The sequence below is a fragment of the Nocardia cyriacigeorgica genome (genome assembly GCF_029868385.1).
In the GTDB taxonomy this organism is placed as follows: domain Bacteria; phylum Actinomycetota; class Actinomycetes; order Mycobacteriales; family Mycobacteriaceae; genus Nocardia; species Nocardia cyriacigeorgica_F.
This window is the reverse complement of the sequence record NZ_JARWNX010000038.1, coordinates 57,242-114,912: the sequence shown is the minus strand read 5'-3', so window position 1 is coordinate 114,912 and position 57,671 is coordinate 57,242. Positions and strand designations below refer to the sequence as shown.

Annotated in this window: 45 protein-coding genes (2 of these 45 running past the window's edge); 27 read left to right on the top strand and 18 right to left on the bottom strand. The window is 66.8% G+C overall.

Features of this window, described 5'->3' with window-relative positions:
- Positions 1–748, top strand: the final stretch of a protein-coding gene (gene eccB / locus QH168_RS08855; protein ID WP_280234039.1) for a type VII secretion protein EccB. The gene continues 749 nt to the left of window position 1, outside the view; 748 of the gene's 1,497 nt are visible here — the last part of the coding sequence; the start codon falls outside the window, past its left edge; its stop codon occupies positions 746–748.
- A gap of 95 nt (positions 749–843) precedes the next feature.
- Here the strand turns inward: eccB (QH168_RS08855) and eccA are convergent, their stop codons facing one another.
- Positions 844–2,667, bottom strand: a complete 1,824-nt coding sequence (eccA, locus tag QH168_RS08850; RefSeq protein WP_280234038.1) for a type VII secretion AAA-ATPase EccA — start codon at positions 2,665–2,667, stop codon at positions 844–846.
- Between the two features lie 240 nt (positions 2,668–2,907).
- On the opposite strand from eccA, the gene eccD (QH168_RS08845) reads away from it, so the two are divergent.
- The 3 genes from eccD (QH168_RS08845) (at position 2,908) to eccCa (QH168_RS08835) (ending at position 10,087) form a co-directional block, all read left to right on the top strand.
- Positions 2,908–4,380: a type VII secretion integral membrane protein EccD gene (gene eccD, locus QH168_RS08845; protein WP_280234037.1), complete on the top strand. Its 1,473-nt coding sequence runs from the start codon at positions 2,908–2,910 to the stop codon at positions 4,378–4,380.
- 237 nt (positions 4,381–4,617) lie between these two features.
- Entirely contained in the window at positions 4,618–6,015 is a 1,398-nt protein-coding gene (gene mycP, locus QH168_RS08840; protein WP_280234123.1) for a type VII secretion-associated serine protease mycosin, read from the top strand.
- Positions 6,016–6,025: 10 nt separating this feature from the next.
- Positions 6,026–10,087, top strand: a complete 4,062-nt coding sequence (gene eccCa, locus QH168_RS08835; protein WP_280234036.1) for a type VII secretion protein EccCa — start codon at positions 6,026–6,028, stop codon at positions 10,085–10,087.
- A gap of 76 nt (positions 10,088–10,163) precedes the next feature.
- Here the strand turns inward: eccCa (QH168_RS08835) and QH168_RS08830 are convergent, their stop codons facing one another.
- Together QH168_RS08830 and QH168_RS08825 are read right to left on the bottom strand one after the other, a co-directional pair.
- A complete protein-coding gene (locus tag QH168_RS08830; RefSeq protein WP_280234035.1) occupies positions 10,164–10,736 on the bottom strand; it encodes a GNAT family N-acetyltransferase in 573 nt (190 codons plus the stop codon).
- A 2-nt stretch (positions 10,737–10,738) separates the two neighbouring features.
- Positions 10,739–11,542 carry a GntR family transcriptional regulator gene (locus QH168_RS08825; RefSeq protein ID WP_280234034.1) on the bottom strand — a complete coding sequence of 268 codons (804 nt, stop codon included), beginning with the start codon at positions 11,540–11,542 and terminating at the stop codon, positions 10,739–10,741.
- 171 nt (positions 11,543–11,713) lie between these two features.
- Here QH168_RS08825 and QH168_RS08820 point away from each other — a divergent pair, with 171 nt between their 5' ends.
- Positions 11,714–12,214: a DUF4254 domain-containing protein gene (locus QH168_RS08820; protein WP_280234033.1), complete on the top strand. Its 501-nt coding sequence runs from the start codon at positions 11,714–11,716 to the stop codon at positions 12,212–12,214.
- A gap of 42 nt (positions 12,215–12,256) precedes the next feature.
- Here QH168_RS08820 and QH168_RS08815 read toward each other — a convergent pair whose 3' ends face one another.
- Complete coding sequence (locus tag QH168_RS08815; protein WP_280234032.1) at positions 12,257–16,216, bottom strand: MinD/ParA family ATP-binding protein; 3,960 nt, start codon at positions 16,214–16,216, stop codon at positions 12,257–12,259.
- Positions 16,217–16,604: 388 nt separating this feature from the next.
- Between QH168_RS08815 and infA the strand changes: the two genes are divergently transcribed.
- From infA to QH168_RS08770, 9 genes are all read left to right on the top strand, one after another.
- Positions 16,605–16,826 carry a translation initiation factor IF-1 gene (infA, locus tag QH168_RS08810; protein ID WP_003418601.1) on the top strand — a complete coding sequence of 74 codons (222 nt, stop codon included), beginning with the start codon at positions 16,605–16,607 and terminating at the stop codon, positions 16,824–16,826.
- A 217-nt stretch (positions 16,827–17,043) separates the two neighbouring features.
- On the top strand, positions 17,044–17,157 hold the full coding sequence (gene rpmJ, locus QH168_RS08805; protein ID WP_003938068.1) for a 50S ribosomal protein L36: 114 nt from the start codon (positions 17,044–17,046) through the stop codon (positions 17,155–17,157).
- Positions 17,158–17,374: 217 nt separating this feature from the next.
- Positions 17,375–17,746: a 30S ribosomal protein S13 gene (rpsM, locus tag QH168_RS08800; protein WP_014349146.1), complete on the top strand. Its 372-nt coding sequence runs from the start codon at positions 17,375–17,377 to the stop codon at positions 17,744–17,746.
- Positions 17,747–17,755: 9 nt separating this feature from the next.
- Positions 17,756–18,169 (top strand): 30S ribosomal protein S11, encoded by a 414-nt coding sequence (rpsK, locus tag QH168_RS08795; RefSeq protein ID WP_014349147.1) that lies wholly within the window; start codon positions 17,756–17,758, stop codon positions 18,167–18,169.
- A gap of 22 nt (positions 18,170–18,191) precedes the next feature.
- Entirely contained in the window at positions 18,192–18,797 is a 606-nt protein-coding gene (rpsD, locus tag QH168_RS08790) for a 30S ribosomal protein S4 (protein WP_163826185.1), read from the top strand.
- Between the two features lie 106 nt (positions 18,798–18,903).
- Positions 18,904–19,962: a DNA-directed RNA polymerase subunit alpha gene (locus QH168_RS08785; RefSeq protein ID WP_014349149.1), complete on the top strand. Its 1,059-nt coding sequence runs from the start codon at positions 18,904–18,906 to the stop codon at positions 19,960–19,962.
- A 49-nt stretch (positions 19,963–20,011) separates the two neighbouring features.
- Positions 20,012–20,536 (top strand): 50S ribosomal protein L17, encoded by a 525-nt coding sequence (gene rplQ, locus QH168_RS08780; RefSeq protein WP_280234031.1) that lies wholly within the window; start codon positions 20,012–20,014, stop codon positions 20,534–20,536.
- A gap of 108 nt (positions 20,537–20,644) precedes the next feature.
- On the top strand, positions 20,645–21,502 hold the full coding sequence (truA, locus tag QH168_RS08775; protein ID WP_280234030.1) for a tRNA pseudouridine(38-40) synthase TruA: 858 nt from the start codon (positions 20,645–20,647) through the stop codon (positions 21,500–21,502).
- 46 nt (positions 21,503–21,548) lie between these two features.
- Positions 21,549–22,379: an LLM class F420-dependent oxidoreductase gene (locus tag QH168_RS08770; RefSeq protein WP_280234029.1), complete on the top strand. Its 831-nt coding sequence runs from the start codon at positions 21,549–21,551 to the stop codon at positions 22,377–22,379.
- A gap of 35 nt (positions 22,380–22,414) precedes the next feature.
- Here the strand turns inward: QH168_RS08770 and QH168_RS08765 are convergent, their stop codons facing one another.
- Entirely contained in the window at positions 22,415–22,855 is a 441-nt protein-coding gene (locus QH168_RS08765; protein ID WP_280234028.1) for an Hsp20/alpha crystallin family protein, read from the bottom strand.
- 223 nt (positions 22,856–23,078) lie between these two features.
- Here QH168_RS08765 and QH168_RS08760 point away from each other — a divergent pair, with 223 nt between their 5' ends.
- The 4 genes from QH168_RS08760 (at position 23,079) to QH168_RS08745 (ending at position 27,579) form a co-directional block, all read left to right on the top strand.
- Positions 23,079–24,449: an MFS transporter gene (locus QH168_RS08760; RefSeq protein WP_280234027.1), complete on the top strand. Its 1,371-nt coding sequence runs from the start codon at positions 23,079–23,081 to the stop codon at positions 24,447–24,449.
- A 43-nt stretch (positions 24,450–24,492) separates the two neighbouring features.
- A complete protein-coding gene (locus QH168_RS08755; RefSeq protein WP_280234122.1) occupies positions 24,493–25,152 on the top strand; it encodes a response regulator transcription factor in 660 nt (219 codons plus the stop codon).
- Between the two features lie 61 nt (positions 25,153–25,213).
- The gene (locus QH168_RS08750) at positions 25,214–26,659 is read left to right on the top strand and encodes a sensor histidine kinase (RefSeq protein ID WP_280234026.1); all 1,446 of its coding nucleotides are present in this window, start codon (positions 25,214–25,216) and stop codon (positions 26,657–26,659) included.
- The gene (locus tag QH168_RS08745; protein ID WP_280234025.1) at positions 26,656–27,579 is read left to right on the top strand and encodes a TAXI family TRAP transporter solute-binding subunit; all 924 of its coding nucleotides are present in this window, start codon (positions 26,656–26,658) and stop codon (positions 27,577–27,579) included. Before QH168_RS08750 ends, QH168_RS08745 begins: the two co-directional genes overlap by 4 nt.
- 4 nt (positions 27,580–27,583) lie before the next feature.
- Here the strand turns inward: QH168_RS08745 and QH168_RS08740 are convergent, their stop codons facing one another.
- Positions 27,584–27,919, bottom strand: a complete 336-nt coding sequence (locus QH168_RS08740; RefSeq protein ID WP_280234024.1) for a metal-sensitive transcriptional regulator — start codon at positions 27,917–27,919, stop codon at positions 27,584–27,586.
- Positions 27,920–28,172: 253 nt separating this feature from the next.
- On the opposite strand from QH168_RS08740, the gene QH168_RS08735 reads away from it, so the two are divergent.
- Positions 28,173–28,982 carry an S-methyl-5'-thioadenosine phosphorylase gene (locus QH168_RS08735; RefSeq protein ID WP_280234023.1) on the top strand — a complete coding sequence of 270 codons (810 nt, stop codon included), beginning with the start codon at positions 28,173–28,175 and terminating at the stop codon, positions 28,980–28,982.
- Between the two features lie 30 nt (positions 28,983–29,012).
- Positions 29,013–29,573, top strand: a complete 561-nt coding sequence (locus tag QH168_RS08730) for an NADPH-dependent FMN reductase (RefSeq protein ID WP_280234022.1) — start codon at positions 29,013–29,015, stop codon at positions 29,571–29,573.
- Between the two features lie 45 nt (positions 29,574–29,618).
- Here QH168_RS08730 and eccE read toward each other — a convergent pair whose 3' ends face one another.
- Positions 29,619–31,262: a type VII secretion protein EccE gene (gene eccE / locus QH168_RS08725; protein ID WP_280234021.1), complete on the bottom strand. Its 1,644-nt coding sequence runs from the start codon at positions 31,260–31,262 to the stop codon at positions 29,619–29,621.
- Positions 31,263–31,374: 112 nt separating this feature from the next.
- Between eccE and eccB (QH168_RS08720) the strand changes: the two genes are divergently transcribed.
- Entirely contained in the window at positions 31,375–32,847 is a 1,473-nt protein-coding gene (gene eccB, locus QH168_RS08720; RefSeq protein WP_280234020.1) for a type VII secretion protein EccB, read from the top strand.
- Positions 32,848–33,074: 227 nt separating this feature from the next.
- On the opposite strand, the gene mycP (QH168_RS08715) is transcribed toward eccB (QH168_RS08720), so the two are convergent.
- Together mycP (QH168_RS08715) and eccD (QH168_RS08710) are read right to left on the bottom strand one after the other, a co-directional pair.
- On the bottom strand, positions 33,075–34,442 hold the full coding sequence (gene mycP / locus QH168_RS08715; RefSeq protein ID WP_280234121.1) for a type VII secretion-associated serine protease mycosin: 1,368 nt from the start codon (positions 34,440–34,442) through the stop codon (positions 33,075–33,077).
- A 41-nt stretch (positions 34,443–34,483) separates the two neighbouring features.
- Complete coding sequence (gene eccD / locus QH168_RS08710) at positions 34,484–35,950, bottom strand: type VII secretion integral membrane protein EccD (RefSeq protein ID WP_280234019.1); 1,467 nt, start codon at positions 35,948–35,950, stop codon at positions 34,484–34,486.
- Between the two features lie 173 nt (positions 35,951–36,123).
- On the opposite strand from eccD (QH168_RS08710), the gene eccCa (QH168_RS08705) reads away from it, so the two are divergent.
- From eccCa (QH168_RS08705) to QH168_RS08690, 4 genes are all read left to right on the top strand, one after another.
- Positions 36,124–40,164, top strand: a complete 4,041-nt coding sequence (eccCa, locus tag QH168_RS08705) for a type VII secretion protein EccCa (RefSeq protein ID WP_280234018.1) — start codon at positions 36,124–36,126, stop codon at positions 40,162–40,164.
- On the top strand, positions 40,161–41,621 hold the full coding sequence (locus QH168_RS08700; RefSeq protein WP_280234017.1) for a type VII secretion-associated protein: 1,461 nt from the start codon (positions 40,161–40,163) through the stop codon (positions 41,619–41,621). The genes eccCa (QH168_RS08705) and QH168_RS08700 overlap by 4 nt, the downstream gene beginning before the upstream one ends.
- A gap of 130 nt (positions 41,622–41,751) precedes the next feature.
- Positions 41,752–42,090 (top strand): WXG100 family type VII secretion target, encoded by a 339-nt coding sequence (locus QH168_RS08695; protein ID WP_280234016.1) that lies wholly within the window; start codon positions 41,752–41,754, stop codon positions 42,088–42,090.
- A 51-nt stretch (positions 42,091–42,141) separates the two neighbouring features.
- The gene (locus tag QH168_RS08690) at positions 42,142–42,435 is read left to right on the top strand and encodes a WXG100 family type VII secretion target (RefSeq protein ID WP_280234015.1); all 294 of its coding nucleotides are present in this window, start codon (positions 42,142–42,144) and stop codon (positions 42,433–42,435) included.
- An 81-nt stretch (positions 42,436–42,516) separates the two neighbouring features.
- Here the strand turns inward: QH168_RS08690 and QH168_RS08685 are convergent, their stop codons facing one another.
- From QH168_RS08685 to QH168_RS08650, 8 genes are all read right to left on the bottom strand, one after another.
- The gene (locus QH168_RS08685; protein ID WP_280234014.1) at positions 42,517–44,055 is read right to left on the bottom strand and encodes a serine/threonine-protein kinase; all 1,539 of its coding nucleotides are present in this window, start codon (positions 44,053–44,055) and stop codon (positions 42,517–42,519) included.
- A gap of 77 nt (positions 44,056–44,132) precedes the next feature.
- On the bottom strand, positions 44,133–45,368 hold the full coding sequence (locus tag QH168_RS08680; RefSeq protein WP_280234013.1) for a DUF7373 family lipoprotein: 1,236 nt from the start codon (positions 45,366–45,368) through the stop codon (positions 44,133–44,135).
- A gap of 26 nt (positions 45,369–45,394) precedes the next feature.
- Entirely contained in the window at positions 45,395–46,561 is a 1,167-nt protein-coding gene (locus QH168_RS08675) for a DUF7373 family lipoprotein (protein ID WP_432421063.1), read from the bottom strand.
- 94 nt (positions 46,562–46,655) lie between these two features.
- The gene (locus QH168_RS08670) at positions 46,656–48,302 is read right to left on the bottom strand and encodes a serine/threonine-protein kinase (protein WP_280234011.1); all 1,647 of its coding nucleotides are present in this window, start codon (positions 48,300–48,302) and stop codon (positions 46,656–46,658) included.
- Positions 48,303–48,410: 108 nt separating this feature from the next.
- Complete coding sequence (locus tag QH168_RS08665) at positions 48,411–49,628, bottom strand: DUF7373 family lipoprotein (RefSeq protein ID WP_280234010.1); 1,218 nt, start codon at positions 49,626–49,628, stop codon at positions 48,411–48,413.
- 11 nt (positions 49,629–49,639) lie between these two features.
- Positions 49,640–50,860, bottom strand: coding sequence for a DUF7373 family lipoprotein (locus tag QH168_RS08660; protein ID WP_280234009.1), 1,221 nt, complete (start codon positions 50,858–50,860; stop codon positions 49,640–49,642).
- Between the two features lie 116 nt (positions 50,861–50,976).
- Entirely contained in the window at positions 50,977–52,194 is a 1,218-nt protein-coding gene (locus QH168_RS08655) for a DUF7373 family lipoprotein (RefSeq protein WP_280234008.1), read from the bottom strand.
- Positions 52,195–52,206: 12 nt separating this feature from the next.
- Positions 52,207–53,424 carry a DUF7373 family lipoprotein gene (locus QH168_RS08650; RefSeq protein ID WP_280234007.1) on the bottom strand — a complete coding sequence of 406 codons (1,218 nt, stop codon included), beginning with the start codon at positions 53,422–53,424 and terminating at the stop codon, positions 52,207–52,209.
- 261 nt (positions 53,425–53,685) lie between these two features.
- On the opposite strand from QH168_RS08650, the gene QH168_RS08645 reads away from it, so the two are divergent.
- Positions 53,686–54,996 (top strand): FHA domain-containing protein, encoded by a 1,311-nt coding sequence (locus QH168_RS08645; RefSeq protein ID WP_280234006.1) that lies wholly within the window; start codon positions 53,686–53,688, stop codon positions 54,994–54,996.
- Between the two features lie 41 nt (positions 54,997–55,037).
- On the opposite strand, the gene QH168_RS08640 is transcribed toward QH168_RS08645, so the two are convergent.
- Positions 55,038–56,483, bottom strand: coding sequence for a metallopeptidase (locus QH168_RS08640; RefSeq protein WP_280234005.1), 1,446 nt, complete (start codon positions 56,481–56,483; stop codon positions 55,038–55,040).
- A 107-nt stretch (positions 56,484–56,590) separates the two neighbouring features.
- On the opposite strand from QH168_RS08640, the gene QH168_RS08635 reads away from it, so the two are divergent.
- A protein-coding gene (locus QH168_RS08635) for an FHA domain-containing protein (RefSeq protein ID WP_280234004.1) crosses the window boundary here: on the top strand, positions 56,591–57,671 show its 5' end (the start). Its footprint extends 1,424 nt past the window's final position; the window shows 1,081 of its 2,505 coding nt (coding positions 1–1,081); the start codon lies at positions 56,591–56,593; its stop codon lies off the right edge, out of view.

The window sequence follows — 57,671 nt, the reverse complement described above, 5'->3', positions numbered from 1 at the left end:
GCTGACCGTGCCGGAGATCCCGGACGCCGGTCGGCCGGGTCCGGGAACGCTGTCCGATATCCCGGTGGGCGGCGTCATCTCGGTGGCGGCGACCGGTCGGGGCGAGCGGGCCGAACTGTTTGTGGTGCTGGCCGACGGTGTGCAGCACATCTCCGAATTCACCGCCGAGGTCATCCGCACCGCGAACTCGCAGGGTATGAGCCGGATCGAGACCGTGCCACCCGATGCACTGACCGGAATCGCGGTCGTATCGCGGCTGCCGGTCGACCATTTCCCGGCGGCCGTGCCGACGATCCTGTCCGCCGAGGATGCGCCCGTCACCTGTGTGTCCTGGTCCAAGACCGAACAGGCCGAGGCCGACGCCGTCGACGGCCCCAGCGATCGCGCCTCCGCGACCATGCTCGTCGGCGCCCGCCTGCCGATGCCCGACGGTGCGCGTGCGGTATCGCTGGCGACCGCCGACGGCTCGGGCGACCGCGTCGATCAGGCCTATCTGCGCCCCTCATCAGGGGAGTTCGTGCACGTCACCGGTATGGAGCCGGGGAGCCCGCGCCGCGGCAGCCTGTTCTATGTGGCCGATAACGGCATCCGCTACGGCATCCCCGATATCGACACCGCGATGGTGCTCGGCCTCGGCGAGACACCGGAACCGGCGCCGTGGGCGATCGTCGGCCAGCTGGTCCCCGGCCCGACCCTCGCGCCCACCGACGCGCTCACCAGGCACGACGTCCTGCCGCAGCACAACTGAGCGGCAGGGGCCAGCGCCCGACGGCCTCGCTCATGCCGGGCGCAACCGCACTGGCCACCGGTGCCGACACCGGCCAGGAACAGGCCCCCGACCTGCTAGGAAACGCCGAGGGAGGCGAGCACGCCCGCCAATGCGGCCTCCATATCCGGCTCCTCGATACGCATGAGCACCGATTCGTCGACGGCCGTCAGATCCAGCGAATCGTCATTGGCCAGCCGGAACTCACGCTCTTCCTCGGCGGCCTCGATCACATTGCGGATGAAGCGGCCGTTACCGGCCAGATCGATCCCGCGACGCGGCTGCCCGCTCTGATCGGTGCGTTCGGAGTTGTAGAGCCGATCGCAGGCCTGTTCCAGCAGCCGCACCGCTTCCGGTGACAGCTCCGAATCGCGGGAGGTGGCGATGAGTGTGCCGATCCGGCCGAGCTCGGCCGGGGTATAGGACGGGAATTGCAGCCGTTTGGCGAACCGTGAGGCCAGACCGTCGTTGGCGGCGAGCAGGCGGTCGATCTCGCCGTCATAGCCCGCGATGATCACCACCAGCCGGTCGCGGTCGTTCTCCATCCGGGCCAGCAGCGTGTCCACCGCCTCCCGGCCGAACGCGTCACCACCGGATAAACCGGTCTGGATCAGCGTGTATGCCTCATCGATGAACAGCACACCGTCCATGGCGGTATCGATCAGCTTGTCGGTCTTGATCGCCGTGCTGCCCAGATGCTGGCCGACGAAATCCATCCGCTTGGCCTCGACCACCTTGTCGGTTTTCAGCAGACCCACACCGCAGTAGATCTTGGCGACCACCCTGGCGATGGTGGTCTTACCCGTTCCCGGCGGCCCGGTGAAGGCCAGATGATTGCCGCGCGGAACGCTGGCCATCCCCTTCTCGGCCCGGATCTTGGCCAGCTGCGCCGTCGCCTGTAGCTTCGCCACCTGCGTTTTCACCGCGGTGAGGCCGATCTGGCGATCGAGTTCGGCGCGGGCCTCGGTGAGGATCTTCTTGGCCCGGTCCTCGGCGTCGGCGCTGCGCAACTGCTCCACCGACGGTGCGGAGGCCGGATCCCAGCGATCGGTGCGGGCGTCGATCGATTCCTTGGTGGTGACGGTGATCCGGTAGGTCTTGTCCCGCATGGCCTCGGTATTGGCCGCGAAGTCCGGCGCCTGCGAGTACACCTGCTCGAACAGGGCCTGCGCCTCGTCCTCACCACCGGTTTCGCGCAGGCACAGGCCGCGGCAGAACATGGCGGTGGTCCGCGCGGCCGGAATGGGGCCGTTCTCGGCCTGCTCCATCCGCCGGATCGCCTCGCCGAACAGCCCGAGCTGGGCGCAGGCCGAACCGACCATGACGTGCGCGCCGGTGGCGAGGAAGGGGTCGTCCCATTCGGCCGACCCGGCGAGCACCGCCATGACATCGGGCCAGCGCTGGGTGTTGAAGTGCAGGACACCGCGGATATAGGCGCTGATCCGGTCGTCGGCCGCCCGATCGGGATCCGAGAGCATCCCGGCTCGATACCGCGCCAGCTCGTCGAGCACCTGTTCTGCCTCGTCGTACTGTTTGCCCGCGATCAGGCCCGCGGCGTGGGCGAGCCAGATCTCGGTATGACTGGCCAGCGGATAGTCGATGTAGAGGCCGGAGACGAACCGCCCTGCCAGCGCACGTGGCGGCAGCCCGAGCCTGCGTTGCTCACGGTAGAGCGTGCTCGCGCTGGTGCGGTGCAGGTTGCGCACCACCTCGTCGGTGACCTCGCCCGCCGCCGCCCGACCGAGCCAGGCGTCACACATGGACGGGTCCCATTCGGTCGCGCGCTGAAAGGCCAATTTCGCGTACTCGAGATCACGCGTCGATTCCTGGCCGTCAATGCTCAGTCCGAGGGACAGGATTCCGGCATCGAAGGCGCGCTGTGCTTGACGGTTGCCGGTCATTGCATGGAACCCCGAAATCTTCATTACTGCGGCGGACACGGACGAGTTCGGCCCGACCCCGATAAAAATCGCGTCGGCATGGCCTGTCCGATACATTATTGTTCGCTGCCGGTAGGTTGCAACGTGTCCGGCCGCAATATGTCGCCGGTGCCCGCGGAAGCGGACGCCGGTGGTTCGACGGCTGGGAATACGGTCGCGAGTGTCGGAAACGTGCGGGAAAGAACTGGGGTCGTTCGACAATTGACCGAGACGTTGAGCAGCGGCGCCGGTACCGCTGAGCCAGAACTGTGCCGGGTTTCCGTCATCGGGGGAAATACCCAGCTCGATGTCGGTCTTCCGGCGAACGTGCCGATCGCGACGTTCATGGGCGATCTGGTCGCCCTCATCGAGTCCCGCGACCCGGCGCCGGTCGATGCCGAGGACGGTGGCGCACCGCTGGAGACCGAACACTGGACACTGGCCCGGCTCGGCCGTGACGCCATCGCACCCAGCCGCACCCTGACCGAGGCCGAGGTCTTCGACGGCGAACTGCTCATCCTGCGTTCGGTGCGCGCCAAGGAAGCGCCCGCGCTGTTCGACGACGTCATCGATGCGGTATCCCGGCTGACCGCCAACGACTTTCGCGGCTGGTCGCCGACGGCGGCCCGGTGGACCGGCCTGGCGGCCTCGGTGCTCGCCGCCGTGCTGGCACTGGCCTTGTTCGCCTCGGGTCGCGCCGAGGGGCTCGGCATTGCCGCGCCGTTCCTGACCACCGGGGTCGGTATCGGTGCGGCGGTCGCCGCCGCCATCGCGGCCCGGAAATACGATGACGAACTCACCGCGGTCTGGTTGTCGTTCGGCGCTCTGCTGTTGTTCTTCGGCGGTGCGGCGCTGTTCGTACCTGGCGATCTCGGCAGTCCGCATCTGCTACTCGGCTTTTCGGTGACGCTGGTCGTCGCGGTGGGCGTCTATCGCGCCACCGGCACCGGGGCCATGTTGTTCGCCGCCGCGATCACCGTCGCGGTATGCGGTGCCGCGGCCGCGCTGGTGCGCATGGTGTGGGATCCGGCGCTGCCGAAGATCGGTGCGGGCCTGCTGGTGGCGGCGATCGTAGTGATCTCGGCCGTGCCGCGACTGGCGGCGGTGCTGGCCCGGCTGCCGGTGCCGCCGGTGCCCACCGCGGGCGGGGCGATCGACCCGGCCGATCACGAACAGCGCCCGACCATCGAGGGTATCGGCGCGATCGGTGCGACCGCACTGCCCTCGGCGGCGGGGCTCGGCCGCCGGGCCCGGGTGGCCAACCAGTATCAGTCCGGTGTCCTCATCGGCTGTTCGATCGCCGGTGTGCTCGGTGCGCTCGGCGCCGCCGACCCGCTGGGTGATCCGCGGTGGCAGGGGATCGCGCTCGCGGTGGTCACCGCCATCATCCTGTGCCTGCGCGGGCGCGCCTTCGCCGACCTCACCCAGGCCGCCACCCTGATCATCGCCGGTGCGACCATCGTGGCCGCACTGCTGACCGGACTCGCCCTCGGCGGCGCCGACCCGCTGCTCTGCGGTGGTCTGCTGCTCGCCCTCGCGGTCGCGGTGGTGGTGTTCGGCGTGGTCGGGCCGCATATCGAGATCACCCCGGTGACAAGGCGTTCCGGTGAGATCTTCGAGTATCTGCTGATCTGCACGGTGATCCCGCTGGTGCTGTGGATCATGGGCGTGTACGCGATGGCGCGGAACATCTGATGACCGACCTCGTCGTGAACCGGACCGCACTCGACGGCCGGGCTCGGTATGCCGCCAGGGGCCATGGTGTCTGATCGACCGTTCCTCTCCGACCGGCCCTCGGGCACACGATCCACCGGGCGGGCCACCGCACCGTGGACGAGACTGCCCGACCTGGCCGATACGTGGAGGATCGCGCGTATACGCGGCGCGGCGGGATCGGCGTATCGGCCCGGCGGAGCGCGGCGCGCGTCGGCGGTGCTCGCCGCCGCGGTACTACTCGGCTTATCCGGTGTCGGCGGACCCGCCCCCGCTCATGCCCTCGCCCCACCGGAGATCGATCCCGGTGCGCTCGCGGCGGCTACGGCCCTCAGCGGCCGACCGGCCCCGCTGGAACCCACCGAACAGCGGTCGGTCTGTGCCGAACCGGTACTCAACGGTGGTGCGCCGGTCGATGTACCGGTCTCCCAGGCTGTGCTCGATCTGCCGTCGGCGTGGCAGTTCAGCCGTGGTGCGGGACAGAAGGTGGCGGTGATCGACACCGGCGTGAACCGGCACCCACGGCTGCCCGCACTACAGGCGGGTGGCGATTACGTCTCCGGCACCGACGGCACCGTCGACTGTGATGGGCACGGCACCCTGGTCGCGGGCATCATCGCCGCGCGACCGAGCCAGGACGACGCCTTCGCCGGGGTGGCGCCCGAGGCGGAGATCCTCACCATCCGTCAGCTGAGCCTGGCGTTCGAGGCCAAGGACCGCCGCGGCAGCGAGGAGAAGCCCGGCGCCATTGCCAGCGGTGGATACGGCAATGTGCTCACCCTCGCCGCCGCCGTCGTCCGCGCCGTCGATATGGGTGCGACCGTGATCAACATCTCCGAAGTGGCTTGTACCGCAGCGGGAGTCGATACCGTGGACGAACCGCTCGGCGCGGCCGTGAAATATGCATACGACCGCAATGTCGTCGTGGTCGCTGCGGCGGGAAACCTCCAGACCGACGGCGCCTGCAAAGCCCAGAACACCGGCTCGGGGTGGCCCGGCGTGCAGACCGTCGCCAGTCCGGCCTGGTTCGACCCGTACGTGCTGTCGGTCGCCTCGATCGATCCCAACGGTGTGGCGTCGGAGCTGTCGCTGAACGGCCCATGGATCGGTGTCGCCGCCATCGGCCGCCAGATCGTCTCACTGGACAGCAAACCCGGTGGCACAGGACTCGTCGACGGTGTGCAGACGGCCGAGGGCATCAGCCCGATCGAAGGCACCAGCTTCGCCGCACCCTATGTCGCCGGTCTGGCCGCCCTCGTACGCGCCCGCTTCCCCGAACTGACCGCCGCCCAGGTGATCGACCGGATCGAACGCACCGCCCAGGCCCCGGGCCCGGGCCGCGACGATCGGATCGGCCACGGCCTGATCGATCCGGTGGCGGCCCTGACAGCCGAACTACCGGACCGGCCGATCAGCGAAGGCGCTGACACCCCCAGCCCGATGGCCGAGCCCTGGCGTCCGCCGGAGCCGGACCCGCTGCCCAGACGCATCGCCACCATCGGCGCCATCACCTGTCTTGCCGTACTCGGTATCGGTGCCGCGCTGTGGATTCCGTTCCGCCGCCGCGGCGAGGACGCCGATATCGCCGACCCCGATTCCCGAGCGTCAGAGGGGTAGAGGACCGCCCATGGTTACCGAAGGTTTCGTGCGCCGCCCCCGCATCGCGCCACCACGCGCGCCCGGCGGTGAAGTCGCGTTGAACTCGCCGCCGGAGATCCCGCGGCCATTGCCCGCCCCGCTGCTGATGAAGCTGATGCCGGTGGTGATGCTGGTCGCGGTGGTCGGCATGATCGCGATGATGGCGATGATGGGCCGCAACCTGTTCGCCAATCCGATGATGATGATGTTCCCGATGATGATGATCATGTCGATGGTCGGCATGATGATGGGAATGCGTGGCGGCGGCGGCCCGAAGTCGGCGGCCGAACTCAACGAGGAACGCAAGGACTACTTCCGCTACCTCGACCAGATGCGCAAGGATGTGCGCCGCACCGGCGGTAAACAGCTGGAGGCGCTGACCTGGAGCCATCCCGAGCCGATGGATCTGCGCTCGGTGATCGGCACCAGACGCATGTGGGAACGCCGCCCCGCCGACCCGGATTTCGGACACGTCCGAGTGGGGATCGGCAGCCACCGCCTCGCGACCAAACTGGCCCGCCCGGAGACCGGTCCGCTCGAGGACCTAGAACCCGTCTCGACGGTGGCGTTGCGCCGCTTCGTCCGCACCCATTCGGTGGTGCATCAGCTGCCCACCGCGGTCTCACTGCGCGCTTTCCCTGCCATCAACGTCGGTGGCGAGCCCACCGCCGCCCGCACCCTGGTGCGCGCCATGCTGATGGAGCTGGCCGCGTTCCACGGCCCGGATCACGTCGCGATCGCCATCGTCTGCGCCGACCCGGACGGACCGAGCTGGGAATGGGCGAAATGGCTTCCGCACCTACAGCATCCGACCGCACGCGACGGTATGGGCTCGGCCCGGATGATGTACGGCTCGCTCGGTGAACTGGAAACCGCACTGTCGGCCGAACTGATCGAACGCGGCCGGTTCATGCGCAATCCACAACCGACGCAGGGCAGGCTGCATCTGGTCGTGGTGATCGACGACGGATACGTCAACGGCAGCGAACGTCTCGTCAGCGAATCCGGGCTGGACTCGGTGACCGTGCTCGATCTCACCGCACCGGAGGACGGCCTCGCCGTGCGCCGCGGTCTGCAACTGGTGGTCGCCGACGGTGAGGTGAGCGCACGCAGCGCGGCGGGTACCGAGAAGTTCGCCACCGCCGACGAAGTGAGCGTCGCCGAAGCCACCGCCTTCAGCCGCGGCCTGGCCCGCTACCGCATCGCCACCGCCGCCCAGATCGTCAGCCTCGGCGACGAGACCAGGGCAGATCCGGGGCTGATGTCCCTGCTGAAGATTCCCGACGCCGCCCAGATCGAGGCCGCCAAGGTGTGGCGTCCGCGCACCGCACGCGAGCGTCTGCGGGTGCCGATCGGCGTGACTCCCGACGGTACGCCGGTGGAGATCGACATCAAGGAATCGGCCGAGAACGGTATGGGCCCACACGGACTGTGCATCGGCGCCACCGGTTCCGGTAAGTCCGAATTCCTGCGCACGCTGGTGCTGTCGCTGGTCACCACGCATTCACCGGACTACCTCAACCTGGTGCTGGTCGACTTCAAGGGTGGTGCCACCTTCCTCGGTCTCGATCCGCTGCCGCACGTCGCGGCGGTGATCACCAACCTCGAGGAAGAACTCTCGATGGTCGACCGTATGAAGGACGCGCTGGCCGGTGAGATGAACCGGCGTCAGGAACTGCTGCGTTCAGCGGGCAATTTCGCCAATGTCACCGAGTACGAGAAGGCCCGTGCCGCGGGCGCCCAGCTCGATCCGCTGCCCGCGCTGTTCGTCATCGTCGACGAGTTCTCCGAACTGCTTTCGCAGAAACCGGATTTCGCCGACCTGTTCGTGATGATCGGCCGCCTCGGCCGCTCACTGCACGTGCATCTGCTGTTGGCCTCACAGCGGCTGGAGGAGAACAAGCTCCGCGGGCTCGACTCGCATCTGTCCTATCTGATCGGTCTACGAACCTTCTCCGCCAACGAATCCCGCGCGGTACTCGGCATCACCGACGCCTACCATCTGCCCGGCATCCCCGGTTCGGGCTACCTCAAAAGCGATGCCGACGATCCGCTGCGCTTCAACGCCACCTATGTGTCCGGGCCCTACGTTTCGCCGACCGGCACCCGTGAATCCGGTGGCAGCATCGTCGGCGGTCGGTCGCCGGCGGTGTTCACCGCGGGTCCGGTGGAGATCCAGACCAGGATCGAGCCCGACCCGGAACCGGCCGCCCCGCTCGGACTGCCCGAACTGCCGCCGCCGCCCGGCGCGGATACCACGGACAAGGAAGAAGGCCTGCCTGATTCGCTGCTCGAGGTGGTGGTGAAACGCCTGACCGGACACGGACGTCCGGCGCATGAGGTCTGGTTGCCGCCGCTGGAGGAATCACCGACGGTCGACATGCTGCTACCCGACCCGGACTGGCGCTCACCGGTCAACCGGCACGGGCAGCTGTGGATGCCCATCGGCATCATCGACAAGCCCTACGAACAGCGCCGCGATGTCCTCACCGTCGGACTGGCCGGTGGTCAGGGCAATATCGCCGTCGTCGGCGGCCCGCAGTCGGGTAAATCGACCACGCTGCGCACCATCATCATGGCGGCCGCGGCCACCCACACCCCGGAGCAGGTGCAGTTCTACTGCCTGGACTTCGGCGGCGGCAGCATGACCGGCCTGTCCGGTATCCCGCACGTCGGTTCGGTCGCCGGGCGCCTGGACCGCGACCGGGTGCGCCGCACCATCGCCGAGCTGACCTCCCTGCTCACCCAGCGCGAGGAACGGTTCACCGAACTCGGCATCGAGTCGATGGTGGAATTCCGCCGCCGCAGATACGCCCAGCTGGAAGCCGCCGCCAACGGCAACCCACCGGCGCCCGACGATCCGCTCGCCGCCGACCAATTCGGTGACGTCTTCCTGGTCATCGACGGCTGGGCGGCCATGCGCGAGGAGTTCGACACCCTCGAACCGGCCGTCAACGCCATCGCCCAGCAGGGCCTGTCCTACGGCATTCACCTCATCCTCGGCGCTTCCCGCTGGGGTGAGATCCGGCCGGTGATCAAGGACCAGATCGGCACCCGGCTGGAGTTGCGCCTCGGTGATCCGTCCGATTCCGAAATGGGCAGGCGCAGTGCGGCGCTGGTGCCAGTCGGCCGTCCAGGCCGCGGCTTGACCCCCGATGAGCTGCATATGCTGCTCGCGCTGCCGCGTCTGGACTCCGACTCGGATCCCACGACCCTCACCGACGGTGTGGCCTCGGCCAAGGAGCAGCTGGTACAGCTGTGGGGGAGCAGGCGGGCGCCCGAGGTGCGCATGTTGCCGCTGGAGATCCCTCGCGACCAGGTGCTCGCCATCGCCCGTGCGCACGGTGTCGAGCAGAGCGCGACCAAGGTGGTCGTCGGGCTCGGCGAGAACGAATTGGACCCGTTCGTACTGGATTTCGATGCCGAACCGCATTTCATGGCGTTCGCCGACGTCGAATGCGGTAAGACCACCCTGCTGCGCAATATCGCCATGGGCATCGTCGAGAACTCTGCACCCGGCGCGGCCAGGATCATCATGATCGACTACCGCCGCAGTCTGCTCGGCGTGGTCCCCGACGAGCGGCTCGCAGGCTATTCGACCTCCTCGCAGACCAGTGGCCCGATGATCACCGAACTGAGCCGCTACCTGTCCAAACGGATACCGGGCTCCGACATCACCCCGCAGCAGCTGCGGGAACGCAGCTGGTGGGAGGGGCCGGAGATCTATGTGCTCGTCGACGATTACGACATGATCACTGCTGGCACGAACCCCCTGCTGCCCCTGCTCGAATATCTCCCGCAGGCCCGCGACATCGGCCTGCACCTGGTGGTCACCCGCCGCATCGGTGGTGTTTCGCGCGCCCTCTACGACCACGTCCTCGGCGGTATGAAGAACCTGTCCGTCGACGCGCTGATCATGAGCGGCCCCCGCGACGAGGGCAAACTCATCGGCGACGTCCGCCCGGCCAAACTCCCACCCGGCCGCGGCATCCTCGTCTCCCGCACCCGCGGCCAGGAAATGGTTCAGCTCGCCCACCTACCGCCGCTGTAGACGGCCTTTCGTACCGGACGCCATCGAGCGCCCGCGTATCGGGCGGCGCGCAGGTCGGCCGGTCCGGCGGCTGATGTCATCCGTGGACCGGGGTGAACACCGGTGCGCGATCGGACCGGACCGGCGCCCACGAATCGGTGCGGCGCTCGAACAACGCCCGCGACGGACCCTCGGCGGCGGGCCCGGCGATACGGGCCAGCCGGAACCCCGCCCGGTGATAGTAGGCATGCAGATCGGTGTTGGTGGTCCAGGCGTCGAGCCGCACCCAGTCCCGGCCGTATTCGCGGGCCAGGTCGGCGGCGTGCTCCAGCAGCCGGCCGCCGACCGCGCGCCCCGCATAGTGCAGGTCGACGATCATGTAGTGCACGATCACGGCGTCGGAGAGTTCCGCCGGGTTCCAGAGACCTTGGTCGGCACGATCGTTCACCGTGATGGTGCCAGCGGGTCTGCCACACACCTCGGCGATCCACGTCTCGCCCGCATCCATACAGTGCCCCACCGAGCGGGCGAAGATCTCGATCGGCAGGCCGCGGCCCGCCACCGTCCACTGGTCCGAGCCGCGCGCGCTCAACCACGCGGTGCGCTGTACCCGGAGTCGGCAGATGGTTCCGAGGTCGCCGAGGACCGCGGGCCGGATGACCACGGACATGGCTACGCGATGCCGGGGCGATAAGAGCTGCCGAGCGCCCGCCGGATCACGTCCGTACCCTCCTCATCACCCAGTTCATAAGCCAGTCGATTGCGGGTGGCGATGGAACGATGCCGTGTCGCGCGCGTGACACGTTCGTGATCGGCGCCGATCCGAAGATGGTCGAGCAGAATGGTTCCGGTGGCGACTCCGAGCACGATGGCCTCCTCGGCGGTTGCGGGCCGGGCGACGACGGTATCCCGATGCGCGGTCTCGGCGTGACCACGGTCGGCCAACCGGCGAGTCGTGCCCTCGGGAATGTCGTGGGGTGAGTCGATACCGGTGGCCTCGGCGAGATCACGCGGATAGAAGCTGACCTCCCAGGACCACGGTTCGTTGTCGAGATACTGGACGACGGTACGGGCAAGCACCCAGGAATCGGCCGGAACGCCCAGCCACTGGGCGACTTCCGTACCGGCGGGCTCCATTCGGGCACTGAATTCCTTGGTCGGTTCACGTTCGGCGGCGCGCGCGATCTCCTCGAATATGTCATGTGCCGACCGTGGACGATCCGGTCGGATATGATCGGTGACCACGGATTCGAGTACTTCCTGGTTTCGAACCAGCGTTCCCCGGGAAGTAGCTGTGTAGACAAGATTTTCGGTGACCAGAACCTGAATTGCGTTGCGCGCGGTAGTGATCGACACCTGCATCTGATCGGCGAGCTCGGCATGACTCGGCAGTCGATCACCCGGCTTCCATCTGCCTGCGCGGATCTCCTCGCGGAGGAGGTCTGCGATCCGGTGATACGTCGGACCGTCCGCCATCTTGCTCCTCGGTTGGTCGTGCAGGTAACGAAGTGTACACTTTTCGGCCCACTACGGCCCGATTACGCTTGACAGTGGTATTCCGAGGTTTATTGTAATGAACGTACTGATCCGGTGTTGTGCGGCGATGACGGCGAGGCAACCGTGGCAGGTTCGGATACAACAGTCGTAATGGCTCTTCCCGGCGCTCAGCGAAGTGCCGATCCGGTGGCGCAGACCCCGATCTCCGGGCCGCTGCCGACCTCGGATCTTCTTGTCAGAGCGTGCCGTGGGCACCGCGTTATCGGCGGTCAGCTGCTCTGGTACGCCCGTGACCTGGCGATACTCCATGAAAGACGGCTGGTCGGGCGGGGTGGCTCGATCGACACCCGGCCCGCGACCGTCGTCGAAATCGAGCGCCGCAGAGGCGAATTGGTGCTGGCGATCGACGACTGGGTGGTGCGTAACGTCCCTCAGCACCGGATGGGCGCCACCCTGCATACCGAGACCATCGGCGCGGTGATCGACCGGCTGGCCGAATCATCGGTCCGCGCTCATCACGCGTTGATGACCCTCGACGCGCACGACGATCTCCTGCATATCGCCTGGCATCATCTGGCCGAACTGGCCGACGCCTACGACGACCTGGTCCGCGATGTGCTGGCCGGGCGGCGCCGACTGCCGGAATGGTGAGCTGACGGGGCGGCTCCGGTTGTCAGCCGGCCGCCGCCCGTATCAACCCCGGTACCTGCGGTGATCGGTGGCGAAATCGTCCGCGACCGTGGCCGCGAGTTCCACATACGCCCGTTTGGTCTGCTTGTGTAGCCGGTGCAGATCGATCTCCGCGCCCTCCGACATATGCGGATCGAACGGGATGATGTGCACCGCGCGGCAGCGTGACAGGAAATACTCACGCAACTGCTGGATGCCCACGTTCGGCGAACCGGCGCGCGGAGAGTTGATCACCACCACCGCGTTTCGCACCAGATGGTCATGGCCGTGCAGCGACAGCCAGTCCAGCGTCGCGGCGGCACTGCGGGCGCCGTCGATCGCGGGGGAGGAGATCAGCACCAGCGAATGCGCCAGCTCCAGCACACCCGCCATCGCCGAATGCATCAGACCGGTGCCGCAGTCGGTGAGGATGATGTTGTAGAACCGTTGCAGAATCCGCGCGACGGAGCGGTACTCGTCCTCGTTGAACGCCTCCGACGCCGCCGGATCTCGTTCGCTGGCAAGCACTTCCAGTCGGCTGGTGGCCTGCGAGGTGTGCCTGCGGACATCCGAATACCGCTGGATCGAAGAATCCAGCAGCAGATCACGCACCGTCGACCGGGTCTGGAGCGGCACTCGCTGCGACAGGGTGCCGAAGTCCGGGTTGGCGTCGACGGCGATCACCCGGTCGCCACGGATCGAGGCGAAGGTGGAGCCGATACCCATGGTGGTCGTGGTCTTACCGACGCCGCCCTTGAGCGAGAGCACCGCGATGCGGTAATCGCCGCGCACCGGCTGCCGGATCCGAGCCACCAGCTCCTGAAGCCGGCGCTCCTCGGCCGACATCCCCGGATTGATGGCGCCGCCGGACACATGGTGCACGGCCTTGCGCCAGCCCGAGCCCGCCGCCTTCTTGGTCGCGCGGCCACGGATCGGCACATTGTCCAGCGAAGGGGACTGCCCCTGACCGCCCTGCCACTGCTCGGGCGGCGGTCCCTGATCTGCGGGCCCACGCCACTGCTGCTGCGGTGGTCCCGCATGCTGAGGTGGCACCGGATGCTGAGGCATCGAAGGATGTTGGGGCGCCCCATGCGACGGTGTGGAGTGCGGTGGAACCGGCTGCTGGACCGGTGCCTGCGCAAAACCGTGCGGACCCGGCATCTCGTCGCTCGGGGCTCGCATGCCCGCTTGATCATGCGGTCCCGGTCCAGGTAGCGGCGGGGAGTCGGGGCCCGGGGCGACCGGACTCTGCCACTGCGGAGCCTGCGGTGGCAGCGGCCGACCTTGCTGGTCGGCGGGGGGCTGTCCGGTCTGCCACTGTTCCTGCACCGGGTTCGGTTCGCGGGCCGGACCGTCGAAGGTGCGCAGCGGCTGGGCCGCCAATGCTGCTCGCAGGGCGGCATCCGCACCCGATTGCGCGGTGCGCCGCTGCTGTTTCGGCGCTTGACGCGGACCCGGCCCGGTGGTCGGTGCCTGCGGAATCCGATGGTCGAAGCCCGATGTGTGGGCGGAGGGCCCGGTCTGTGCTCGATCCGCGGTCGGGTTGTACGGCGGCACCGGGGCGAACGGCGGCCGTACCTGCTGCTCAGGCGGTTGCGGAGGTACCCCGGCACCGACGGCGGCCTGGTTCTCGGGGGAGGTGGGCGGTGGCGCGCCCTCGGACGTCAGCCGGTGGCGCCCACGCGTGACCGATGCGGCACTGTCCGCCGCGTCGAAGCGGCCGTCGGGGGCGCGGTTCTCACCCCCGAGCTGTTCGGCGGGCCCGGTCTGAGCGGCGTGGATATCGGGGCGGGCGGCTGCCACTGCGGGGCCGATCCGATCCGGTGGTTCGGGCTGGGAGATCGGTGATTCGGGCGTCGGCGAACTGGATACCGGATGCACCGTTGGGGCGGCGTCCGTGTGGGCCGCCTGCGCTGTCGTCGCGGGGCTGATCCGATCCGGCGGCGCGGGCTGGGAAACCGGTGGTTCCGGTGGCGGCGAACTCGATACCGGATGCGTCGCGGGCCCGGTGTTCGAGCCGACCTGTTGATCGTCGGTGCGTGCGCTCGCTGCCGAATCCTCGGTCGGCACGACCGAGGGCGAGTCGCTGGCAGCGATTACCGATGCCGATTCCTCAGCCGGGGCGACCGGCGACGAATCGGTCGTCGGGGTGGCCGGGGGAGCGACGTTCGCGGAAAAAGCCGGTGCCGGATCGGCAGTGGGTGCGGGAGCCTGCACGTCGGATTCGCTGGGCGCGGGCGGCAGGTCCGGCAGCCGTTGGATCGGCTGTTGAGCGGTGGGCTCGGGTGCGTGGGGGGTGGCTCCGAGCCATGACGGTGGCGCGTCGGAGCCGGTGGTCGGATCGCTTGTGGTGGACCTCGACGCGGAATCGACGGCGCGGGAATCGGTGGTCTTCGACGGCGTAGCTGTCTCGGCGGACCGCTCCGCGATCTCCGATACCGTCGGCTCCGGTGCCTGTCCGCCTCCGGTCGCCGCCTGCCCACTCTCGGTCGAAGGCTGCTTTTTCGCGGGCGGTGCTTGTCCGCTGTCGGCGGCGCGGTGGGGGCCGTCCAACCAGGACGGAGGTTCGGTCGCGGTGGGCGTCGGCCCGGCGACCGGCTCGCGATCCGTGGATCGCGGTTCCTCAGCCGTCGATGCGGATTCCCCCTGTTGGACATCGGCCTGTGGGAGTCGAGTACCGGATGTCGGTGGTGCGGGCAGGGGCAACCGTTCGGGCGATGCGGCCGACTCTGTCGCCGAGCGGCCCTGCGCCGCGGCTCCCTCGGACGGCTGCTGTTCGGAGAGGGGATCGTCGAGCCGTGCATCCGGCGCCGAGTCGGCCGGAAGCCTGGTGGACCGATCATCGCCTACCGGCGAGACGGGCTCGGCCGCACGCGCTCTCTCGGAGTTCGGCTGTTGCGGTGGGGTGCCCGGCGTCTGTTGCGGGGCGACCGGAGTCTGCGGCCGGGCAACCGGTGCCTGCTGCGATGAGACTGGTGCCTGCGGTGTATTCGGGACTTGCGTTCGGGTGACCGGCGCCTGGGGCGCGGGAGCGTGAGCCTGCGGTGTGTGCGGCGGGGCGACGGGGACCTGCGGCGCGGAACCATGGTCCTGCGGTGGCGGCACCGGAGTCTGCGGCGGGGCGAGCGGGACCTGGGGTGTGGAAGCATGGTCCTGCGGCGGGGCGACGGGGACCTGCGGCGCCGAGGCATGGTCCAGCTGCGGGGCAAGCGGGGGCTGCGCGGATGCACGGTCCTGGTGCGGCGCAGGGCTCTGCGGAGTAACCGGTCCAGGATGCGGCGCAACCGGGGCTTGTGGCGGCGGCGCTGGCAGGTCCGGGCGCGGGCCCAGATGCACCGTCGCCTCGGTCGAGATGGGCGCCCGGTCGGGCGGCGGCTGGGGTGGGCGCGGGCCGAGCGGCCGGAATTCGGCCGATGGTTCGCTCGGGGTGCGTGTGGGCAGGTTCGCGGGCGGGCGGTCGCCGGTCCGCGAAGGTCCTTGCTGCCAGGAGTTGTCGGGGGCGGGGCGGTACGGCTGCTGGGCGGGACCGGGCTGATACGGGTCGGCCGGCCGGGCGTCGGGGGAGCGGTCGGACGGCGCGTAGTCGGCCGGCGTCGGGTGCTGCGCGGGCGGCGGCGGGCTCTGCCACCGATCGGCCGACTGATCGGGCTGCTGTGTCGACCACTGATCGCCGGGGCGCGGCGCGGGTGCGGCCGATTCGTCCGCCTCGTGGCGCTCGTCGACGGGCTGATCGTCGTTCTTGTCCCGGCGCCAGCCTTTGCGGCGCTTCTCCTTGCGTGGACCAGGAGCTTCGGAGCGCTCGCTCTCCGGGGCGGGTCGCTTGAAGCGGCCACGCTTGGGTGCGGGGGTGTCCTCGATCAGATCGTCGTGCGGGAGGTTCTGGACCGGTGGCGCTTCGTAATCGATCTGCTGGCCGACCTGGGTGACCTCACTGTCGGAGAGCCACGGTGGCAGCATGGGGAGGCCGTCATTGCTGCGGCTCACGCATCCCCCTCCTGATGTGCTGGACCTCGGACAGCGGTCAGTTTACGCGACAGCCGGGTCCCCGCGTGGGCCAGGCGGCGCCGGATCGACCCGCCGAACAGGCGCTGGCGTGCCCGCCGTCGCCGAGCCTCGACCGGCGCAGATATTCGCACTGCTGGGAAGGTCGGCGGTGCCGGGTGCCGGGTGCCGAGCGAGGCTCCCGATACGCCGTTCGGGGCGCGTTTTGCCCGATCGAGCGCCTGCCGGTAAGCTTGAGCGGCGGTGCACCTATGCGCCGACTGTTCGCGTGCGATCGGTCAGAACTCCTGGTAGTTCACCACCGGCCGGTTTCATCAGAGCAGTTACCACCAATCAGACCAGGTTGAGCATAACCGGGATCGCGGAGGACATGGCGAAGAAGGACGGGGCCATCGAGGTCGAGGGTCGAGTTGTCGAGCCGCTGCCCAATGCGATGTTCCGGATCGAGCTCGAGAACGGGCACAAGGTTCTCGCGCACATCAGCGGCAAGATGCGGCAGCACTACATCCGCATCCTGCCCGAGGACCGCGTGGTCGTCGAGCTCTCGCCCTACGACCTGTCCCGCGGACGCATCGTATACCGCTACAAGTAAATCGAATGGGCGATCTCTGCTCACGGAGAGCGTTCGCCGAGGTCGATTGACTTGGTGTTTTGTGGGGGTGCAACCCCCACACCCCGCCCGGCGGGCTTCGCCCCCGGACCCCTGCGGCGGGTGGCAGCGATCCGGAGGCGCAAGGCTTCCCCAGTCGTCAGACTGGGGAAAAACTGTGTTCACACCCAGGTGCGAACACCGACAAGATTGGACGGACGTGAAGGTTCAGCCGAGCGTCAAGAAGATCTGCGAGAAGTGCAAGGTGATCCGCCGTAACGGTCGGGTCATGGTGATCTGCGAGAACCTGCGCCACAAGCAGCGTCAGGGCTGACACCAGCCAAGCACCGAACGCGGTTTCGGATTGGCACACCAAAGAAAGGGGCGAGCGCGACTCGCCCGCGAAGAACTCCCAGCTCCAGCCGTGCACTGTGGAAATTCGGGTTCACCCCCGAGGTGCGCGTGCCAACCCCCGGTACGGAGGCCGGGGCCCCGCCACGACGAGGGGACGGACAGGGAGCAGACCTCCGCAACGATTAAGGAACTGCCACATGGCACGTCTCATGGGCGTCGACCTCCCGCGCGAAAAGCGCATGGAGATCGCACTGACCTACATTTTCGGTATCGGCCGTACCCGCGCCAAGGAAATCCTGGCGGCGACCTCGGTCAGCCCGGATCTGCGGTCGAAGGATCTCACCGACGACGACCTGACCAAGCTCCGCGACTACATCGAAGCGTCGGAGTTCAAGGTCGAGGGTGATCTGCGCCGTGAGGTGCAGGCCGACATTCGTCGCAAGATCGAGATCGGCTGCTACCAGGGCCTGCGTCACCGTCGCCACCTTCCGGTGCGCGGCCAGCGCACCAAGACCAATGCGCGTACGCGCAAGGGTCCGAAGAAGACCGTCGCCGGCAAGAAGAAGTAGGGATAACCGATGCCTCCGAAGTCACGGGCCTCCGGCCCCAAGAAGACCCAGAAGTCGCGTCGCCGGGAAAAGAAGAACGTCCCGCACGGCCACGCGCACATCAAGTCCACGTTCAACAACACGATCGTGTCGATCACCGACCCGTCCGGCAACGTCATCTCCTGGGCGTCCTCGGGCCACGTCGGTTTCAAGGGTTCGCGCAAGTCGACCCCGTTCGCCGCGCAGCTCGCCGCCGAGAACGCTGCCCGCAAGGCGCAGGAGAACGGCGTCAAGAAGGTCGACGTGTTCGTCAAGGGCCCGGGTTCGGGCCGCGAGACCGCGATCCGCTCGCTCCAGGCCGCTGGCCTGGAAGTCGGCACGATCTCCGATGTCACCCCGCAGCCGCACAACGGCTGCCGTCCGCCCAAGCGGCGTCGCGTCTAACGGGAAAGGAAGGTAGACCACAATGGCCCGTTACACCGGACCCGCAACGCGTAAGAGCCGTCGCCTCCGCGTCGACCTGGTCGGCGGCGACCAGGCGTTCGAACGTCGCCCCTACCCGCCCGGCCAGCACGGCCGCGCGCGGATCAAGGAGAGCGAATACCTGCTCCAGCTGCAAGAGAAGCAGAAGGCTCGCTTCTCCTACGGCGTAATGGAGAAGCAGTTCCGCCGGTACTACGAAGAGGCCAACCGCCTCAAGGGTAAGACCGGTGACAACCTGCTTCGCCTGCTCGAGACCCGGCTGGACAACGTCGTGTACCGCGCCGGTCTGGCGCGTACCCGTCGCCAGGCCCGCCAGCTGGTCAGCCACGGCCACTTCCTGGTGAACAACCGGAAGGTGGATGTTCCCTCCTTCCGCGTCACCCAGTACGACATCATCGATGTCAAGGAGAAGTCGCTGGGCACGCTGCCGTTCCAGGTGGCGCGCGAGACCGTCGGTGACCGTCCGGTCCCCGGCTGGCTCCAGGTCATCCCTGGCCGCCTCCGCATCCTGGTCCACCAGGAGCCCGAGCGCGCCCAGATCGATGTGCCGCTCCAGGAACAGCTCATCGTCGAGTACTACTCGAAGTAACCGGCAAGCTGTGCCGCTGGTGCGTGATCGCCCATACCGGGCGATCACGCACAACCCCTGAGACGAGGCGTCAAATAGCGGGCGCCCAAAAAGGAGGATGATCCACATGCTGATTTCCCAGCGTCCGACCCTGACCGAAGAGGTCGTGGCGGAGAACCGCTCGAAGTTCACCATCGAACCCCTCGAGCCGGGCTTCGGTTACACCCTCGGCAACTCGCTGCGCCGTACCCTGCTGTCCTCGATTCCGGGGGCTGCGGTGACGAGCATCCGCATCGACGGCGTTCTGCACGAGTTCACCACCGTCCCCGGTGTGAAGGAAGATGTCACCGACATCATCCTGAACCTCAAGGGTCTGGTCGTGTCCTCGGAGGAGGACGAGCCGGTCACCATGTACCTGCGCAAGCAGGGCCCGGGGACCGTCACCGCCGATGACATCGTCCCGCCGTCCGGCGTCGTGGTGCACAACCCGGACATGCACATCGCCACCCTGAACGACAAGGGCAAGCTCGAGATCGAGCTGGTCGTCGAGCGCGGTCGCGGTTATGTCCCGGCGGTGCAGAACAAGGCGTCCGGTGCGGAAATCGGCCGGATCCCGGTGGACTCGATCTACTCTCCGGTGCTCAAGGTGACCTACAAGGTCGAGGCCACCCGTGTCGAGCAGCGTACCGACTTCGACCGGCTCATCCTGGACGTGGAGACCAAGAACTCCATCAGCGCCAGGGACGCGCTCGCCTCGGCGGGTAAGACCCTGGTCGAGCTGTTCGGTCTGGCCCGTGAGCTGAACGTCGAAGCCGAAGGCATCGAGATCGGCCCCTCGCCGGCCGAGGCGGATCACATCGCCTCGTTCGGTCTGCCGATCGAGGATCTGGACCTGACGGTCCGGTCCTACAACTGCCTCAAGCGCGAGGGTGTGCACACCGTCGGCGAGCTGGTCGCACGCACCGAATCGGATCTGCTGGACATCCGTAACTTCGGCCAGAAGTCCATCGACGAGGTCAAGGTCAAGCTGCATGCGCTCGGCCTCTCGCTCAAGGACAGCCCGGCCTCGTTCGACCCCTCCAGCGTGGTGGGTTACGACGCGGCCACCGGAACCTGGTCCGACAGCGGCAATTTCAGCGACAACGATGGCGGCGAGCAGGACTACGCCGAAACCGAACAGCTCTAGGCTGCTGGGGTAGGCGCCCCGGAACGGCCTCACACAAGGAGAACCAACAATGCCCAAGCCCAAGAAGGGTGCCCGCTTCGGCGGGTCGGCGTCGCACCAGAAGGCGATCTTCGCCAATCTGGCCACGGCGCTCTTCGAGCACGGTCGGATCACGACCACCGAGGCCAAGGCCAAGGCGCTGCGCCCGTATGCCGAGAAGCTTGTCACCAAGGCGAAGGGCGGCACTCTTGCCGACCGTCGCGAGGTGCTCAAGGTGATCCGCAACAAGGATGTCGTGCACTCGCTGTTCGCCGAGATCGGCCCCTCGTTCGAGGGTCGTGAGGGCGGCTACACCCGCATCACCAAGACGCTGCCCCGCAAGGGTGACAATGCGCCGATGGCGGTCATCGAACTGGTTCGCGGCGAGACCGTGACCAGGGAAGCCGATCGCGCTCGTCGTGTCGCCGCGTCCAAGCAGGCCGAGGCGCCCGCCGCCGAAGCCACCGAGGACAAGGCCGCCGAGGCTGTCGAGGAGACGACCGAGGCTCCCGAGGCCGAGGCCACCGCGGACGAGAAGGCCGACGACAAGGCGTGATTCGTGGTCCCGGTGCTCCGGGACCCGTATGACGCATTGAATTCGCCGAACCAGCCCGCCTACCCGTTCCCCGGGTGGGCGGGCTCGTTCGTTGTCGAGGAGAGGGCCGTGAGCGGGCAGGATTCGAACGAGGTCGAGGCCGCGGAGACCACGCGGTACCGACTCGACATCAGCTATGACGGCACGGATTTCATCGGCTGGGCCCGGCAGCCCGGCCTGCGCACGGTGCAGGGTGTGCTGGAGGAATCACTGGGCAAGGTGCTGCGCGAGACCGTCCAGTTGACCGTCGCCGGACGTACCGATGCGGGTGTGCACGCCGAGGGTCAGGTCGCGCATTTCGATACCGTGGCCGAGATCGACACCGGCAAGTTGATCCATCGTATGGCCCGCTTCCTGCCGAAGGATGTGCGCATCAAGGACATCCGGGTGGCACCCGCCGACTTCGACGCCCGATTCTCGGCCATCCGCCGCCACTACGCCTATCGGCTGACCACGGCCCGCTACGGTGCCGAACCGCTCCAGGCGCGCGGCGTTGTACCCTGCCGTCCCGAGGTCGATCTGCATGCCATGCGGGCGGCAGCGCGAAACCTGCTCGGGCTGCATGATTTTGCTGCCTTCTGCCGCAGGCGCGAGGGCGCGACCACGGTGCGTGAACTCCAGCGATTCGAGTGGACCCGCGAGGGTGATCTGCTGACCGCCCATGTCAGCGCGGACGCGTTCTGCTGGTCGATGGTGCGCAGTCTGGTGGGCGCCGTCCTGGCGGTAGGGGAGGGGCGACGCACGCCCGAATGGACGGCACAGCTGTTGAACGAGCGCAGCCGCTCCAGCGCTGTCACGGTGGCGCCGGCGCACGGGTTGAGTCTGATCGCTGTCGACTATCCGGCCGACGCCGATCTGGCGGCACGCAATGCGCAGACCAGGGAACTGCGCACGGTGCCCGTCGAGGGCGGTTGCTGCGGTAGCTGATCGTGCCACGGAAATAAACTTGCCCGCACCGTAGTTCGCTCCGGGTATGACAATCGAGGGACTCGGACGATTCGGTGCATGGCGCGGCTACACGGGCTTCACTCCCGAGGATGCGAAGGAGCTGGAAGAACTCGGCTACGGCACGCTGTGGCTCGGTAGCTCACCGCCGGCCGAGCTGCCGGTGGTCGAAGATCTGCTGGCGGCCACCGAGACGCTGCATGTCGGCACCAGCATCGTCAATATCTGGACGGCTCCCGCGGCAGAGGTCGCTGCCTCGTTCCACCGCATCGAAGCGCGGTTCCCCGGCCGCTTCCTGCTCGGAATAGGTGCAGGTCATCCCGAGTTCAATGGCACCTACCGCAAGCCTTATGACGCACTGGTCGAATACCTCGACGAGCTGGACGAGGCCGGTGTGCCGCGCAGCCGCCGCGCCCTGGCCGCGCTCGGTCCGCGAGTGCTGGAGCTGGCCGCCGAACGTAGTGCCGGCGCCCTGCCGTATTTGGTTCCGCCCGCTCATACGGCCTTCGCCAGGGAAACCCTCGGGCCCGCCGGGCTCGTCGTCGAACACAAATTCGTGCTGGACGAGGACGCCGACCGTGCCCGTGCGACGGCCCGCCCGCCCCTCCAGGTGTATCTGGGCCTCGGCAACTACGTCCGCAATCTGCGCAAGTTCGGTTTCACCGAATCCGATGTCGCCGCCCCCGGTAGCGATGCCCTTGTCGATGCTCTCGCGGTGCACGGTTCGGCGGCCGCGGTAGCCGAGCGGCTGCGCGCCCACCTGGACGCGGGCGCCGACCATATCGCGGTCCAGCCGCTCGGCTCCGACTACCTGGCCGATCTGCGCGCACTCGCACCGGAGCTGATCCGTCCGGCCTGAGCGCGACGTCGGGCCGGGTGGTCCGGCCCGACGGGTCAGCTCGAACCGGCCTCGATCGTCTTGGGACCCGAACCGCCGCTGCTGATCTCGATGCGGCGGGGCTTGGCCCGTTCGGCGATCGGCAGGGTCACCGAGAGGACCCCGTTGTTGTAGGCGGCGTTGATGTTGTCGGTGTCGATATTGTCGCCGAGCGACAGCTGGCGCATATAGGTGCCCGCGAAGCGTTCGGAGGCGATCCATTGGACGCCTTCGTCGCTGGGTGCGGTGCGCTGTGCGCGCAGGGTGAGCGTGCCGTTGTCGACGCTCACATCGACCGAACCGGGATCGACGCCGGGTAGATCGGCATTGAGGACGTAGTGGTCGCCTGCCTTGAACAGATCCATCGGCATGAAGCGCGGAGCGCGCGTGGTACCGGTCTCACCGAGCAGCTGGCGGGCGACGGTATCGATGTCATGGAACGGATCGAACCTCAGCACAGCAATCACCTCCCGTTTTCCTGTACGACGGCGATCGTCACGGCGACGGTCGCCGGAAGCTGTGCACCTCCAAAATTAGCACTCTCTACCCGAGAGTGCCAGATTTCGCGGCGATCGTCCTAAGGGAAAGTTAGGAACCGTCCGAGCCGCTTCCGTTCACCCTGTGACTGCCGACACAGTGGACTCCGATGGCGCAATGCCGCGCCGATAGAGGAGGGTCCAGGTGACAACGACACACGCCAGCGGTGAACGGCGAGTAGTGGCGAACGTGCTGCGCGGATCGATCGGCAATCTGGTCGAGTGGTACGACTGGTATGTCTACGCCGCGTTCAGCGTCTATTTCGCGAAGGCTTTCTTCCCGGACGGTGATCCGACGGCCCAGTTGCTCTCGACGGCGGCGGTTTTCGCGGTCGGCTTCATCATGCGCCCGATCGGTGGCTGGGCGCTGGGCCGATATGCCGATCGCTTCGGCCGCCGCGCGGCGCTCACCCTGTCGGTGACGGTGATGGCGGCCGGTTCGCTGATGATCGCGCTCACACCGAGTTTCCAGACCATCGGCATCGCGGCGCCGGTGCTGCTGTTGCTGGCGCGACTGTTGCAGGGGCTTTCGGTGGGCGGCGAATACGCCACCAGCGCGACCTATCTGTCGGAAGTGGCCTCGCCTGGGCGTCGCGGGTTCTACTCCAGCTTCCAGTACGTGACGTTGGTCGCCGGTCAGCTCACCGCGCTCGGTGTGCAGATCGTCTTGCAGCAGATCCTCACCTCCGACCAGATGCACAGCTGGGGTTGGCGGATTCCGTTCGTGATCGGCGCCGGTGGTGCGATCGTGGTGATGCTGCTGCGGCGCGGGATGGACGAATCGGAGTCGTTCAAGGCCGTCGCGGACGAGGCGAAAACCACCACCGACGCGGCGAACGGCACCCGCGGTTCGCTGCGGGTTCTGCTGCAATACCCGCGGGAATGCCTGCTCGTGGTCGGCCTGACCCTCGGTGGCACGGTGGCGTTCTACACCTACACCACCTATATGCAGAAGTTCATGATCAATACCTCCGGTATCTCCAAGGACACCGTGGCCTGGATCAACTTCATCGCGCTGCTGTTCTTCGTGGTGTTGCAGCCGCTGGCCGGTGGTTTGTCCGACCGGATCGGTCGACGCAAACTGCTCATCTTCTTCGGTGTCTGCGGAACGCTGCTGACGGTGCCGATCATGATGGTGCTGTCGCAGACCACCAACACGTTCGCGGCCTTCGGGCTGATGATGGCCGCGCTGGTGATCGTCACCGGCTACACCTCGATCAATTCGATCGTGAAGGCCGAGCTGTTCCCGACCAAGATCCGCGCGCTCGGCGTCGGCCTGCCCTACGCGCTGACCGTCGCGATCTTCGGCGGCACCGCCGAAATGATCGCCCTCGCGCTCAAGAAGGCGGGTCTGGAATCGCTGTACTTCTTCTACGTCGCCGGATGTATCGCCATCTCGCTGATCACCTACTACTTCATGCGGGAGACCTCGGCCGAATCCACCATCGACGCCGAATCCACCGTCGACGCCGGTCCGGCCGAACCGGAACGGGAGATGGCCGCCGTGCGTGGCTGACCGAACCGCACACGCGCCGATCCTGCTGTGGGAGGATCGGCGCGTGCGGCTGGCGGTGGTCGAGGACGACGACGGCGTAGGCGATGCCCTGGTGGAGGCGCTCACAGCGCGCGGCTACCGGGCCGAACGCATGCGCCGCGGGGCCGATCTGCTCATCGCCCACCGTGACTACGACGCCGTCATTCTCGATCTCGGGCTGCCCGACGCCGATGGTTTGCAGATCCTGCGTCAACTGCGTGAGGTCAGTGCGATGCCGGTGCTGATCCTGACCGCGCGCAGCGATGAACGATCCATCGTGCGCGGGCTGCGCGGCGGCGCCGACGACTATGTGGTCAAACCGCCGCGGATCGCCGAACTCATGGCGCGGCTGGAGACGGTGATGCGGCGCGCGGCCGTGGTGGCGCGGCAGGAGCGGACCGAGGTCGTGACCGGTGACGTGCGGGTGGACCTGCGCGCCAGGGTGGTCGAGGTGGCCGGTGCCCCGATCGCGCTCACCCAGAAGGAGTTCGAGCTCGTCGAGGTGCTGGTGGAACGGCCTGGTTCGGCGGTGAGCAGACAGCAGTTGATGGATCGGATCTGGGGCGATGCGTTCGTCGCGGTCTCCCGATCGCTCGATGTGCACATGACCGGGCTGCGGGCGAAACTGAACCGACCCGGCCTGATCACCACGATCCGCGGCTACGGGTACCGGTGGGGCGAATGATGCGGGTCTCGGGCGGGCCGAGAGCGCGGTGGCTCCGCGACTCACTGACCGGGAGGCCGGGATGCGCCGCCGCCTGCTGGTAGTTCTCACCGTCTTCGCGGCCATCGCCGTGCTCGCCTTCGCCATCCCGCTGTCGCTGACGGCGGCGACCAGTCGCACGCAGCACCTGGTGCTCGGCCGCTCCGGCGATGCGGAACGCTTCGCCACCCTGGCCGATGGCGTCGGGTCGACCGGCGGCGTGCAGGCCCTCGCCGACGAGGTCGGGCGCTATCACCAGTTGTACGGGGAGAACGTGCTGGTGGTGGACGCGCGCGGGGCGCCGATCGTCAATGCCGGGGTCGATGTGAGCGATCCGCGGATCATGGGCGCGGTGGCGGCGGCGCGGCGCAATCAGCGTCCACAGCAGGTGGATCGGTTGACGCCGTGGAGCGATCCGGTGATGCTCATCGCGCGTCCGGTCGGTACCGGTGTGCAGGTGAACGGCGCCGTGGTGATCGAGGCGTCCACCTCGGCGGCGCGGGCGGCGATCGCGCGGGTGTGGGCCGTGATCGCGCTCGGTGCGGTCGGTGCGATGGCGGTGTTCATCCTGTTGGCCCTCGTGCTCAGCCGTTGGGTGCTGCGTCCGCTCGCCGCGATGTCGGAGGCGGTCGCCGATCTCACCGCGACACTGCCCAAACCCCGGCCGGACGCGCCACCGGTCGCCACCGGCGAGCCGTCGGCCGCGCCGATCACCCGGAGGTACGGCGGACCACCCGAGGTACGCGCCCTGGCCGAATCGGTCGATGCGATGGCCGCCGCCGTCGCCGATTCCGCCGACGCGCAACGTCAACTCGTCGCCGATACCGCGCACGCCATGCGTAACCCGTTGGCGGCATTGACGATCCGCCTGGACTCGCTCGGTGCGGCCGTCCCCGAACGCGCGGCGGCGACTTTCCGTGGCGCGAGCGCCGAGGTCGACCGGCTGACCGCACTGCTGGACGCGCTGCTCGAATTGGCGGTCGCGCAGGCTCCGGTGGCCTTCGGCGCCGCCGCACCCGCCGACGATCGCTGCGATGCCAATCAGGTGGTGGCGGACCGGATCGACTCGTGGATATCCGCGTTCGACGCGGCGGATATGCGGTTGTCCGCCGGGGAGGCCACCGACGATGCTTCAGCACTCACCGAAGCGGCGATCGGTTCGGCGGCGCTGGCGCAGATTCTCGATGTGGCGCTGAGCAATTCGTGCCGATACGCGGGCTCCGGCGCGCATACCGTCGTCGACGTGCTGGCCGAGCCCGGCTGGGTGATCGTCCGGGTCGCCGATGACGGGCCCGGCGTCGAACCGGACGAGATCGATAAGCTCACCTCGCGGTTCTTCCGCGGCTCAGGGGCGGTGGCCGGTGGTACCGGTCTCGGACTGTCGATCGCACACGCGTTGACCAAGACCAGGGGCGGCACGTTGACGGTGGAGCCCGTCCGGCCACACGGTCTCGCCGTCGTGATCCGCCTGCCGGAGGTAAGCCGATGAACGGCCCGTCGATATCACGACGCCGCGTTCTGGCCTTGGCCGCGCTCGCGTCGGCGAGTGTTTTCGGCTGTGCCACGAACGACCGGACGACGGTGCGGCTGGCGTCGGGCGAGGACGGCGGCTTCTACTTCGCGTTCGCGCGACTGCTGGCAGCGACGGCCGCGACCGAATCCGATGTGGTCCGCATCGAACCCGTGGAAACCGCCGGCTCACAACAGAATCTGGCAATGCTCGCCGAAGGCACCGTCGATACCGCGCTGGCCTTGGCGGATTCGGCGGGCGATGACGGTGGGCGAGTGCTGGCGCTGGGGCGGGTGTACGAGAACTATCTCCAACTGGCCGTGCGCACGGACGGAACGATCGAGGAGGTCGCCGATCTGCGCGGGCGGCGGGTCAATCTCGGAGCCGAGGGGTCGGGCGCCGCGGTGACGGGTCGGCGGCTGCTGGCGACCGCCGGTCTCGATCCCGCGGTCGATGTGATCGTGGAACATCGCCCGCTGCGGGAGGCGGCGCAGGCGCTGACCGACGGCTCGATCGACGCGCTGCTGTGGGCCGGTGGTGTGCCGACGTCGGCGCTGACCGTGCCGGACACCATGCGTCTGGTCGATCTGGGCGCACTGGCCGGGCCGATGCGGCAACGATACGGCCCCGTCTACGACCTGGTCGCGATTCCCGCCGATGCCTATCCGGGCAGTCCGGCGGTGCAGACGATCGGCGTGGCCAACCTGCTGCTCGCCGCCGCGACCCTGCCCGACGAGGCGGCGGCGGCGATTGTCGAACTGCTGGTCTGGCATGCCGATGCCCTGGTGCCCGCCGAGGCCGCGGGCACCCAGTTCCTGGACGGGCGATTCCTGATCGGCACCGGAACCGTGCCGCTACATCCCGGTGCCGCCGAGGTCTATCGGCGCTGGCACGGCTGAGCCGTCAGGAACGCACCATCCGGGCGATGGCGTCGGTGGCTTCCTTGATCTTGGCGTCGGCTTCGGGGCCGCCCGCCACCGCCGCGTCGACGACGCAATGGCTGATGTGGTCCTCGAGCAGGCCCATCGCCACCGCTTGTAGCGCCTTGGTCATCGCGGAGACCTGCGTCAGGATGTCGATGCAGTACTTCTCCTCTTCGACCATGCGTTGCAAACCGCGGGCCTGGCCTTCGATACGGCGCAACCGCTTGAGATAGTCGTCCTTCGCGGTGATGTAACCGTGCGACGAATGGTCGTGCGTGGCGTGGTCGTGGTCGTTGTTCGACGGGCTGGGTGTCACCGACTGCCTCCTCGTTGCCCGCCTGGTCGGCGGCCCGATATCAATACCCCCCTAGGGTACACTGCTGTGCAGGTATTGTCAGGTGAGCGCGTTACCGGCCGTTCGGGGCAGTCCCGCTGCTCGGCTGCGCTGGCGCCATACCGCACATAGTCGACACCACACCGGCCCGCCGCCGTGCAGCCTGACGCATCATGGCCGCCGATCCCCGCACCCCTCGGCACCGGGTGCGGTCGAAGCGGGGACAATTGTCGTCATGAGCCCGAAGGACCGGCCCGCGATCGCCGTCATCGGCGGCAGCGGCTTCTACGATTTCTTCGACAACGAGGCCACCGCCGTCGAGGTGGACACACCCTACGGTGTGCCGAGCGCGCCGATCGCGGTCGGCGAGGTCGAGGGACGGCCCGTCGCGTTCCTGCCGCGCCACGGCAAACGGCACGAATACTCCCCGCACACGCTGCCCTATCAGGCGAATATGTGGGCCTTGCGGTCATTGGGGGTGCGCCGGATCTTCGCGCCCTGCGCGGTGGGCAGCTTGCGCCCCGAGTGGGGGCCGGGCACGATCGCCGTCCCGGACCAGATCGTCGACCGCACCTCGGGTCGTCCACAGACCTTCTTCGACGGCGGCGGAGTGCACGTATCCTTCGCTGATCCGTACTGCGACGAACTCCGCACCGCCGCCATCGGCGCCGCCGACGGCACTCTACCGATGCGGGATGCGGGAACCATGGTCGTGGTGCAGGGCCCGCGTTTCTCCACTCGCGCCGAGAGCCGCTGGTTCGCCGCGCAGGGCTGGGAACTGGTGAACATGACCGGCCACCCCGAAGCAGTCCTGGCTCGCGAACTGGAAATGTGTTACGCCGCAGTCGCTCTGGTGACCGATCTGGACGCCGGACTGGAAGCGGGCGACGGTGTGCACGCCACCGATGTCTTCGCCGAGTTCGAGAAGAACATCACCCCGTTCAAAGCGCTGATCCGGCGCGCGATCGCTGCCGTCGACGGTACCGGCACCTGTACCCGCTGCCAGGTGCACGCCGGCGTCTCGTTGCCGTTCGAACTGCCCTGACCGCCCGGCGCGCAGGTATAGGCTCGCGCCGTGGACACCCCGTTGCGGCTCGAGGTCATCGTCGCCAGCGTACGACCGGAACGGTTCGCGCCGGTGGTCGCCGACTGGTTCCTGCGCACCGTGCGCGAACGGCCGGAATTCGATACCGGCGTCATCGATCTCATCGACACCCCGCTCCCCGCCGACCTCACCGAAACACCAGAGGTACAGCGGTTCCGGGCCCGGCTCGACGCCGCCGACGCCTTCGTGGCCGTCACCTCCGAATACAACCACGGCTATCCGGCGTCGTTGAAGACGGCCTTCGACAGCGCCAAACAGCAGTGGCGGGCCAAACCGATCGGGTTCGTCTCCTACGGCGGGCTGTCGGGGGGATTGCGTGCGGTCGAGCAGCTGCGTCAGGTCGTCGCCGAAATCCATATGGTGTCGATCCGCGAGACCGTCAGCTTCCACCAGGCCAAGAGACGGTTCGACGCCGCAGGGGAAACCCAGGATGGTGCGGCCATCGACGCGGCCGAACGGATGTTGCGCCAATTGGCTTGGTGGGGGCGGACTCTGCGGTCCGCGCGGACCTCGGACCCCTATCCGGGATAACGCCGCCCGCCGACGATGAGGGCGGACGTCGAACGCCGCGCGAGGTTACTGATGCGCCATGGCGCGGCGCCCACGCGGTTGACCGATGTAGGTGGCCTCCCGCGGAATAGACACCAGGGTCAGGTCGACCTGCGCGGTACCGGTCCGCAACACCACCCGGTTGCCGATCGCGCCCGGCTGCTGGATCGACAGATCCGGTTTGGTGGCGGGCCAGCCCATCGGGTCACCGGTCACATAGATTGTGGTGACACCGGCGTGCGGGGCGGGCGCGAGCACACCGTCGACCACGGTCGCGGTGAATCCGGCATCGGACTGATGGGTTTCCACCGCGATGGTCAACCGCTCCGGATTGCCGATCGTGGTGACCAGGTTCTCCCAGGCATGCGCGCGGTCGGTGCGGATCAGGATGCGCTCGCCGACCGCGAGGGCACGGAACACCAGCTGCTGGGCCAGATACAGCTCACCGGCCAGATACACCGTCGAGATACCGGCACCGATGATGCGGACCGCGACACCGTTGCCCTCGTCATCGGAGCCGATCAACTGCCCGCAACCCGACGACGGCAGATGCAACGCGCCGATCACATCGATCGGATACTCCGACATCGGCACCGTGTCATCGACATCCGGGATACCGATCGGCAGATGCGCGAGCAGGCTGTCGCGGTGTCTGCCGTTCATCGAAACCATGCCCTCGCGCTTGGTGCGTTCGGGCAGCTCACGTGCCGTGAGTCGCCACGCCGCACCGATATTCACCGAATCGCGGCTGCTGCCGGGCCGCAACCGCACCGCGACCGTCGTACCGCGTGAGGGCGCCACCCACAGCTGCGCCAGCAGATCCGAGCCGAGCCGCTTCGGGTCGACCGCACCGCCGATATTGACGCTGTTGCCCAGCTCGGCATAACGCCAGCGTTGGGTCAGCGTGCGCGGGTCGTAGCCGGCGGTGATCTGGAGAACCGCCTTCCGGATCTCCGGCGCGGTGAGGATGCGGGCGTTGCAGTCGGCGTCCTCGAGCGCACGCATGATCCGCTGCGTCGCGACCGTCACCGCACGGGAAGCGCCGTCGTTACCGCCGCCGCGGCGTTCGGCCGCACCGGGACAGGCCACCGCGTCGAAGCTGATGGCCAACCACACCGTGCGGTGCGCGGTGGCGGGCAGCGGACCGAGTAGCGATTCGTAGATCTTGCCCGCCGGGGTGCCCGCCCGGCTGCGGTGCCCGTGGCTGATGACATCGATGCCGCTGAGCAGGATGTCGTGCTGGGTCAGGCATTGCGCCAGCTCGGGCAGCGGCAGCAGATGCGAGGCGTGCACGGTGGTGCGGGCGATGCGGGTGAGTCCACCCTTGGGGGCGAGGACCTCGACAACGGTCACCACGCGGCTGCCGTCCCAGTACAGGCCGAGTGAACGTCCGTCGGGACCGCGGAAGTCGACGGTGTCACCGATCTCGTATTCACGCTGGGCCAGATAACCGGCTCCGGTACCGATCCAATCCAGCAGCACGCGCCGACCCACCGGGATCAGTGGGATCGAACCGACCGCGACACCGATGCCGACCGCTGGCCAGACGCCGAGCCCGGCCAGCAGCGCGATCGCACCCGCGATGAGCCCCACGAATTGCGCGATCATCAGGTTGCGCAGCGAGATGCGGCCCAGAAGCGGGCGCGGTCCCGCGCCGACAGGTTCGGCCATGATCATCCCCCAAGTACCCGTATCGGCCGACTTCTGTGTGGCCGAGCTGAACAAGAGTCCTCGGGAACTGTACTGTGTTCCGCGGACGCGAGCACTGTTCGGGGGAGGAAACATGCCTTCAAAACCCACCACGCGCTGGCAGGTGAGCGGTTACCGCTTCCTGGTACGCCGGATGGAGCACGCCCTGGTGCGCCGGGACGTGCGAATGCTGCACGACCCCATGCGCTCACAGTCGCGCGCCTACGCCGCCGGGTTGGTCCTCGGCATCGTCGTACTGGCCGGATGTGGTGTGCTGGCCCTGCTGCGACCGCAGGACAAGATCGGTGACAACAAGATCCTGATCGGTAAGGAATCGGGTGCGGTGTATGTCGTGCTCAACGATGTCGTCCACCCCGCGCTCAATATCGCTTCGGCGCGCCTGGCCGCCGGTGACGCGCCCGAGGCCGTCATCGTCAAGGAATCCGAGCTGGGCAGCAAGGCGCGCGGTCCGCTGATCGGCATCCCCGGCGCGCCGGGCGTGCTGAACTTCGACAAGGGCGGTACGGGCCGGGCCTGGTCGGTCTGTGACTCCATGAAGATGGACGGCGGCCGCGACCTCACCACCTCCGTGCTGGCAGGCGACCCGGAACTGGGCGAGAAGGCCTCGATCATGGGCGCGGACAAGGCGCTGCTCGTGCAGGGCGACGACGCCACCTACCTGGTCTACGACAACAAGCGCGCTCGCGTCGATATGACCGACCGCGCCGTCACCGACGCGCTGAACATCACCGGCTACACACCGCGGCCGATCAGCCAGGGCTTGCTGAATGCGATTCCCGAAGTACTCGAGATCGAGCCGCCGCAGATCGTCGATCCGGGCGGTACTCCGGACAAGCCGGTGGGAGACTTCCGCAACGGCACCGTCGTTCAGGTGTCGACCACCGGTGAGGCCGAGAACTACGTGGTCCTGCGCGACGGGTTGCAGCGGATCTCACCGTTGACGGCCGACATCATCCGCAATTCCAATCCGCAGCCCACCGGCGACACCACGATCAACCAGACCGTGCGGACCAGGGCCGATGTCTCCAATGCCCTGCGCGTCGAGAACTACCCCGTCACCGCACCGGCCATCATCGACGCCAAGGATCAGCCGGTCAGCTGCCTGTCCTGGAAGCCGATCCCCACCGCCACCGAGGATTCCGGTAACCAGGCCGAGCTGTCGGTGATCGTCGGTATCAACCTCCCGATGTCGGACAAGGCCAAACTGGTCCCGCTGGCCCAGGCCGACGGCTCCGGCCCCAACGCCGACTCCGCCTACATCCCCCCGGCCTCGGGCGCCTACGTCCAGACCACCGGCATCGAACCCGACAGCCGCCGCAAAGACAGCCTCTTCTACGTCGCCGACACCGGCGTCCGCTACGGCATCAAGAACGCCGAAGCCGTCAAAGCACTCGGCCTGCCGGAAAACCCGGAACCGGCCCCATGGCCCATCGTCGGCCTGCTCGCCAACGGACCGAGCCTCGGCCGCGAAGAGGCCATGGTGGCCCACGACGGCGTAGCACCGGACCCATCCCCCGCCCAGCAGCCGGTGGCAGCGGGGAAGTGAGCGGCGGGTGAGCCGCGTTCACCGAGCGGCTCACACACGCCTGTCTGCCCAATCGGCGTGGTGCTGACCGGGTGTCCATCACTGTGATCCCTTGTGGGGCCATGCAAACAGGGTGTGTTGCTAATGCGGGACCGGTGAGTTCTCGTTGACACACGAATGCGGCCCGCCATGTGGCGGGCCGCATTCGTGGTTGAAGCGTCGTCCGGCCGGTGTGGCCGGATCGTCGGTCAGTCTTCGCGCACCCCGAACCGGCGGCGGATGGGGAACGACGCCAGATAGCCGAGAATCAGTCCGGTGCCGATGATTCCGGTGCCGATCAGTGCGACATTGCGCGCCAGGTTGTCGGGGGGTGGTGGGGGAGCGGGGACGGGGAGTTGGACGCTTTGGGCCGGGCTCGGTTGTTTGGCCTGTAGCGGGGTGTCGGGGACCTGGTTGGTGAGTGCAGCGACCGGATCCACTGCGCCGTAGCCGATGTAGGGATTCCAGCCCTCGGCGGGGGCGTGGGCGGTGGCCTTCAGCCGTTTCATGACATCTTGCGCACTGAGTTCGGGGAAACGCTGGCGGACCAGCGCAACCACGCCCGAGACGTAGGGCGCCGCGAAACTGGTGCCCTGAAGGCTGCTGACCTTACCCTGATCGCCCTTACCGGTGATGGTGCCGCCGCTCGTCGGGTCCAGCGAGACGATTCCTTCACCGGGAGCGGCGATATCGACCCAGGGGCCGGGGACCGTGAAGTCCGAGGGATGTCCATTCGGTCCGATCGAACCGACGGTCAACACGTAATCGTCGAACCGTGCGGGAGTCACGTTCGTGGTCAGCCTGTTCCACAGGTCGGCGGACGGGTCGAGCGGAGAGACGTCCGGATTTCCCGCCTGGCACTTCGAGGTCTGATCCATATTGCCCGCGGCGGCGACGACCACGACGTTCTTTTCCACCGTTGCGTAGCGTAGCGCCGCTCCGAGTGCCTGGTCGGGAAGTTGGTACGAGCCGGGCACGCAACTGACCAGCGAGATATTGATCACCGACGCGCCTCGATCGGCTGCTCGCCGTACCGCCGACGCCAACGCATCGATATTGCCGTAGCCGGGCAGATCTTCCGGTCGCTCTTCCCGTGAGCGACCTTTGAGCGTGAACTTGTCGCTCGTCTGCCGGATCGACATGATCTGCGCGTCCGGCGCGACGCCGGAGAACCCTTGATCGGGAGTCCTTGTGGCCGCGATCAATCCGGCGACGATCGTGCCGTGCACATCGCAGTCCTGGAGTCCGTCACCGCCGGCCTGAACGTAGTCCCCGCCGGGGATCAGCCCTGGCAGACGGGAATGCGGTGAGACTCCGGTATCGATGACCGCGACCAGCTGGCCGGCACCGGTGGAGAACTGCCACGCGTGCGGCAGATCCAGCGCCCGCTGCGGTTGCGGAATGGTTGGACCATCCCCACCGCGTTGGATGTCGGCGCAGGCCACGTTCGGTTTGGGCTCCGTCGGATCCGGCGGAGCCGCAGGATCACCCGCAGGCAATCGCCCCATATCGATCGGCGGCGGCCGATCCGCGTATGCGACGCCTTGGCCCAGGCTCAACCCGAACGACGCGCTCATACCCAGCGTCAGGGCGGCGGCCGTGACGCGCAGGCGCCCGTTCACAGCCCGCGAACGAGGGAGTAGAGCGAGGCCACCCAGAAGACCAGGGGCAGTACGGCCGCGACGAACGCGTACTCGAGCAGTTCGACGGCCCGGCGCATCGGCGGGGTCGCCGACTGGTTCGGGATGATGATGCCGAGGATCAGCGCGCCGACCAGTATGGCCATCGCCGCGCCGAAGACGGCCAGCGGCTGCTCGGCCACGAAACCCATGCCGACCAGCAGGATCAACACGATCGATGCCCCACCCGCGACCAGCACGATCGCCTGCTCGGCCCCTGCGTAGGTGCGGCTGCGGAACATGAGCACCACGGCGCAGACCAGCGCGAGGGCGATGCCCTGCCAGTAGTAGCCCGCACCGGTGGGGTCGGTGGCCGCGAGCGCGCCGATCACGGTGACCAGCGTGGTCGCGGAGACGAGGCCGCTCAGGTACATGCGGGCGCGCTCGGACTTGGCGCGCAGCACCTCCATGGTCGGCAGCGCGCGGTGATCGTCGGGATCGTCCTCGGTGGGATCGATCGGGGTGCCGGGGGAGGGCACCGGCGGCAGCGGCAGCTTCGACAGCAGCATCGAAACCCGCGGCGCCAGCGACAGTCCGGCGAGTCCGAGGGCCGCGGCGACCGCGCCGATCGCACGCACCGGTTGATCGGTGAGCAGCCCGACCAGCGAGGCCGGTACCGCGTAGATCGCGAGTGCGCTCGCGCCGATGAACAAACCGAGCCCGACCCCGGTGACCCGCCAGGCCAGGATGGCCGTCGCGCCGAGCAGCACCGAGCCGAGTAGGAAATTCGCCCAGCCGTAATGGTCGGGGACGATGAGCATGCCCGCGGTGAACGAGGTCGGCAACGCGCAGCCACCGAGGACGAGCGCGGTGGCGGTGTCACCGTACATCCGGCTGAGCACCATGCCCGCGACCACGAGCAGGATCGTCACGCCGAGCGCGATGGAGCCGGTGATCCAGCCCGCCATGGCATCCGGGGCGGCCAGCAGTCCGGCGCATCCGGCGAGCATGGTGAAGGCCGCGAGGATCGAGCCGGTGATCCGCGCGGTTTTCGGCGTCCACCCCTTGAAGTGGTCGGCGTCGGCGATCGCGACGTTGTACATGATGTCGTCGAACAGCGGCGTCGGCGCGGTATGGGCGGCGCTCTCCAGCATCAGCAATTCGCCGTCGCGGACGCCGTGCTCACCGAGGCTCAACGAGTTGGAGAACGGGGGATGGCCGATCCGCGCCAGCACCCATTCGGCGGGCTCGAAGCGTTCACCCTCATTGTCGAAATCGTTGGTGCGGCTGTGCTGGGCGACCATGTCGACCACGCTCGGAATCACCAGAGCGACCGGGACATCCACCGGAATGGCCATGTCCACCTGGGTGTGCTTGGCCAGGATGGTGACCCTGGTCAGATCGGGTGCGCGGACGATGCCGCGTGAGGATTCCTCCTCGATATGGTCAAGTCGCGCGTGCGTCAAGGCTCCCCCAACTCGGTCGCTACCTCGTGTTTTCCGCACTCCGCCGGCCCGAGCGGAGCTTGCGAACCCATGGGTCCGGGCAGCAGAATGCTGGTCGAACTGTACGACATGTCGGCGGTTGCCTCTACACTGAGGCCCGAACACCGCAGGCCAAGAGGGGGAATTCTCGTCTTATGAGCACAGTCCGGTTTCAGCGGCGCGCACGCCGGGAGATGCCGCGGACGCCAGGTGGCGAGGTCACCCTGCAACCGCCTCCCGAGATCCCCCGGGTGACACCGGGCAACCTGCTGATGAAGCTGATGCCGGTTGTGATGGTCATCGGCATGGTCGGGATGATGGCCCTGATGTTCACTCAGGGTGGCAGCAAGATGATGTCGAACCCGATGTCGATGATGTTCCCCGTCATGATGCTGTTCTCCATGGTCGGCATGTTCGCCGGTCAGGGTGGCGGTAAGGGTCAGAAGGCCGCCGAAGCCAATGAGGACCGCAAAGACTATCTGCGCTACCTCGACCAGGTCCGCAAAGACGTCGACGACACCGCCACCCAGCAGCGCGCCGCAGTCGAATGGAGCCACCCCGAGCCCGGCCTGATCTGGATGCTCGCGGGCACCAGCCGGATGTGGGAGCGCAGGGCGGGCGACAAGGACTTCTGCCACGCCCGCATCGGCATCGGCGGGCAGCGCCTTGCCACCAGGCTGATCGCCCCGGAGACGGGTCCGGTCGAAGAGCTGGAGCCGATCGCCGCCGTGTCGCTGCGCCGCTTCGTGCGCGCGCATTCCACGGTCCCGGATCTGCCGACCGCCATCGCGGTCAAGGGCTTCGCCACCATCGCACTCGACGGTGATCGCGGCGAGGCGCGCGATATGACGCGCGCGATGTTGTTGCAGCTGGCCATGTTCCACGGCCCCGACCAGGTGCTGATCGCCGTCGTCTGCGGTCCGGACACCGCATCGGAGTGGGAGTGGACCAAGTGGCTGCCGCATTCGCAGCATCCCGACGCCCAGGATGGCATCGGCACCCAGCGCATGTTCTACAGCTCCATTCGCGAGGCCACCGCGGGATTGCAGCCACTGCTGGCCAACCGGGTCCGGTATTCGCGTAATCAGCCCGCCAACGCGAACCTGGTGCATATCGTCATCGTCGTCGACGGTGGTCTGCTGGAATCGGAGGAAGATCAGCTCCGCGAATCCGGATACGAGGGTGTCACCATCCTCGACCTGTGCGGTTACGCGCCGCGTCTGGCCGTTTCCCGCGGCATCAAGATGATCGTCGAGAACGGCGAATGCGTCGGTCGCGGTGCGACCGGCAATCAGGAACGTTTCGCGATGATCGACCAGATCAGCCCAGAGCAGGCCCAGCAGGTGGCCCGCAGGCTCGCGCCGTTCCGTGCCGCGAGCCAGCGCAGCAGCGATGTGGAGGTCAGCGATACCGAGGTCATCTCGACCTGGGCCCAGCTGATGAACCTCGGCGATATCGGCACGTTCAACCCGGAGCATGCGTGGCGGCCCCGCTACGGCCGTGAGCGTCTGCGCGTTCCGTTCGGTGTCGGTGCCGACGGACTGCCGGTGGTGCTCGACATCAAGGAAGCCGCCGAAAGCGGTATGGGCCCACACGGTCTGTGCATCGGTGCGACCGGTTCCGGTAAGTCGGAGTTCCTGCGCACCCTGGTGCTGAGCCTGCTGGCCACGCATTCGCCCGACCAGCTCAACCTGGTTCTGGTCGACTTCAAGGGTGGTGCCACCTTCCTCGGATTCGATGATGTTCCGCATGTCGCGGCCGTCATCACCAACCTCGAGGACGAGGCCGATCTCGTCGACCGTATGCGTGACGCCCTGGCCGGTGAGATGAACCGGCGCCAGGAAGTGCTGCGCCAGGCCGGCAACTTCGCCAACGTCTCCGAATACGAGAAGGCACGCGCTGCGGGCGCCGACCTCGATCCGCTGCCCGCGCTGTTCGTGGTGCTCGACGAGTTCTCCGAACTGCTCACCCAGCACCCGGATTTCGCGGAACTGTTCGTCATGATCGGCCGCCTGGGTCGTTCGCTGCACGTGCATCTGCTGCTGGCCTCGCAGCGCCTCGAAGAGGGCAAGCTGAAGGGCCTGGAAAGCCACCTGTCCTACCGCATCGGTCTGAAGACCTTCTCCGCCAACGAATCCCGTCAGGTCCTCGGCGTCCCCGACGCCTACAACCTGCCCAACAGCCCCGGTGGCGGCTATCTGAAGTCCGATTCCGGCGAGATCCAACGCTTCCAGGCGTCCTATGTCTCCGGCGACTACGTCGGTGGCGGTTCACAGCGCGATATGACCATCGCGACCCAGGCCGGTGAGATCGATGTGCGCGCAAGGCCGTTCGCCGCAGGGCATGTCGACTTCCGCAACGCCGACCGGGTTCCGCTGCCCACCGCACCCACCGACGATCCGGAACCACAGGTGAGCGAGGACGGCGAACGGCTGTCCAATATCGGCATGCTGGTGCAGCGCATCAAGGATCACGGCAGGCCCGCGCACGAGATCTGGCTGCCGCCGCTCGATGAGGCGCCCACCCTCGATCAGCTCGTCCCGCGCTCGATCCTCACCGGTGAATACGCCGCGGTGGCAACGCTGCGCGCACCGATCGGCATCGTCGACCGCCCCTACGATCAGCGACGCGACCCGCTGGTGGTCGACCTGTCCGGTTCCCGAGGCAATGTCGCCGTCGTCGGCGGCCCGCAGTCCGGCAAATCGACCATGCTGCGCTCACTGATCATGTCGATGTCGCTGACCCACACCGCCGAACAGGTGCAGTTCTACTGCCTCGACTTCGGTGGCGGTACCCTCGCCAGCCTCGAAGGCATGCCGCACGTCGGTTCGGTCGCCGGGCGCCTGGACGAGGACAAGGTCCGCCGCACCATCGCCGAAATGACCACGATCGTCCGCCAGCGCGAACTCCGCTTCCGCCAACTGGGTATCGAATCGATGGCCGAGTTCCGCCGCCTGCGCTCGATGGATCCGTCCAGCAGCCCGGCCGCGGCAGGCGCACACGAAGACCCCTTCGGCGACGCCTTCCTGGTGATCGACGGTTTCGGTTCGATCCGCCAGGATTTCGACGCCCTGGAACAGCCGATCATGAACCTCGCCGTACAGGGCCTGTCCTACGGCGTGCACGTGGTGATCGCACTGTCACGCTGGATGGAAGCCCGCCCGGCGCTCAAGGACCAGATCGGCACCCGACTCGAACTGCGCCTCGGTGACCCCGCCGACTCCGATTTCGGCCGCAAGATCGCGGCGCTCGTTCCGCAGGGTCGTCCGGGTCGCGGTATGACGCCGGAAAACCTGCACATGCTGACCGCTTTGCCGCGGGTGGATGGAAGTTCCGATCCGCAGGACATCAGCACCGGTGTCGCGAACGCGGTTCAGCAGCTTGCGTCGATGACGCCCGGCCGTCACGCGCCGAAGGTGCGTATGCTCCCGGAGCGGCTGGATCGCAACGATTTGCTGGCAACCCTCGAGGGTTGGGGCACGGTTGTGCCCGGCCGGAAGAACACCAACATACCGATCGGTATCAGCGAGTCCGAGCTGGCTCCTGTGTTCCTCAACTTCAACGAACAGCCCCATTTCCTCATCTTCGGTGACACCGAATGCGGTAAGACCACGCTGCTGCGCGCTATCTGTCAAGGCATCATGGAGTCGAACCGCCCTCAGGAAGCGGCCATCATCCTCGCCGACTACCGGCGTTCACTGCTCGGCGGCGTCGAAGGTGATCACATCGCTGCGTACGCGACGAGTGCGCAGGGTCTCACCACCAATGTCAAAGACATTGCGGGGCTGCTCGCGTCGCGCATGCCCGGCCCGGACATCACGCCACAGCAGTTGCGTGATCGCTCCTGGTGGACGGGCCCGGATCTGTATCTGATCGTCGATGACTACGACCTGGTCGTCACCGGCAGCGGCAATCCGATCGCGCCGATTGTCGAATACCTGCCGCACGCCAAGGATGTGGGCTTCCACCTGATCATCGCCCGTCGCTCCGGCGGTGCGGCACGTGCCCTGTACGAGGCTGTCATCTCGCGACTACGCGACCTGGCCACCCCTGGCTTGATCATGAGTGGCACCAAGGATGAGGGAATCCTGCTCGGCAATGTCAAACCCAGTGCGATGCCGCCGGGCCGAGGCACAATCGTCAGTCGAGCCGGCACCGAACTTGTCCAGACCTCGTGGATGCCTCCGATCGCATGACTGCCGTCGAGCTGACCCTCACCGAAACGCGCCTGTGGGCACGTAGCTCGAACACCCACGCCGACCTGCCGCCGTCGGTCGCACCCGGCAGCGACGGTACGAGCCTGGTCGTCGGTGAACCGCTTGTGCCGCAGTCGATGGCATGTTCGGCAGTGCAACTGCTGACGGCCGACCGGATCGCCTATCTGCCGAGCTTGCCCTCGCCCGTTGACGCCATGTCCGCGGTATTCGGCAGAATGCTTGCGGAGCTACGGGTTCCAGCGCCCTGCGAGCGCCTCACGATAGTTACACCGACCGAATGGGGGACCAGGCGCCGTTCCGACATCGAAACAGCCGCTTCCCGCCTTGCTTCCGAAGTCGAGTTCCATTCGGCGGCGTTGCGCGCGGTGGCTGCGGATACTCGAAATCGAGATCGTCGCACGGTGGTGATCGAGTTCGGCCCGCTGTCGACAACCGCGACATCGATCATCTACGGACAACAGGGTCCCGAGATCGAGGCGTGTGAGCACGAGCCGAATCTGGCTGCTGTCGAGATCGTTCCGGACAGTTCGGGTTCGAGCGAGCTGCGTGCGCTTCTCGAACGTCTGCTGGCCGGACGATCTGCCGACAGCGCGTTGCTCATCGGTGGGTTCGACCCGAGTTTCCTCGAGCTCATCGGTTCGGCCGTCACAGAAGTCTCCGGGCCCGACACCGAACTCCGGACTGTGGCGAGCGCTGACCTGGCTCGCAACAAACAGAACGAGGCCACGCACTACCCGACGGCGGCGATTCCGCAACTCCCGCAGACGGAATGGCTACAGCCACTACGTGAGCGCGCTGCGGCAACCCGCCCGCCTCGTTCGCGCACACCGGTCTACATCGGTGCCGCCGCAGTCGCGGCGATACTGATCGCCGGTGTCGGTGCAGCTGTAGTGCTGAACCGACCCGGCGATGATGGAGGAAGCGCGACAGCGGTGGCCCATTCGTCGACGGACACCGAAACTTCATCGTCCGCGGTTGTGCCGACGGCCGCTCCGACCACCGCCAAGACTGCGCCGGAGTCCCACACTATCGGCAACGTCCGATTCGAAGTTCCTGCCGGCTGGCGGATCACCGATGCCGCAGGCGGATCCCGCATCTACCTGGTCCCCGAAGACGGCACCAAAGCTCGAATCACGCTGACCCAGAAGCAGGTTGTCCCCGGCGTGGGCTACGAGCAGGTCGCGGCCAACCTCGAGGCTCAGATAAAGCAGCGCCCCGAAGGAACCATGAGCCCCCTGCGCCGCGACGTTGTCTTCGGCGGCCGCTCCGGACTGGCCTATACCGAACGTCCAGACGACGGCTCACAGGTCGACTGGCATGTTATCGTCGAACACAGCACCCAAGTCGGGATCGGGTGCCAATATCAGACAGGGGGGCAAGACACGACAACACAACTCTGTGCAGATGTCGCAACCACGCTGGAAGTCATCCCATGACACCAGCCCAAAATTTCTTCCAAATCGATGGAACCGATTGGGCGGGTCTGTGCGTCCAATCTAGTAGTTGGAGCGAATCGGCTCGATCCACGACGGGCAGCCGAATCAAGTCACAAGAACGGAGTGCATGATGGCGGGTACCGTAAGGAATGACCTTGCGACGATGCAGGCGACTTCTGGCCATGTCGTGAACGTCAGCAACCAGATCCAGAGTGAGATTACCGGGGTCAGGAATCTGGTCGACGGCGCAACCCACTGGGGTGGTACAGCGAAGCAGGCGTTCACGACTGTGATGGCTGATTTCGACAAGGCAGCCTCTGACCTGAAGACCATCTTGGAAGACAAGATCGCCGCGAACATCAAGAAAAACGGCGTGGCGTACGACCAGCAGGAACAGGACATCCAGGCGCAGGTGCTGAAGGCGGGCGCCTCCGGTGAGCTCGGTTCCAGCCTCAACATCAAGATTTAGTCGAACCAGCTTCGACATCAACAGACAATCGCTGAAATAGGGAGATGAACTGTGGCTGATCAGGGGATCAATTACAGCAAAGAGCAGCTGATCGAGCTTGCCAACCAGATCCGCGCTAGCGAGCGGCGCCTTCAGGAAACGCAGGAAGAGCTCAAGGGCTACGTGAATGGTCTGGTAGCGGAGTGGGATGGTGCTGCTCGTGAGGCGTACCAGACTACCCAGGCCGAGTGGGACAAGGCGCAGCAGACGATCATGACCACCCTCGAAACGATCGCCAAGGTCGTCGAGGACGGTGCGATTTCCATGGACGAAATGGACATGATGAACTCGCGCTCCTGGGCGTAATTCAGCCGTTCCTCGCGAACGTACAGTGGGCTCCGGTGTCGTCATGCCGGAGCCCACTTGTGTGTCGGCGCGCGCTGCGCGCTATTTGACTCGTCCCCGGAGTGCCGGGATCGCCCTGTCGATCAGTACTGATTCGGAATCCGCTGACCAGTTGCGCAAGGCGACAACGGCAGCTGGGTCATCCAGCGCGATCACGGTCGCTGCCGATCCGGTGATGAGGTGGGGCAGCCCGGTCAGGCCTCCGCCACCGGCCTCGGAATCGCTACGAACAACCAGGATGTAGCTGTTGCGATCGGCGACCAATCTTGATGTCTCCACCGGCCGAGGCGATGGTTCATCGCCTCGCTTCTCATAGCTGAAGTTGTAGATGAATCCCAGATCCTCGAAGAACTTCGTTTGCGGCGAAGGGCTCAAATAGACTGCGGGGTAGGAGTTTTCGGTGTAATCGATCAGGGTGATCGACTTGCCCTGGAAGGCTGGATTGCTCTGACGGGCCCTGTCGAGCGGCGTTTGCGCTTCCGGGGTAGGCGAGGAAACGACTCCGGCGGCGGCCGAACCTGACGGATCGTCTCCCGACATGACGAGTGCAGTGCCGCCAACGACAAGTCCGAGTACGATCGCCGCGGTGCCGATCGCAGCGGTCCACCGCCGCTGACTTTTCTGCCGGCTCGAAGCCGACGTCGTATTCGTCGAGAGGTTCGGCTCGGAAACCGGTCGCGGATCGATCACCTGCACCGGATAGGTCGGTGAAGTGTTGCTCGAGAGCGGGTTATGGCCGGGCACAAGGGCATTCGCTGCCGCGTTGGTGAACTCGCGGCAGCTGTCGAACCGATCGACCGGCTGCTTCGCCAACGCCCTGGCGAATACTTGGTCGAGCGCGGTGGGTAGCCCCGGGTTGACCATAGTCGCCGACGGTGGCGGTTGATGTAAATGTCCCATCATGACCATGGCTGGCTGGGTGCCGGGATACGGGTTCTGGCCGGTGATCAGCTTGAACAGCGAGCAGGCGAGGCTGTAGATATCGGCGCGGTGATCGAGAGGTTGTCCGGATAACTGCTCCGGCGGAGCGTAAGCAATGGTCGCGAGCATCCTGCCGGTTCTGGTGAGGTCCGATGCGTCATCGGTGGCCTTCGCAACGCCGAAGTCGGTGAGCAGAACGCGTTCGTCCTCGTCCGAGTCCGGCATGGAGAGCAGAAAATTCGCCGGTTTGATATCACGGTGCAGCAAGCCCCGCCGGTGCGCATAGTCCAAGCCCTTGCCGACCTCGGTAGCAATCCGAAGCGCACGCAACGGCGTCATCGAATGGGCGTCTACGGCGAGGACCTCTGATGCGTCTGTTCCCTCGATGTACTGCATCGCAATCCACAGTTGGCCGTTCTCATCCCCACGGTTGTAGACCGAGACGATGTTGGGATGGTCGAGGCCCGATGCGATATTTGCTTCGCGTTCGAAACGGGTACGGAACTCGGGATCACGCGACAACTCCGGGCTCAGCACCTTCAATGCATCCATGCGGGGCAGGCTCGGGTGCTTGGCCAGGTATACCGCTCCCATGCCACCGGCGCCGAGCGCCTTCACGATGCGGTATCCGCCGACGACTGTTCCCGGGCTCAGTGCCATGATTCACCTTCTCCTGGCTTGATAGGGGACAGCTTCGATCGCTCGCTGAGCAGGGTCGGTGGCCCGATGCCAAGAGGTCATCGTCCGTTCGCCAGGATGGAATACTGCGCAGCGGCCCGTTGGTGGACATCGACCAACTGATCGCTGGTTACTATCCCGACGTATTCGTGGTAGGCAACCATGCAGACAAAACGATCGAATCGTGTGAGTCCGTACTTTTCGGCTGTCTCCGTGCAGACAGAATCGGGGACGCTGGGCACGGCATCGGCGATCTTGGTGGCGGCTACAGGAAACAGCTCGTCGGTGATGGCTTTTCGTGCCGAATCGTAGCTTTCGGTGCGCACGACGATCGAGTCGCCCGAGGTGCCGAAACGCACGGCGTTCATCGCTGTGTAGCTCGACCGCGCCGTGCCCCGGTCGGGCGCGGCGTGCAGGATTCCGCGCAGTCCGACATTCACGGAGGAATCGCCGAGGCTCGGCTTGCCGGTGTTCAACGGGTCCATTGCACGAGCGACCAGACGATCGGGATCCCATGGTAGGGAAAGCATCTGAATATCGGTGACCGGTGGCAATTGATCCAACAGGGGGAGCTGGATGTCATACGCCTTCGCCGCGAGATCGGTCAGGGACTGCACATCGTTCGTGGGGGTTGAGATCTGGCCGGCGACGACGTAGGGGCCGTGCGCGATCGTAGACCTCATGAATGGTGACTTCGGGTTCCAGTGACTGTGAGCATTGGGGTACTTGTCCAACACAACAGGCCGGTTCTCCTCCTCGAACTGCGCGAGATCGCGATCATGGAACTGCTGCGCGGCGCGCTTCGCCGTATCCTCATCCGGGAACTGGATGATCAGAAGAGCGACTGCTGTTGCACCGGGTTCGGTTTTCGTCGGCCACTGGCCGGAAGACTGTGTGACGTACAGTGGTTTGCTACTACCGCCGGTCGCGAATGAATACAGATAGCCGTTCTCATCCGCAATCTTTCCCAGATCTGTCCCGAATTTGTCGAACTCAGAGTGGATCGGGTCGAAAGACACGTCATGATCGAGGGTGTATTTCAAGGACGGGTCGATTTCATCCGCAGTCGCGGTGAAGTCGGCCACGCGCATACCGGCGACCTGTGGCATATCGTAGAACGGGGCGCGGATCGGGTCGTCATGAGCGTCGACAGGCAGGGTCGGGTAGGTGCCCGTGTCGAGGTCCCGTATATCGATCTCACCCGGCACCGGACTTCCGGAGAGGGTGTCGCCGCAGGCGGCGGTGGACGTGGCGAGCAGGCCGATGGCCATTGCAGTGGTCACCGCTCGGCCCAAGATGTGATGGTAACCGTGTTTGCGGATCATTCTGCATTCACCAACAATGCGTATTGGGCGGAAATGCGCTGTTGGGCATCCAAGAGCTGCGATGACCAAGTGCGTGCCGCGTAACGACCATGCGATACCGAGCAATAGAATCGAAATGCCAGCATCTCTCTGCCGATGTACTCGATACATGTGGCCTGCGGGAGGGTGCGCGGTGGATCCGCGCTCCGATACTTGCGTGAAAGCTCGGTCAACCGTGCGCCGACGGTCCGTGCACTGGCAACGTCTTTGGCGCGATATAGCTCGGAACCATCGAATGCATAGCCGTCGATGCCGTTCTCGTCCACCAATCGACGTCGCTCGCCCATCTCGATCGCAAAGTGAACGGACGCAATGCCGGTGTGCGTACCCGGCGAATTCTGTGTTCCTTCGCTCGTCGTTCCAGGCAATGTGCGGCCAAGGATCCCTTCGGGGTCGGCATCGATCTCCATGAGTTTGTCCGGCGGGGTCGGCTCGAACTTCGAGATTGCCGGAACGACCGCATCGAGATTCTTCTCGACCAATCCTTGTAGCCCTGCCAGGTCGTGCCGTTCGACGTAGGACAGTTTGTAGTCGTAGACCCAGCTGTAGATCACGACCGGTCCCACGGCGTACCACGAACCGATCGATTGACTACCCCCCGGCTCCCAGTGTGCGTGGGCTTCGGGGTATTTCGGGATTTCAACCCGTTGATTCGCTTTGTTGTACTCGAAGTCGACTCGTTCCAATTCCGTCGCGGCGCGCTCTGCTGACTCCTCGGTGGGGAAGAGTAGGGCGGCGGTGAGGATGTCGATGCCTTCGTTATCGCGTTCGCTGCCAGCGGTGGTGAGGAACCCGCCGATGAAGTCGGGCGCGGCTTCAGGGAACCTTTCCGTGACGATGATCTTCTCCAACGGCTTCGGATCGATGAACGCATTGACCCACATGCCGTCGTTATGGATGAACATCGGATCCGTCGCGGCAGGTAAGGGCAGGTAGTTGCCGAGGCGCTGTGCCTCGACCATCCGGGCGTGGTCGAGTGAGGCGGGCTTGCCGAGTTCGCGCGGTTCGGTGGGAAAGCTACCGGTGTCGAGTTGGGTCAAGTCGACGACCGGGTCGGGAACGGTGGCAGGGGCGGTGGATTCGGCTTCATCCGCGCCGCAACCTCCGATACCGACGGTCAACACACCGGCTGTCAGAATTGTCCAAGCGGCCCGGAGTCCCCGTGACCTTGCTGTGGGCATTACAGACCTCCCCCTTCGATCGAGCTTGTCGTGGAACCTACTTCACCTGCGCTCGCAGGATCGGGACGAGCTTCTCCAGGAGGACCGGTTGGCTGGATGAGGTCCAGTTGCGGAAGGCGTTCACTGTGGCGGGGTCGTCGACGACGATGACCGTGGCGGTGACGTCGTTGACGTAGGGGTTGAGGCCGGACAGGCCACCGCCGCCTGCGCCCTCGTCGCTGCGGATGGCGATGAGGTAGCCGGATTTGATCTTGGAGAAGGTGGTGTAGCGGTCTTCTTTGGTGACCGGGCGGGGGGATGGGTCGTTGCCGGGGTTGGCGAAGGACGTGTTGTAGACGAAGCCGAGGTCCTGGAGGAAGGTCGCCTGGTCGCTCGGTGTGAGGTACATGGCGAGTTCGTTGTCGTACGCCTTACCGCCGGTAACGTCGACCACCGTCACCGCTTTGCCTTCGAACGCCGGATTGTTCTGGCGCGCTTCCTCGATGGAGCCGGGGGCCGCGGCAGTGGTCGAGGTGCCGGTGGGGCCGGCGGGGGTGTCGCCGCCGCTGAGGGCCCAGATGCCGATACCCGCGGCCAGGGCTATCACGACCACGGCGGCCGCGGCGCCGAGTAGGCGGTTGCGTTTGGGGGTGGATGGTGTGGACTGTAGGAGCGACAGCTGATCGGGTGTCGATCGGTGGGCTCGCGGGTCGGTGGGCGGTCGGGTCTGCTCGGCGGTGTTGTTGACGGCGTAGCGGGGCCAGCTGGGCTCTTGGGCGTGCGGGTGTGGGCCGGAGGCGTAGCCGGTGGCGGTGGGGTGCGGGCCGGAGGCGTAGCCGATCGGGCCGGGTGCCTGTGGGATCGCGCCGGAAAGCACCTGGGTGGCGGCGTCGGTGAATTCGCGGCAGGTGTTGAACCGTTCGGCCGGGTTCTTGGCCAGGGCACGGGCGAAGACTTGGTCGATGGCGGGCGGCAGGTTGCGGTTGACGGCGGTCGCGCGCGGAGGCGGTTCGTGTAGGTGCCCCATCATGACCATCGCCGGTTGGGTTGCCGGATAAGGGTTCTGGCCGGTCAGCAGTTTGTAGAAGGCGCAGGCCAGGCTGTAGATATCGGCGCGGTGGTCGAGCCGGCTGCCGGAGAGCTGTTCCGGCGGGGCGTAGGCGATGGTGGCGACGAAGCTGCCGGTCTGGGTGAGATCGGTGGTGTCCTCGGAGGATTTCGCGACACCGAAATCGGTGAGCAGGACGCGCTCTTCCTCGTCCTGTTCGGCCGAGAGCAGGAAGTTGGCCGGTTTGACGTCGCGATGGAGCAGACCCCTGCGGTGCGCGTAATCCAGGCCCTTACCGACCTCGGTGACGATGCGCAGCGCGCGCTGCGGTGTCATGGCGCGGGGATCGCGCTCCAGTTCGGCGGCGGCATCGGTGCCGTCGACATACTGCATGGCGATCCACAGCTGGCCGTCTTCTTCGCCGCGGTTGTAGACCGACACGATGTTCGGGTGGTCAAGGCCCGCGGCCAGGTTCGCCTCGCGTTCGAAGCGAGCTCGGAACTCGTTGTCGGCGCTGAGGTGACCGCTGAGCACCTTGAGCGCGTCCATGCGCGGGAGGCTCGGGTGCTTCGCCAGGTAGACCGTGCCCATCCCACCCGCGCCGAGTACACGCTGGATGCGATATCCGCCCACGATGGTGCCGGGGCTCATCGCCATCTCGCGGTCTCCTGTCCTGGCTGGGTCGGCAGCTGCGTGCCGTCGGTGTTGCTGTCCATCGGAGCATAGTGGGCGGCGCCTGCGTCGGCTCGCCCTCCGTGACCGGGTCTATTGGTACTGGCTGTTGGCGAGCAACGCGTACTGGGCGGCGGCCCGCTGCCGCACATCGACCGGCTGACCGCTCTGCACCTGCGCGACGTAGCGGTCGTAGTGGACGATGCAGACGTACTTCTGATCGGAGTCCTTGGGTGTCGAATCCTCGCTGCAACGAGCCTCCGGGACGTCCTTCGGCGCATCTATCGACGTCCACCGGCTGGCCGTGAGCCGGGTCCCGGCGAACTTCTTTGCCGCGTCGGCGTCCTTTGTCCGCCACAGATACGTCTCGTCGGCAAGGGAGATGCTGTCGACCCCGCTGTCCTGCATCGCCTGCTGGACATCGGTCGGTTCGCCCACCCAATGCAGGAGGCCGCGGGGCTTGTGCGTCGCGACCTTCCCGACCATGGGTGTGAAATAGAAGTCGTCGGAGGCCAGCGTCCGCTGGAACATCGAATCCGGATCGAACGGCAGCTCGAGCACCTCACGCTTGGACAGCGGCGCCAGTTCCTTCAGTAGCGGGATCTGGGCCGCGTAGGTCTTCTCGGCGAGTGATGTGAGCGAATCCAGATCGGAGCTCGGCCAGGTGATGAGCAGGGTTACCACGTAGCTGCCGACGGCCATGGTCGTGCCGAGCGTGGGATGGCCCGGACGCCAATGGGAGTGGGCGTCAGGGTATTTCTTCAGCTCGACCGGCTTGTTCTGATCCGGCGCCACCGCGAAATCGGTCTGATCCAGATCGCGTGCGGCGGCCTTGGCGGTCGTCTCATCGGGGAACTGGAGGACACCGATCGTGACCGCGGTGTCGCCGACCGATTTATCCGGCGACTTGGCGCGGTCGGCGGAGGTGAGGCCGAGGCCGAACATGAAATTGTGCCGTTCCAGCACCGGTCCGTTGACATCGGCGAGCAGTTCGGTCGCCGCTTCGGCGTCGGGGAAGCCCTTGACCCCGCGGTTGTACTTGATCTTCGGGTCGATTTCGAACCCGTTGACGACGTTGTCGGACAGCCGCATGATCGCCAGCTCGGTGCCGGAGTCCAGACCGTTCAGATACTCCCAGCGCATATCGAGCGGTGTGGTCGGGTAGGTGCCGATATCGAAATCGCGGATATCCGGCTCACCCGGCAGCGCGGTGCCCGACACCGACGAACAGCCGGTCAACGCGGCGGTCGCGGCGATGGCCAGGGCGGCGTACCGGAGGGTGGAGGTTCTCAGAATGCTTCGAATTCGCATATGCCGCAGTCCTACTCGGAGTTGGCCAGGATGGCGTACTGAGCGGATATCCGCTGCTGAGCGTCGAGCAGTTGCTCGGCGCCCATGAACGCGTAGTACCGGTCGTAGGCGACGTGGCAGTAGAAACGGATGGCCCCGGCGGCCGGGCCCACGTACTCCATACAGGTGGCCTGTGGCAGACCCTTCGGCGAGTCGGCGCTGCGGAAGTAGCGGCTGAGTTCGGACGACTTGTCCTTCAGCTCCTGCGCGGACTCGGCGTCGGCGGCCCGGTACAGCTCGCCTGCGTCGTAGGCGACCCGGTCGACGCCTGCGTCCTCGAGTTCCTGCTTACGGGCCAGCGGGTCGGTGGGGAAGTGCAGTGAGCCGTGCAGGTCGTAGGTGCCGGGCACGTTGAGGAACGAATCGCCCTCCGGTCGGCGCAATGAAATGGACCGCAGACCGTCGGGGTCGATCGAGGTCTGCATGAACTGATCCGGCGGCGTCGGCTCGAACTTGTCGAGGGCGGTGCTCGTCGCGGCGATGGCCTTCTCCGCCAGCGCGGACATCCCTGGCAGGTTGGATTCGCCGAGGACCTTGCTCTCATAGTCGGAGGCGATGGTGACGATCACGAATTCGTCCTTGGCCAACCACGAGGCCAGCACCTGGCCGCCGGGCTGCCACCGGACGTGAGCGGCAGGGTACTTGTCCAGTTTCGCCGGTTCGACCGGGTACTCGTCGTCGTCGTAGAAGCCCGCGCGCGACAGGTTCGCGGCGGCGTCGGTCGCCGATTTCGTGTCGGGGAAGATCAGTACCGAGGTCGACAGCGTGTAGGCGATGCTGTTGACCTTGTTCGACTGCCCGGTGGCCGAGAACCCGGAGACGAATCCCTTCGCGTCGGCGGCGAAGTTGTCTTCTTTGATCCAGCGGTGGATCGGACTCGAGTGGGCTTCGTCCGGCAGCAGGAACGGTCGCACCGTTCCCGGCGGTTGATACACCAGCTTCGGATCGATCTCCACGGGCAGCGGCATGACGTTGCCGAGCCGCTGTGCCTCGACGAACCGCGGCACGTCGGTGTTCTTCGGCTCGCCGATATCGCGCGGCAGCGTGGCGTAACCGCCGACGTCCAGCTGGGTCAGGTCCACCGTCGGCGTCGCGGCTTCGGTATCCGACCCGCAGCTCGTCGCCGCGAGGGCGCAGGCGAACAGTAGGGCGACCCCCGCCCGGAAACGATGCGGTCTCGCGGTGAGCTGCACGCTCCCCCCTTTGCTCGAGTGTGTCAGCCCGGATAGTACTGCACCGACGCGAGACGCGAATGTGGTCTCCGGTGCGCGGCCCGCCCAGGTAGCTCGCCCGGTCGCCGCGGCCGAACTCACTGGTACTGGCTGTTGGCGAGCAATGCGTACTGCGCCGCGGCTCGTTGTTCGACGTCGGCAGGCTGCCCGCTCTGGACCTGGGCGACATAACGGCCGTACCGGAGGACGCAGACGTATCTCCGGTCCGAGTCGGCGGGTGTGGAGTCCTCGGCACAGCGCACATCCGGTACATCTCGAGGTGGGTCGATCGCCATCCATCGGCTCGACACGAGCCGGGTATCGGCCAGTTTCGTCGCCGACTCGGTGTCCCGCGTCCGCCAGAGGTAGGTCCCATCGGCGATGGAGATGCGGTCGGTGCCGCTGTCGGCCATGGCCTTCTGTGTCTCGGTCGGCTCGCTCACCCAGTGCAGGATGCCGCGCGGCGTATGGAACGCGACGGCGCCGACCCTGGGCGAGAAGAAGAAGTCCGGCGAGGTCAGCGTTCGCTGGAACATCGACTCCGGATCGAACGGGAGCGCGGCCACGTCACGCTTGGACAGTGCCGGTAGCTTCTCCAGCAGCGGCACCTGCGCCGCGTAGGACTGCTCGGCGAGCGTCGTCAGCGCGTGCAGGTCGGGCGACGGCCAGGTGACCAGCATGGATATCACATAGCTGCCGACGGCCATGGTCGTGCCGAGCGTGGGAATGCCCGGACGCCAATGGGAATGGGCGTCGGGGTACTTGTCCAGGGCCACCGGCTTGTTCTGATCGGGCGAGACCGCGAGATCGGTCTGGTCCAGATCGCGCGCCGCGGCCTCGGCGGTCTTGTCGTCCGGGAACTGGAGGACGCCGATGGTGACCGACGTTTCGCCCAGCGATCTGTCGGCAGGTGCGGCGCGATCCGCGGAGGTGATGCCGAGTCCGAACATGAAATTGTGCCGTTCCAGCACCGGCCCGTTGACGTCGGCGAGCAGCTCGGTGGCCGAGTCGGCATCATCGAAGGCCTCGACTCCGCGGTTGTATTCCAGCTTCGGGTCGATCTCGATCCCGTTCACGACGTTGTCCGCCAGCCGCATGATCGCCAGCTCGACCCCGTCGAGCAGGGTGTGGTTGTACTCCCAGCGCAGATCGAGCGGTGTGGTCGGGTAGCTGCCGGTATCGAAACCGCGGATATCGGGCTCGCCCGGTAGCGCGGTCCCCGACACCGCAGTGCATCCGGACAAGGCGACGGTCGCGGCGAAGGCCGATGCGGCGCACCTGGCGGCCGATGACTTCATGATGTTTGGAATGCGCATGTCCCCGCAGCCTTATTTCGAGTTGGCCAGAATGGCGTACTGGGCCGATATCCGTTGCTGGGCATCCAGCAGCTGTCCGGCGCCCATGAACGCGTAGTAGCGGTCGTAGGCGACATGGCAGTAGAACCGGATCGCACCCTCTGCGGGCCCCTTGTATTCCATACAGGTGGCCTGGGGCAGGCCCTTCGGCGAGTCGGCGCTGCGGAAGTAGCGGCTGAGTTCGGACGACTTGTCCTTCAGCTCCTGCGCGGACTCGGCGTCGGCGGCCCGGTACAGCTCGCCTGCGTCGTAGGCGACCCGGTCGACGCCTGCCGCCTCCAGCTCCTGCTTACGGGCCAACGGATCGGTGGGGAAATGCAGTGAACCGTGCAGGTCGTAGGTGCCAGGGACATTCATGAACGAATCACCCTCCGGGCGCGCCAGCGAGATGGACCGCAGGCCGTCCGGGTCGATGGAGGTCTGCATGAGCTTGTCCGGCGGCGTCGGCTCGAACTTCTCCAGGCCGGTGCTCGTCGCGGCGATGGCCCGCTCCGACAGCGCCGACAAGCCGGGCAGATCGGATTCGCCCAGCATCTTGGCCTCGGCGTTGTAGGCGATGGTGACGATTACGAACTCGTCCTCGGCCAACCACGAAACCAGCGTCTGCATAGCGGGCTGCCACCGCACATGAGCCGCGGGGTATTCGTCCAGCCTCGCCGGTTCGACCGGGAAGTCCTCGTCACGAAGGAAGCGGGCACGCGACAGCTTCGCCGCCGCATCGGTCGCCGACCTCGCATCGGGGAAGATGAGGACATTGGTCGACAGTGTGGAGGCCAGTGCCGGCGACTTGTTCGACTGCGCCGTGGCGGAGAACCCGGCGATGAAGCCTTTCGCGTCGTCGGCGAAGTTCACCTCGCTGATCCAGCGGTGGATGGGGCTGAGGTGCGACTCGTCGGGCAGCAGGAACGGTCGCGTGCCAGGCCCCTGGTGCACGAACCTCGGGTCGATTTCCACCGGTAGCGGCATGACGTTGCCGAGCCGCTGTGCCTCGACGAACCGCGGCACGTCCTTGTTCTTCGGCTCGCCGATATCGCGCGGCAACGTGGCGTAACCGCCGACGTCCAGCTGGGTCAGGTCCACGACCGGCGGCGCCGATTCGGTGTCGGACCCGCAGCTGGTAGCAGCCAGCGCACAAGCGAACAGCACAGCGATGCCCGCCCGGAAACGATGAGATCCCGCGATGAGTCGCACGCTCCCCCCTATCTCGAGTGTGTCGAGCGGGATGGTACTGCACCGGTATGACACCCGATCGCGCCCGACCGGTGGACCGCTGCCGATCGGCGGGCCTGATCATGAAAGGTTGCTCGGTCGATCAGGGGCTGGCGGTGCGCGGACTCCGGACGAACCGCGGGTAACGGGACCGGTGATGTTCGCATTGCAATACTCTGGTCTGGTGGCGATCATCCAGCATTCCGCACCAGGGGAAGGCCGATACCGTTGAAGGATCGGCAGGTGGAGGTCGTCGCCGGGAATCACGTCGCGGCGCGGGTCGCGGGCGCTGTGGTGGTGGTCGCGCATCGGGATCGTGGTAAGCCGAGCCAGGAATCGTCTGCCGTTCGAGCGCTGGAATCGCTGGCCGAACTGGTCAGCGAGGCCGCCGAACAACAACCGACGGGCCCCGGCGCCTTGGTCGCGCGTCACGCCACGCGCTGGCTGATGAAGGACGCCGAGCAGATCAGCCCGGGGCGTCCGATCGATTTCGGCATCCTGTCGCCTGCCGAGAACGGCGGGGTGGCCATCTTTTTGCACGGTGCGGTGACAGCGGTGCTCGCGGGGGAGCAGATCGAGCGGTATCGGGGCAGCGATGCGGCGTTCACCGTCGATCGGGTGGCCTCGGTGCCCGCACGCGCGGTCGCGTTGTTCGTCGACGACACCGACGGCCGCGTTCCCGAGCTACCCACCGAACGCGGAATCGGCTGGCTGGTCGAAGGTATCGCGCAGGCCGGAGGAATGATCGTCTGGTCCGACGCGGTGCGCGCCCGCCCGGCCCGCACGGTGAACGTGGAGGCCACCGATGGCGGCTCCCATCGCCGGACCGCGCCTCCGCCGCTGCCGACCGCGCGCATCGATCAGGAGCGCTCGCCGGAACCCGTTGCGGCGCAATCGCCGCCGGTGGACCCGAATGTGACGCCCACCCAGGCGTCCACCTCGATGCTCGATCTGAGCGACGGCGAGCAGCCGCCCGCGCACCCAGAACCCATCGAACACCGCGGCACCGATCCGTCACCGCGCCCGGACCCGCAGCTCCAGCGACGATTGGAGGCGACGGCGCGGGCCACCACGATTGCGGTCAAGGTCATGGGATTCAAATGCGCCAGGGCGCATCCGAGCGATCCGCGTGCCGCGTTCTGCACCGTCTGCGGGATGCCGGTCGATCAGACCCAGCCGATGAGCGAGGTGGTGCGCCCGCCGCTGGGCATGCTCGTGCTCGACGACGGGATGACGTTCATGCTCGCCGCCGACGCCGTCATCGGACGCGACCCGGAACATTCCGAACAGGCCAGGCGCGGCCTGATCCCGCTGAAGATCGAGGACAACTCCGGCGGCATGTCGCGCGCGCACGCGGAGATCGTGCTGGTGAATTGGGATGTGACGCTGGTGGACCGGGGCTCGACCAACGGCACCCGCACCCGCGTCGCCGGATATCGCGACTGGGTGCGGCTGACCCCGAATCAGCCGATGGTGTTGCTGCCCGGCACCGAGATCATGATCGGCAACCGGGTGCTGCGCTTCGATCCGGCGGCGCCGCCACCGTTCGGCTGAGCGTCGCCGTCGAGCCGAGCGTCAGAGCGCGCGCGGGACCGTCAGGAATAGCGCGACATGCAGGTGGTCTCGCCGTTGAGCACTCCGGCGCGGAAGGCGTCCACCCGCGCGAACCCGCTGGGTACGGTCTGTCCTTTGATATCGCTGGCGGCGAGACCGTCGGTGAGCAGCCCGGACACCGCCTCGTCCAGATCGCCCGCGGCCAGTGTGATGTCGCCTTCCGACGGCGGCCGGCCCGGTTCGGCGAGCTTGCCGGTGACGACACCGGACAGGCAGGCCGAACGCAATCCGGTCTTGGCCCCGACGAGCTGCTGACCATGGTCGCGCTGCACGGCCAGGGCGTATCGGGCGATGAAGACCACGTACCCGTTGTAATCGCCGGTCACCTTCACCGGCAGCGGATCATCGGGATCGGTGTCGGAGGTGCCGCGCTCGGCCAAGCCGGGGATGTCGGTGGCGATGGTATTGCTGGCGGGGCAGTAGCTGACCGGTTCGGTCGTGGTGCCGTTGGTGCAGTCGACCGTGGCGCCGCCGTAGCTGTAGGTGGGGTCGGCATCGATCGGCAGGATCGCGGCGAGTGCCTTGGTCAGTTCGATCAGGTTCTCTTTGGTGATCGGGTATTCGCCGCGGTTGGTATCGCCCTCGAAGCTCTGCGGTAGATCGCCGCGGCGGCGCTCGATCTCGTCCATATCGATGGCCTTGCAGCCCTTGGGGCCGTCGGTGAAACCGATCTGCACCGCGGTGACCCGTTCGAACGCGGAGCCGTGCACGCTCTCCGGATCGTCGGGATCGGAGTCGCGGATGGCGACGGTGGCGGCGAGTACGGAATTGAGGCCGTCGGAGGTGTTGATGGTGAAATGCTCGGACTTGCCTTCGGCGACATGGCGCATGAACGCGCCCGCGAAACAGTCGGCCTGCTGCTCCTTGACGATCACCGGATCCTTGCGTTCGACGATCTTGGACATGGTTTGGATGGCGTGTCCGTACTCATGCGCGAGCACCATGACCACCGACATCTTGCCGAAGGTGTCCTCCATGGTCGGCAGCAGCAGCGAGCGGTCCCAGCCGATGGAGTTGTCCAGGCGGCAGTAGGCGGCATTGACCAGTCGGTAGGTGGTCTCGGTGCAGAATTCGACCGAATCGTTCCGTGTGGCCTTGGCGCTCCAGGAGATCAGCTTGTCGACCGGTTCGAACTCGCCGTCGAACTCCTTGGGGTACTCGGCCTCCCAGTAGGTCTGGATGTCCTCGACCGCGTTGAGCGCCAGTTGGTCCACCTCGCCGCCGTCACCGTTGCGTGCGGTCAGCGTGCTGTCGGTGGCGTCGGGACGCGGGCCGCTCGGGCCGCTGGTGGTCGGCAATCCCGCCACTTTGAACGGATCGTCGTAGATGGAGACGGCGCGGCCGTCCACCGATCGTGTGCATCCAGTGAGCACGGCCGCGGCGCACAGCGCGGCGATGATGACGGCGATCCCACGACGTTGCCGCATCGTTGCTCCCCCTCGTCGGCCGGTCGGTCGTTGTTTCGGTCGCCGGAACGGGGCATGGCGCATCGGGGGCACCGCCGATGTCCGGGTGATGGAATAGTATCCGCTGCATGTCTTCACCGGGGGCGCAGACCATCACCGTGCGCCATGATGGAACCGAACGAGTATTCGATTCGAGCCAGCAGGTCACGATGGGCCGCGCGCCGGAAGTGCTGCTGTTCGTGGACAGTCCGCTGGTCTCGCGGGTGCACGCGATCCTGGCCTGGCAGGGGGGCGCATGGGTGCTGCGCGACAACGGCAGCACCAACGGTGTGTTCGTCGACGCGGCCCGGCTCAGCCGTCCCGTATCGATCGACCGGCCCACCCAGGTGCGACTCGGTGACGCGATCACCGGGCCGCTGTTGCATCTGGTGCCCGCCGTACCGCAGGCTCGTCCGCCGCAGCATCAGCCGCAGCCGCCGCGCACCGGGCTGCGTCCGCCGCCCGCGCCGCCGCAGCGTCCGCAATCGGGGGCGAGCCGGATCGCCGGATTCCACAGTGGGTCGCAGCCCCAGCCGCAGGCGCAGCCGAATATCAATATGACGACCAAGGCCGACACCTCCGCGCTGCCGCCGGTGCGGGCCAGGCCGTCGACCTCGCCCATCGCCCGTGCCGACCGGCTGCCCGCCGGTGGGCTCGGTATCGGCCGTACCACCGACAACCAGATCGTGGTCAACGATCCGCTGGCCTCACGCCGACATGCCCGGCTGATCGCGGGCTCGCAGGGCCTCACGATCGAGGATCTCGGGTCGGCCAACGGCACGTTCGTCAACGGTGTCCGCCAGCAGAGTGCGGTGCTGCGTGAGCGCGACATCATCACCATCGGCAATGTCGACTTCGTCGTCCAGCAGGGCACCCTGGTGCACCGGCAGCGTCCGGTCGCCGAACAGGGCCTGCACGTGCACGGCGTCGGGTTCACCGTCGAGGGCAACAAACAGCTGCTCGTCGATGTCAACCTGCAAGCCGGGCGCGGCACGCTCACGGCGCTGATCGGCCCCTCGGGTGCGGGTAAATCGACGCTGTCCAAGCTGATCGCGGGCAACACCCAACCCTCCGGCGGTGTGGTCACCTTCGAAGGCCGCAATCTGCACGCCGAATACGAGGCGCTGCGCTCCCGGATCGGCATGGTCCCGCAGGACGATGTGCTGCACC

Coding starts and splice junctions, on each gene's coding strand:
- eccA (WP_280234038.1), bottom strand. CDS start 2,667: ATGACCGGCAACCGTCAAGCACAGCGCGCCTTCGATGCCGGAATCCTG.
- eccCa (WP_280234036.1), top strand. CDS start 6,026: ATGGTTACCGAAGGTTTCGTGCGCCGCCCCCGCATCGCGCCACCACGC.
- QH168_RS08830 (WP_280234035.1), bottom strand. CDS start 10,736: ATGTCCGTGGTCATCCGGCCCGCGGTCCTCGGCGACCTCGGAACCATC.
- QH168_RS08825 (WP_280234034.1), bottom strand. CDS start 11,542: ATGGCGGACGGTCCGACGTATCACCGGATCGCAGACCTCCTCCGCGAG.
- QH168_RS08820 (WP_280234033.1), top strand. CDS start 11,714: ATGGCTCTTCCCGGCGCTCAGCGAAGTGCCGATCCGGTGGCGCAGACC.
- infA (WP_003418601.1), top strand. CDS start 16,605: ATGGCGAAGAAGGACGGGGCCATCGAGGTCGAGGGTCGAGTTGTCGAG.
- rpsM (WP_014349146.1), top strand. CDS start 17,375: ATGGCACGTCTCATGGGCGTCGACCTCCCGCGCGAAAAGCGCATGGAG.
- rpsK (WP_014349147.1), top strand. CDS start 17,756: ATGCCTCCGAAGTCACGGGCCTCCGGCCCCAAGAAGACCCAGAAGTCG.
- rpsD (WP_163826185.1), top strand. CDS start 18,192: ATGGCCCGTTACACCGGACCCGCAACGCGTAAGAGCCGTCGCCTCCGC.
- QH168_RS08785 (WP_014349149.1), top strand. CDS start 18,904: ATGCTGATTTCCCAGCGTCCGACCCTGACCGAAGAGGTCGTGGCGGAG.
- rplQ (WP_280234031.1), top strand. CDS start 20,012: ATGCCCAAGCCCAAGAAGGGTGCCCGCTTCGGCGGGTCGGCGTCGCAC.
- QH168_RS08770 (WP_280234029.1), top strand. CDS start 21,549: ATGACAATCGAGGGACTCGGACGATTCGGTGCATGGCGCGGCTACACG.
- QH168_RS08750 (WP_280234026.1), top strand. CDS start 25,214: ATGCGCCGCCGCCTGCTGGTAGTTCTCACCGTCTTCGCGGCCATCGCC.
- QH168_RS08745 (WP_280234025.1), top strand. CDS start 26,656: ATGAACGGCCCGTCGATATCACGACGCCGCGTTCTGGCCTTGGCCGCG.
- QH168_RS08735 (WP_280234023.1), top strand. CDS start 28,173: ATGAGCCCGAAGGACCGGCCCGCGATCGCCGTCATCGGCGGCAGCGGC.
- eccE (WP_280234021.1), bottom strand. CDS start 31,262: ATGGCCGAACCTGTCGGCGCGGGACCGCGCCCGCTTCTGGGCCGCATC.
- eccB (WP_280234020.1), top strand. CDS start 31,375: ATGCCTTCAAAACCCACCACGCGCTGGCAGGTGAGCGGTTACCGCTTC.
- mycP (WP_280234121.1), bottom strand. CDS start 34,442: ATGAGCGCGTCGTTCGGGTTGAGCCTGGGCCAAGGCGTCGCATACGCG.
- eccCa (WP_280234018.1), top strand. CDS start 36,124: ATGAGCACAGTCCGGTTTCAGCGGCGCGCACGCCGGGAGATGCCGCGG.
- QH168_RS08700 (WP_280234017.1), top strand. CDS start 40,161: ATGACTGCCGTCGAGCTGACCCTCACCGAAACGCGCCTGTGGGCACGT.
- QH168_RS08695 (WP_280234016.1), top strand. CDS start 41,752: ATGGCGGGTACCGTAAGGAATGACCTTGCGACGATGCAGGCGACTTCT.
- QH168_RS08685 (WP_280234014.1), bottom strand. CDS start 44,055: ATGGCACTGAGCCCGGGAACAGTCGTCGGCGGATACCGCATCGTGAAG.
- QH168_RS08670 (WP_280234011.1), bottom strand. CDS start 48,302: ATGGCGATGAGCCCCGGCACCATCGTGGGCGGATATCGCATCCAGCGT.
- QH168_RS08665 (WP_280234010.1), bottom strand. CDS start 49,628: ATGCGAATTCGAAGCATTCTGAGAACCTCCACCCTCCGGTACGCCGCC.
- QH168_RS08655 (WP_280234008.1), bottom strand. CDS start 52,194: ATGCGCATTCCAAACATCATGAAGTCATCGGCCGCCAGGTGCGCCGCA.
- QH168_RS08640 (WP_280234005.1), bottom strand. CDS start 56,483: ATGCGGCAACGTCGTGGGATCGCCGTCATCATCGCCGCGCTGTGCGCC.